At 67.3% G+C, this 54,072-nt stretch carries 59 protein-coding genes (1 of these 59 cut by a window edge); 30 read left to right on the forward strand and 29 right to left on the reverse strand.

Annotation, left to right across the window (positions count from 1 at the left end):
- The 9 genes from BLT64_RS00770 to BLT64_RS00810 all read left to right on the forward strand — a co-directional run.
- Positions 1–339, forward strand: the 3' end of a protein-coding gene (locus BLT64_RS00770) for an aldehyde dehydrogenase (RefSeq protein ID WP_011750972.1). The gene continues 1,167 nt to the left of window position 1, outside the view; only the last 339 of its 1,506 coding nucleotides appear in the window; the start codon falls outside the window, past its left edge; the stop codon is at positions 337–339.
- A gap of 1 nt (position 340) precedes the next feature.
- Complete coding sequence (locus BLT64_RS00775; protein WP_011750971.1) at positions 341–1,684, forward strand: NAD(P)/FAD-dependent oxidoreductase; 1,344 nt, start codon at positions 341–343, stop codon at positions 1,682–1,684.
- Positions 1,681–2,661, forward strand: coding sequence for a LysR substrate-binding domain-containing protein (locus BLT64_RS00780; RefSeq protein ID WP_011750970.1), 981 nt, complete (start codon positions 1,681–1,683; stop codon positions 2,659–2,661). Before BLT64_RS00775 ends, BLT64_RS00780 begins: the two co-directional genes overlap by 4 nt.
- A 281-nt stretch (positions 2,662–2,942) precedes the next feature.
- Positions 2,943–3,794: a glycine betaine ABC transporter substrate-binding protein gene (locus tag BLT64_RS00785; protein WP_011750969.1), complete on the forward strand. Its 852-nt coding sequence runs from the start codon at positions 2,943–2,945 to the stop codon at positions 3,792–3,794.
- Positions 3,795–3,864: 70 nt separating this feature from the next.
- Entirely contained in the window at positions 3,865–4,929 is a 1,065-nt protein-coding gene (locus BLT64_RS00790; RefSeq protein WP_011750968.1) for a quaternary amine ABC transporter ATP-binding protein, read from the forward strand.
- Positions 4,930–4,938: 9 nt separating this feature from the next.
- Complete coding sequence (locus BLT64_RS00795; protein ID WP_011750967.1) at positions 4,939–5,766, forward strand: ABC transporter permease; 828 nt, start codon at positions 4,939–4,941, stop codon at positions 5,764–5,766.
- Entirely contained in the window at positions 5,763–6,602 is an 840-nt protein-coding gene (locus BLT64_RS00800) for an ABC transporter permease (RefSeq protein ID WP_011750966.1), read from the forward strand. Before BLT64_RS00795 ends, BLT64_RS00800 begins: the two co-directional genes overlap by 4 nt.
- Positions 6,603–6,760: 158 nt before the next feature.
- Positions 6,761–8,320, forward strand: a complete 1,560-nt coding sequence (locus BLT64_RS00805) for a Sel1 domain-containing protein (RefSeq protein WP_011750965.1) — start codon at positions 6,761–6,763, stop codon at positions 8,318–8,320.
- Complete coding sequence (locus BLT64_RS00810) at positions 8,317–9,558, forward strand: hypothetical protein (protein WP_011750964.1); 1,242 nt, start codon at positions 8,317–8,319, stop codon at positions 9,556–9,558. The genes BLT64_RS00805 and BLT64_RS00810 overlap by 4 nt, the downstream gene beginning before the upstream one ends.
- A gap of 3 nt (positions 9,559–9,561) precedes the next feature.
- Here BLT64_RS00810 and BLT64_RS00815 read toward each other — a convergent pair whose 3' ends face one another.
- The gene (locus BLT64_RS00815; RefSeq protein ID WP_041530798.1) at positions 9,562–11,175 is read right to left on the reverse strand and encodes a peptidoglycan-binding domain-containing protein; all 1,614 of its coding nucleotides are present in this window, start codon (positions 11,173–11,175) and stop codon (positions 9,562–9,564) included.
- 523 nt (positions 11,176–11,698) lie between these two features.
- On the opposite strand from BLT64_RS00815, the gene BLT64_RS00820 reads away from it, so the two are divergent.
- The 4 genes from BLT64_RS00820 to BLT64_RS00835 all read left to right on the forward strand — a co-directional run bounded on the left by BLT64_RS00820 (position 11,699) and on the right by BLT64_RS00835 (position 14,669).
- Positions 11,699–12,214: a putative pterin-binding protein gene (locus BLT64_RS00820; protein WP_011750962.1), complete on the forward strand. Its 516-nt coding sequence runs from the start codon at positions 11,699–11,701 to the stop codon at positions 12,212–12,214.
- Entirely contained in the window at positions 12,214–13,638 is a 1,425-nt protein-coding gene (locus BLT64_RS00825; protein ID WP_011750961.1) for a sensor histidine kinase, read from the forward strand. Before BLT64_RS00820 ends, BLT64_RS00825 begins: the two co-directional genes overlap by 1 nt.
- Complete coding sequence (locus BLT64_RS00830; protein ID WP_041530715.1) at positions 13,592–14,236, forward strand: response regulator transcription factor; 645 nt, start codon at positions 13,592–13,594, stop codon at positions 14,234–14,236. Before BLT64_RS00825 ends, BLT64_RS00830 begins: the two co-directional genes overlap by 47 nt.
- A 97-nt stretch (positions 14,237–14,333) precedes the next feature.
- Complete coding sequence (locus BLT64_RS00835; protein ID WP_041530714.1) at positions 14,334–14,669, forward strand: zinc ribbon domain-containing protein YjdM; 336 nt, start codon at positions 14,334–14,336, stop codon at positions 14,667–14,669.
- A 57-nt stretch (positions 14,670–14,726) separates the two neighbouring features.
- On the opposite strand, the gene napH is transcribed toward BLT64_RS00835, so the two are convergent.
- The 10 genes from napH to mauF all read right to left on the reverse strand — a co-directional run bounded on the left by napH (position 14,727) and on the right by mauF (position 22,717).
- The gene (gene napH, locus BLT64_RS00840) at positions 14,727–15,578 is read right to left on the reverse strand and encodes a quinol dehydrogenase ferredoxin subunit NapH (RefSeq protein WP_011750958.1); all 852 of its coding nucleotides are present in this window, start codon (positions 15,576–15,578) and stop codon (positions 14,727–14,729) included.
- Positions 15,575–16,237, reverse strand: coding sequence for a ferredoxin-type protein NapG (gene napG / locus BLT64_RS00845; RefSeq protein ID WP_041530796.1), 663 nt, complete (start codon positions 16,235–16,237; stop codon positions 15,575–15,577). Before napG ends, napH begins: the two co-directional genes overlap by 4 nt.
- 41 nt (positions 16,238–16,278) lie before the next feature.
- Positions 16,279–17,442 (reverse strand): methylamine utilization protein MauG, encoded by a 1,164-nt coding sequence (locus tag BLT64_RS00850; RefSeq protein WP_011750956.1) that lies wholly within the window; start codon positions 17,440–17,442, stop codon positions 16,279–16,281.
- The gene (gene mauJ / locus BLT64_RS00855) at positions 17,442–18,305 is read right to left on the reverse strand and encodes a methylamine utilization protein MauJ (protein ID WP_011750955.1); all 864 of its coding nucleotides are present in this window, start codon (positions 18,303–18,305) and stop codon (positions 17,442–17,444) included. The genes BLT64_RS00850 and mauJ overlap by 1 nt, the downstream gene beginning before the upstream one ends.
- Before the next feature lie 17 nt (positions 18,306–18,322).
- On the reverse strand, positions 18,323–18,718 hold the full coding sequence (locus BLT64_RS00860) for an amicyanin (RefSeq protein ID WP_011750954.1): 396 nt from the start codon (positions 18,716–18,718) through the stop codon (positions 18,323–18,325).
- A 54-nt stretch (positions 18,719–18,772) separates the two neighbouring features.
- Positions 18,773–19,339, reverse strand: coding sequence for a methylamine dehydrogenase (amicyanin) small subunit (gene mauA / locus BLT64_RS00865; RefSeq protein WP_011750953.1), 567 nt, complete (start codon positions 19,337–19,339; stop codon positions 18,773–18,775).
- Between the two features lie 42 nt (positions 19,340–19,381).
- Positions 19,382–19,984: a methylamine dehydrogenase accessory protein MauD gene (gene mauD, locus BLT64_RS00870; RefSeq protein ID WP_011750952.1), complete on the reverse strand. Its 603-nt coding sequence runs from the start codon at positions 19,982–19,984 to the stop codon at positions 19,382–19,384.
- 1 nt (position 19,985) lies between these two features.
- On the reverse strand, positions 19,986–20,546 hold the full coding sequence (locus tag BLT64_RS00875; RefSeq protein WP_011750951.1) for a MauE/DoxX family redox-associated membrane protein: 561 nt from the start codon (positions 20,544–20,546) through the stop codon (positions 19,986–19,988).
- 4 nt (positions 20,547–20,550) lie between these two features.
- Positions 20,551–21,804 (reverse strand): methylamine dehydrogenase (amicyanin) large subunit, encoded by a 1,254-nt coding sequence (gene mauB / locus BLT64_RS00880; RefSeq protein WP_011750950.1) that lies wholly within the window; start codon positions 21,802–21,804, stop codon positions 20,551–20,553.
- 79 nt (positions 21,805–21,883) lie between these two features.
- Positions 21,884–22,717, reverse strand: a complete 834-nt coding sequence (mauF, locus tag BLT64_RS00885) for a methylamine utilization protein MauF (protein ID WP_011750949.1) — start codon at positions 22,715–22,717, stop codon at positions 21,884–21,886.
- A gap of 182 nt (positions 22,718–22,899) precedes the next feature.
- On the opposite strand from mauF, the gene mauR reads away from it, so the two are divergent.
- The 3 genes from mauR to BLT64_RS00900 all read left to right on the forward strand — a co-directional run bounded on the left by mauR (position 22,900) and on the right by BLT64_RS00900 (position 26,905).
- Complete coding sequence (mauR, locus tag BLT64_RS00890; protein ID WP_011750948.1) at positions 22,900–23,751, forward strand: Mau operon transcriptional activator MauR; 852 nt, start codon at positions 22,900–22,902, stop codon at positions 23,749–23,751.
- A gap of 532 nt (positions 23,752–24,283) precedes the next feature.
- Positions 24,284–25,495: a PQQ-dependent sugar dehydrogenase gene (locus tag BLT64_RS00895; RefSeq protein WP_011750947.1), complete on the forward strand. Its 1,212-nt coding sequence runs from the start codon at positions 24,284–24,286 to the stop codon at positions 25,493–25,495.
- Positions 25,496–25,927: 432 nt separating this feature from the next.
- Positions 25,928–26,905 carry a mechanosensitive ion channel family protein gene (locus BLT64_RS00900; protein WP_011750946.1) on the forward strand — a complete coding sequence of 326 codons (978 nt, stop codon included), beginning with the start codon at positions 25,928–25,930 and terminating at the stop codon, positions 26,903–26,905.
- Here the strand turns inward: BLT64_RS00900 and BLT64_RS00905 are convergent.
- The 11 genes from BLT64_RS00905 to BLT64_RS00960 form a co-directional block, all read right to left on the reverse strand.
- Positions 26,827–27,552, reverse strand: coding sequence for a spermine/spermidine synthase domain-containing protein (locus BLT64_RS00905; protein ID WP_011750945.1), 726 nt, complete (start codon positions 27,550–27,552; stop codon positions 26,827–26,829). The two genes, BLT64_RS00900 and BLT64_RS00905, sit on opposite strands and share 79 nt — an antisense overlap.
- Before the next feature lie 223 nt (positions 27,553–27,775).
- Complete coding sequence (gene rnk / locus BLT64_RS00910; protein WP_011750944.1) at positions 27,776–28,189, reverse strand: nucleoside diphosphate kinase regulator; 414 nt, start codon at positions 28,187–28,189, stop codon at positions 27,776–27,778.
- 286 nt (positions 28,190–28,475) lie between these two features.
- A complete protein-coding gene (locus BLT64_RS00915) occupies positions 28,476–29,189 on the reverse strand; it encodes a cytochrome c3 family protein (RefSeq protein ID WP_011750943.1) in 714 nt (237 codons plus the stop codon).
- A gap of 1 nt (position 29,190) precedes the next feature.
- Positions 29,191–29,676, reverse strand: a complete 486-nt coding sequence (locus BLT64_RS00920; RefSeq protein WP_011750942.1) for a nitrate reductase cytochrome c-type subunit — start codon at positions 29,674–29,676, stop codon at positions 29,191–29,193.
- Entirely contained in the window at positions 29,649–32,144 is a 2,496-nt protein-coding gene (gene napA, locus BLT64_RS00925; RefSeq protein WP_011750941.1) for a periplasmic nitrate reductase subunit alpha, read from the reverse strand. Before napA ends, BLT64_RS00920 begins: the two co-directional genes overlap by 28 nt.
- Positions 32,141–32,479, reverse strand: coding sequence for a chaperone NapD (locus BLT64_RS00930; RefSeq protein WP_011750940.1), 339 nt, complete (start codon positions 32,477–32,479; stop codon positions 32,141–32,143). Before BLT64_RS00930 ends, napA begins: the two co-directional genes overlap by 4 nt.
- Before the next feature lie 9 nt (positions 32,480–32,488).
- Positions 32,489–32,668 carry a periplasmic nitrate reductase, NapE protein gene (gene napE / locus BLT64_RS00935; protein ID WP_011750939.1) on the reverse strand — a complete coding sequence of 60 codons (180 nt, stop codon included), beginning with the start codon at positions 32,666–32,668 and terminating at the stop codon, positions 32,489–32,491.
- A 433-nt stretch (positions 32,669–33,101) separates the two neighbouring features.
- Entirely contained in the window at positions 33,102–34,391 is a 1,290-nt protein-coding gene (locus BLT64_RS00945; RefSeq protein ID WP_011750937.1) for a TRAP transporter large permease, read from the reverse strand.
- Positions 34,384–34,878, reverse strand: a complete 495-nt coding sequence (locus BLT64_RS00950) for a TRAP transporter small permease (protein WP_011750936.1) — start codon at positions 34,876–34,878, stop codon at positions 34,384–34,386. The genes BLT64_RS00945 and BLT64_RS00950 overlap by 8 nt, the downstream gene beginning before the upstream one ends.
- Before the next feature lie 6 nt (positions 34,879–34,884).
- Entirely contained in the window at positions 34,885–35,853 is a 969-nt protein-coding gene (locus BLT64_RS00955) for a TRAP transporter substrate-binding protein (RefSeq protein WP_011750935.1), read from the reverse strand.
- A 112-nt stretch (positions 35,854–35,965) separates the two neighbouring features.
- The gene (locus BLT64_RS00960) at positions 35,966–36,613 is read right to left on the reverse strand and encodes a phosphoribosyltransferase (protein WP_217633905.1); all 648 of its coding nucleotides are present in this window, start codon (positions 36,611–36,613) and stop codon (positions 35,966–35,968) included.
- Between the two features lie 241 nt (positions 36,614–36,854).
- Here BLT64_RS00960 and minC point away from each other — a divergent pair, with 241 nt between their 5' ends.
- From minC to minE, 3 genes are read left to right on the forward strand one after another with little or no spacing between them, the layout of a single operon-like run.
- Positions 36,855–37,601 carry a septum site-determining protein MinC gene (minC, locus tag BLT64_RS00965; RefSeq protein ID WP_011750933.1) on the forward strand — a complete coding sequence of 249 codons (747 nt, stop codon included), beginning with the start codon at positions 36,855–36,857 and terminating at the stop codon, positions 37,599–37,601.
- 23 nt (positions 37,602–37,624) lie between these two features.
- Positions 37,625–38,446 carry a septum site-determining protein MinD gene (minD, locus tag BLT64_RS00970; protein ID WP_041530713.1) on the forward strand — a complete coding sequence of 274 codons (822 nt, stop codon included), beginning with the start codon at positions 37,625–37,627 and terminating at the stop codon, positions 38,444–38,446.
- Between the two features lies 1 nt (position 38,447).
- The gene (gene minE, locus BLT64_RS00975; protein WP_011750931.1) at positions 38,448–38,717 is read left to right on the forward strand and encodes a cell division topological specificity factor MinE; all 270 of its coding nucleotides are present in this window, start codon (positions 38,448–38,450) and stop codon (positions 38,715–38,717) included.
- Positions 38,718–38,791: 74 nt separating this feature from the next.
- Here minE and BLT64_RS00980 read toward each other — a convergent pair whose 3' ends face one another.
- The 4 genes from BLT64_RS00980 to BLT64_RS00995 form a co-directional block, all read right to left on the reverse strand.
- Entirely contained in the window at positions 38,792–40,372 is a 1,581-nt protein-coding gene (locus tag BLT64_RS00980; RefSeq protein WP_011750930.1) for a GMC family oxidoreductase, read from the reverse strand.
- 11 nt (positions 40,373–40,383) lie between these two features.
- Complete coding sequence (locus tag BLT64_RS00985) at positions 40,384–40,926, reverse strand: hypothetical protein (protein WP_011750929.1); 543 nt, start codon at positions 40,924–40,926, stop codon at positions 40,384–40,386.
- 49 nt (positions 40,927–40,975) lie between these two features.
- Positions 40,976–41,371 carry a VOC family protein gene (locus BLT64_RS00990; protein WP_011750928.1) on the reverse strand — a complete coding sequence of 132 codons (396 nt, stop codon included), beginning with the start codon at positions 41,369–41,371 and terminating at the stop codon, positions 40,976–40,978.
- Between the two features lie 99 nt (positions 41,372–41,470).
- Positions 41,471–41,785 carry a ribbon-helix-helix domain-containing protein gene (locus BLT64_RS00995; protein WP_011750927.1) on the reverse strand — a complete coding sequence of 105 codons (315 nt, stop codon included), beginning with the start codon at positions 41,783–41,785 and terminating at the stop codon, positions 41,471–41,473.
- Between the two features lie 277 nt (positions 41,786–42,062).
- Between BLT64_RS00995 and BLT64_RS01000 the strand changes: the two genes are divergently transcribed.
- Genes BLT64_RS01000 through BLT64_RS01020 form a run of 5 tightly spaced genes read left to right on the forward strand, consistent with a single transcriptional unit; the run spans position 42,063 to position 44,417 of the window.
- Positions 42,063–42,941: an MBL fold metallo-hydrolase gene (locus tag BLT64_RS01000; protein ID WP_041530712.1), complete on the forward strand. Its 879-nt coding sequence runs from the start codon at positions 42,063–42,065 to the stop codon at positions 42,939–42,941.
- Between the two features lie 18 nt (positions 42,942–42,959).
- Positions 42,960–43,163, forward strand: coding sequence for a YgaP family membrane protein (locus tag BLT64_RS01005; protein ID WP_011750925.1), 204 nt, complete (start codon positions 42,960–42,962; stop codon positions 43,161–43,163).
- Positions 43,160–43,585, forward strand: coding sequence for a YeeE/YedE family protein (locus tag BLT64_RS01010; RefSeq protein ID WP_011750924.1), 426 nt, complete (start codon positions 43,160–43,162; stop codon positions 43,583–43,585). Before BLT64_RS01005 ends, BLT64_RS01010 begins: the two co-directional genes overlap by 4 nt.
- Before the next feature lies 1 nt (position 43,586).
- Positions 43,587–44,042: a DUF6691 family protein gene (locus BLT64_RS01015; RefSeq protein WP_011750923.1), complete on the forward strand. Its 456-nt coding sequence runs from the start codon at positions 43,587–43,589 to the stop codon at positions 44,040–44,042.
- Complete coding sequence (locus BLT64_RS01020; protein WP_011750922.1) at positions 44,043–44,417, forward strand: protein tyrosine phosphatase family protein; 375 nt, start codon at positions 44,043–44,045, stop codon at positions 44,415–44,417.
- A 43-nt stretch (positions 44,418–44,460) separates the two neighbouring features.
- Here the strand turns inward: BLT64_RS01020 and BLT64_RS01025 are convergent, their stop codons facing one another.
- Positions 44,461–44,781, reverse strand: coding sequence for an ArsR/SmtB family transcription factor (locus tag BLT64_RS01025; RefSeq protein ID WP_011750921.1), 321 nt, complete (start codon positions 44,779–44,781; stop codon positions 44,461–44,463).
- 195 nt (positions 44,782–44,976) lie between these two features.
- Between BLT64_RS01025 and BLT64_RS01030 the strand changes: the two genes are divergently transcribed.
- The 5 genes from BLT64_RS01030 (at position 44,977) to BLT64_RS01050 (ending at position 50,503) form a co-directional block, all read left to right on the forward strand.
- Positions 44,977–45,432, forward strand: coding sequence for a c-type cytochrome (locus BLT64_RS01030; RefSeq protein WP_011750920.1), 456 nt, complete (start codon positions 44,977–44,979; stop codon positions 45,430–45,432).
- 1 nt (position 45,433) lies between these two features.
- On the forward strand, positions 45,434–46,036 hold the full coding sequence (locus tag BLT64_RS01035; protein WP_011750919.1) for a cytochrome b/b6 domain-containing protein: 603 nt from the start codon (positions 45,434–45,436) through the stop codon (positions 46,034–46,036).
- A 107-nt stretch (positions 46,037–46,143) separates the two neighbouring features.
- The gene (locus tag BLT64_RS01040) at positions 46,144–46,344 is read left to right on the forward strand and encodes a YgaP family membrane protein (RefSeq protein ID WP_011750918.1); all 201 of its coding nucleotides are present in this window, start codon (positions 46,144–46,146) and stop codon (positions 46,342–46,344) included.
- An 11-nt stretch (positions 46,345–46,355) separates the two neighbouring features.
- Positions 46,356–47,315, forward strand: coding sequence for an efflux RND transporter periplasmic adaptor subunit (locus tag BLT64_RS01045; protein WP_011750917.1), 960 nt, complete (start codon positions 46,356–46,358; stop codon positions 47,313–47,315).
- Positions 47,312–50,503: an efflux RND transporter permease subunit gene (locus BLT64_RS01050; RefSeq protein WP_011750916.1), complete on the forward strand. Its 3,192-nt coding sequence runs from the start codon at positions 47,312–47,314 to the stop codon at positions 50,501–50,503. Before BLT64_RS01045 ends, BLT64_RS01050 begins: the two co-directional genes overlap by 4 nt.
- Positions 50,504–50,639: 136 nt before the next feature.
- On the opposite strand, the gene BLT64_RS01055 is transcribed toward BLT64_RS01050, so the two are convergent.
- Together BLT64_RS01055 and BLT64_RS01060 are read right to left on the reverse strand one after the other, a co-directional pair.
- Entirely contained in the window at positions 50,640–51,002 is a 363-nt protein-coding gene (locus BLT64_RS01055) for a DUF5368 domain-containing protein (RefSeq protein ID WP_011750915.1), read from the reverse strand.
- 13 nt (positions 51,003–51,015) lie between these two features.
- Entirely contained in the window at positions 51,016–52,365 is a 1,350-nt protein-coding gene (locus BLT64_RS01060) for an NAD(P)/FAD-dependent oxidoreductase (RefSeq protein ID WP_011750914.1), read from the reverse strand.
- Positions 52,366–52,732: 367 nt separating this feature from the next.
- On the opposite strand from BLT64_RS01060, the gene BLT64_RS01065 reads away from it, so the two are divergent.
- A complete protein-coding gene (locus BLT64_RS01065; RefSeq protein WP_041530711.1) occupies positions 52,733–54,010 on the forward strand; it encodes a solute carrier family 23 protein in 1,278 nt (425 codons plus the stop codon).
- Positions 54,011–54,072: the final 62 nt, after the last annotated feature.

Below are 54,072 nucleotides of genomic sequence, written 5' to 3' on the forward strand. Positions count from 1 at the left end.
AAACTGGCGGTCGAGGAGATCTTCGGCCCGATCCTGACGGTGGTGGTCGTGGACAGCTTCGAAGAGGCGATCGCGGTGGCCAGCGACACCGAATACGGGCTGGCGGCCTCGATCTTCTCGGCCAACGGCAAGCGGGCGCTGCGCGGCGCGCGGGCCTTGCGCGCCGGCACGGTGACGGTGAACAGCTTCGGCGAGGGCGACGTGACCACCCCCTTCGGTGGCTACAAGCAGTCCGGCTTCGGCGGCCGCGACAACAGCGTCCACGCCCATGACCAGTATACCCAGCTGAAAACCATCTGGATCGACCTGACCGACAACGCTGATACGGCGCTCGACTGACATGGCCCGGCATCAGGCCGTCCGCACCCCGGTCTTCAACGGCCCGGCCGGGTGGAGCGTCATCCTGCCTCCCGTCGCGCCCCGCGCGCGGCTGGAGGGGGCTACGGGCTGCGACATCGCCATCGTCGGCGGCGGCTTTGCCGGGCTCTCGGCCGCCCGCCGCCTGCACCAGATCGACCCCGGGCTGGACGTGGTGATCCTGGACGCCGCGCGCATCGCCGAGGGCGGCACGGGGCGCAATTCCGGCTTCATGATCGACCTGCCGCATGAGCTGACCTCCAGTGATTACGCGGGGGGCGACAGCCACGACCGGCAACTGACCGCGCTGAACCGCCATGCCATCGACTTTGCGGCGCAGGCGGTCGCGGAATACGGTATCCCCGACGGCTGGTTCCAACGCAGCGGCAAGATCAACGCCGCCGCCTCGGCCGCCGGGATGGCCGCGAATGAAAGCTATGCCAAGCACCTGCACGACCTGGGCGAGGCGCATGAGATGCTGGACGCGCAGGCCATGCGCCAGATCACCGGCACCGACTATTATCGCGGCGGGCTCTACACGCCCGGCACGGCGATGATCCAGCCGGCGGGCTATGTTCAGGGCTTCGCCGCCGGGCTGGAGCGCGGGGGCGTGCGCATCTACGAGAACTCGCCGGTCCTGACCATCGAGACCGCGGCGCAGGGCTGGCGGCTGGCGACCGCGCAGGGCGAGGTCCGGGCGCAGCGGGTCATCATGGCCAATAACGGCCATCTGGAAAGCTTCGGCTTCAAGCGCGGCCGGCTGATGCATATCATGCTGAACGCCTGCATGACCGAGGAGCTGTCGCCCGAGGCGCTGCGCGCGCTTGGCGGGCAGGAATGCTGGGGCGCCACGCCCTCGGACCCGATGGGCACGACGGTGCGCCGGATCGGCCCGGCGCAGGGCGGCAATCGCATCGTGATCCGTCAGGGCGGCTATTACCGGCCCGGGATGCAGACCAGCGCAGGGGATCTGTCCCGGCTGGTCGGCCATATGCGGCAGAAATTCGACGCGCGCTTCCCGATGCTCAAGGGGCTGCGCTTCGAATATTGCTGGTCGGGGCATCTGTGCCTGTCGAAGAACGGCGTCTCGGTCATGCGCGAGCTGGAGCCGGGCCTGTTCGCCGCCTGCGTGGACAACGGGCTGGGCACCACCCGCAGCACGCTGACCGGGATCGGCGCGGCCGAGATGCTGTGCGGGCAGTCGAGCACCATCACCGGGTTCTTCACCGCCGAGGCCGAGCCTTCGCGCCTGCCGCCCCATCCCTTCGACACCATCGGCGCCAATGCCTATCTGCGCTGGAAAGAATGGCAATCGCGGCTAGAATGACCCCCTGTCCAGGGGAAAGCGTCACCGCCATGCCGCCGATCAAGCGCCGTTACCTGCCGTCACTGGGGGCGTTCGCGACCTTCGAGATCGCGGCCAAGCACCTGAGCTTTACCCTGGCCGCGAAAGAGCTGAACGTGACGCAGGGCGCGGTCAGCCAGCAGATCCGCCTGCTGGAGCGCGCGCTGGAGGTGCCGCTGTTCGTGCGCAAGCACAACGCGCTGGAACTGACGCCCGAGGGCGCGGGCCTGTTCCACGCGGTGACGGCGGGGCTGGACACGATCAGCGCGGCGGTCTCGGTCCTGGCGGGGGACGAGGGGCCGCAGACCGTGACCATCTCGGCCACCGATGCGATGGCAAGCTATTGGCTGAAGCCGCTGATCGACAGCTTTCGCCTCGACCACCCCGGGATCGGCTTCGTGGTGCTGGCCTCGGATGCCGACGACACGCTGCGCAACTATTCCGAGGTGGACATCGCCATCCTGTGCGGCAACGAGCGCTGCGAGGTGGGCGAGGAGTTGCATTTCCTGTTCCAGGAGATCGCTCAGCCGGTCTGTTCGCCCGGTTTCCTGGCCGAGCACGGCCCCTTCGACGCGGCCGACGATCTCAACCAGGTGAACCTCTTGCACTTGCACGACCGGCATTGGAGCGCGGATGCCATCGGCTGGCAGCCGCTGGGCTGGGCGGAATGGTTCCGCGCCCAAGGCGCCGAATGGGCCAAGGCGCCGTCGAGCCTTTCGACGAACAAGGTCAGCCTGCTGATGAACGCCACGTTGAAGGGCGAGGGGGTGATGCTGGGCTGGCACCATATGGTGCGCCCCGCCATCGCCGACGGCCAACTGGTCTTCGCCCATCCTGCACCCATCACCGCGGGGCGCGGCAACTTCTTGAATTGCAGGAAGAAATCGCTCAAGCGGGCCGGAGTCGGGGCCTTTGTCGAACATGTGCTCGCGGCGCTGCGGGCGCAGGGGCAGGGCTGACGGCCGCCCCGCAGCCGGGCTGATGCGGCCGCCCCGCTGCCGCAGATTTACTAATGCCCCGCCACAGGAAAATCTCGTTTGCCCGCAGCCCGGCTCTCGGGGATAAATTTATCCATTCCGAGTGTGAGGACGCTCAGGAGGAGACGGCCGACGATCCCCGGCAAATGCCGCCCGGCCCTGAAAAGGAGCGATCCGGGCAAAACCCGCCGCGACAGGCTCGCGCGGCGAATGACGGCCCTTGCCCGACGGCAGGGCGACCAACCCGATCAGTGGAGGAACGAATGCGCAGATTTTTCAAAGCCATCCTTGCCGGCGCCGTGGTGCTGGGGCTTGCCTCGCCGGTGATGGCGCAGGACAAGGTGATCAAGATGGGCACCATGGCCTGGGAAGACCTGACCCCGATCTCGGGCATCACCAAGAAGGTGCTGGAGGACAAGGGCTTCACCGTCGAGCTGACCGAGTTCTCGGAATGGGGCATCGCTTATGCGGCGCTGGCCAAGGGCGACGTGCAGATCCTGACCTCGCAGGTCGATTACGTCGCCCATGACTACTGGAAGCGCAACATGAACCGGCTCGAAAAGATCTCGCCGGTCTCGCACGGGCTTTACCAGGGCCTCGCGGTGCCGAAATACGTCACCATCGACTCGGTCGAGGAGTTGAACGACAATGCCGACAAGTTCGGCGGCAGGATCATCGGCATCGAGCCGGGCGCCGGCCTGATGCGCGAGACGGCCGATGCGGTTTCGGCCTATGATCTGAAGCTGCAACTGGTCGAGGGCAGCACCGCCGGCATGACCGCGGCGCTGAAATCCGCCGTGGACCGGCAGGAATGGATCGCCGTCACCCTGTGGGAACCGACCTGGATGGCGCTGAAATTCGACACCAAGTTCCTGGCCGATCCCAAGGGCATCTTCGCGCCGCCGCAGACCTATTACTGGATCGCGCAGAAGGGCTTCGCCGAAGCCAATCCCGAGGCGCGCGAGGTCCTTGCCAGCGTCTATGTGCCGATCGAGGAAGTCGCCCAGATCAACGCCGCCGTGAACGACGGGCAGAGCATGAACGAGGCGATCGGCGGCTGGATCAGCGAGCACGGGAACCGGCTGGAGCGCTGGGAAACCATCAAGTCCTACTGACCGCCGCAGCGGACGGCCCGGCGCGGGCCGTCCGCCATGGCATGGAAAAAAGCGCGACAGGGAAATGGAAATGACGCAAACAGACACCAGCGATGTTCTGATCGACTGCCAGTCGGTGTGGAAGGTCTTCGGGGACCGCTCGCGCGAGGCGATCGGCGCGATCACCCAGCGGGGCCTGGGCAAGCAGGAGGTGCTGCGGGAGTTCGGCTGCGTGGTGGGCGTCTCGGATGCCAGCATCCAGGTGAGGCGGGGCGAGATCTTCTGCATCATGGGGCTGTCGGGCTCGGGCAAGTCGACGCTGATCCGGCTGCTCAATCGGCTGATCGAGCCGAGCCTGGGCCAGGTCAAGGTCAAGGGCCGCGACGTCGCCGCCATGGACGCCGCCACCCTGCGCGAGACCCGCGCCCGCCATATCGGCATGGTGTTCCAGTCCGTCGCCCTGCTGCCGCAGCGCACCGTGCTGGAGAACGCCGCCTTCGGGCTGGAGGTGCAGGGCGTGTCGCGCGACGAGCGCAACCGCGCCGCCTCGGCCGCGCTGGACAAGGTCGGCCTGTCGGACTGGAAGGCGCGCTACCCGTCGGAGCTGTCGGGCGGCATGCAGCAACGCGTCGGTCTGGCGCGCGCGCTGACCTCGGACCCCGAGATCATCCTGATGGACGAGCCGTTTTCCGCGCTGGACCCGCTGATCCGGCGGCAGTTGCAGGACGAGTTCCGCCAGCTCACCAAGGATCTGGGCAAGTCGGCGGTCTTCATCACCCACGACCTCGACGAGGCGATCCGCATCGGCGACCGCATCGCCATCATGAAGGACGGCGTCATCATCCAGACCGGCACCGCCGAAGAAATCGTGATGAACCCGGCCGACCAGTATGTCGCCGATTTCGTCGCCGGCATCTCGCGGCTGCATCTGATCAAGGCGCATTCGGTGATGATCTCGGCTGGGCAATGGCAGGGTGCGGTGGACGGCTTGCCGCGCTGCTCGCCCGAGGCTGATATCGACGCGCTGATCGGCCAGATCACCGAGACCGGCAGCGATGCCATCGCCGTCGAGGAGGATGGCAAGCTGGTCGGCATCGTCACCATCCGCAACCTGCTGCTGGGCGTGCGCGGCGATGCCGATGCTAGCGCGCATTAAGGGGGCGTCATGGAGAATTTCGTCACCGCTTTCGACACCACCATCGACAATGCGCTGTTCTGGCTGACCGACCATGCCGCCTTCATCTTCGATGGCGCCCGCGCGGTACTGGAGGGGCTTTATGACGGCGTGCTCTGGCTTTCGATGCTGCCGCCGTTCTACCTTGCGGCCGTGCTTGTCGGGCTGCTGGCCTGGCGGGTGCTGAACCTTTGGGCGGGCATCGCCACCGCTGTCGCGCTGATCGCCTGCGCCGCCATGGGGCTGTGGCCCGAGACCATGGAGACGCTGGCGCTGGTCATCGCCGCCAGCATCATCGCCCTGGCGATCAGCCTGCCGTTGGGTGTTCTGGCCGGGCTGATGCCGCGGCTCGACCGGGCGCTGGTGCCGGTGCTGGACCTGATCCAGACCATGCCGCCCTATATCTACCTGCTGCCGGCCATCGCGCTCCTGGGCTTCGGCCCGGCGACGGCGCTGGTCGCGACGGTGATCGTGGCGATGCCGCCGGCGATCCGGCTGACCTCTCTGGGCATCCGCCAGACGCCCAACGAGTTCATCGAGCTGGGCCATGCCAGCGGGGTCACGCCGGCGCAGATGTTCTGGAAGATCCGGCTGCCCTTCGCCATGCCCTCGATCATGGCGGGCGTGAACCAGAGTCTGATGATGGCCTTCGGCATGGTGGTGATCGCCGGCATCGTCGGCTCGGGCGGGCTTGGCGAGACGATCTACGGCGCCATCCGCACGCTGGACATCGCCACCTCGATCAACGCCTCGATCGCCATCGTCGTGCTGACCATGGTGCTGGACCGCGTCACCCAAAGCCTTGCGAGGACGAAATGACCTTCAACCCCGGAGCTTTCCTCGCCCCCGTCGTCGACTGGCTGAACGCGAATTTCCACGGCTTCTTCGCCCTGATCACCAAGGCGATCGAGGCGGTGCTGGGCACCATCGAGGGCGCGCTGCTGGTGCTGCCGCCCTATGGGCTGATCGCGCTGGTCGCGGTGGCGGCCTTCTTTGCCGCCGGCCTGCGGGTCGCGATCCTGTCGGCCTGCTGCCTGGGGTTCTGCTGGCTGATGGGCCTGTGGACCGGCTCGATGCAGACCATCGCGCTGGTGGTGGTCGCCGTGGCCATCGCGGTCGCCATCGCCTTTCCGCTGGGCATCCTGGCCGCGCGGCGCCCCCGGGTCGAGGCGGCGCTGCGCCCGATCCTGGACGTGATGCAGACGGTGCCGCCATGGGTCTACCTGATCCCGGCGGTGATGATCTTCAGCCTGGGCAAGGTGCCGGCGATCATCGCGACCATCGTCTATGGTGTGCCGCCGATGCTGCGGCTGACGACGCTGGCCTTTCGCGGGGTGCCCAAGGACCTCAAGGAACTGGGCGAGGCCATCGGCGCCAAGCCCGGCACCATCCTGTGGAAGATCGAGTTCCCGGCGGCCACGCCCACGCTGCTGGTGGGGCTGAACCAGTGCATCCTGTTGTCGCTGGCCATGGTGGTTCTGGCGGGGCTGGTCGGCGCCGGCGGGCTGGGCGCCGAGGTGACGCGCGGCCTGACCCGCATGGAGATGGGCCTCGGCCTGCGCGCAGGACTCGCCATCGTCGCTGTCGCGCTGCTCATGGACAGGCTGTCAAGAGGGGCGCTGGAGCGGGGCAGTCGCAGAAAGCAGGCGGGCTGAACCAAGGACCGCACCGATAGTGCGCGCAGCCGGGCGGGCCATCGCGTGCCCGCCCGGCGGTCGCTTTTCGCACGGAAGCAGGAGATACGGGCGGCAGGGGCTTGCAACTTCCGCCACGATGCTTTCCCTTCTTGCCGAAGCCGCAGAGGAGAAGCACCATGAGCCCGCTTGCCCGACGCCTTGGCGCCGGCACCGCCCTTTTTCTGGCCCTGGCCAGCGCCCCGCATGCCCAGTCCGCGCCGCCGACGAATAGCATCTTCTCCCCCGCCAATATCGCGGCGGGGCTGGTGCGCGGTGCGGTCTCATACGCGCGGATGGTGGCCGATATCCGCTATGGCGGGCTGGACATCGACGGACCGCGCGGCGGGCTGATCCTGCGCGACCTGGAAATCGCCGGGCTCGGCAAGCACGAGAACTGCCGCGTTTCCCTGGGCCGGCTGCAGATCTCGGGCTTCAGCTTCTGGGGCGACGAGGAATCGCAGATGCGCTTCGACGCCTCGGACCTGTCGATCGCGAACAACTGCTTCGGTGCCAATGCGGCGATGATCGGCGTGGTGACGGGCGGCGCCCATATCCCGCTGGCCACGCTGTCGGTCGACCTGCGCCAATCCTCGGGCAGCGGTGCGCTGAATGCCGATATCGAGGCGATCAGCCCCGGCATCGCCCGCATCGAGGGCAGCGCGGATTTCGATTACGTATCATTGTTCTCGCCAGATTTCTTCGAAAAGATCTCGGCAGCAGGCCAGCCCGAGGCCGAGGAGGACGAGTTTGCCGATCCCGGCGCCAGCGAAACCCCGCAGATCGGCCTGCGCGGCACCTTGCGGGCCGGGCACCTGTCGGTCGAGAACCTGGGCGTCTGGGAACGGCTGAAGCCGCTCCTGCCGCCCGAGGCCAGCAATCCCGAGGCCACGCAGGCGCTGCTGACCGCCGAGCCGGGCAGCGCCCTGCACGAAACGCAGCAGGGGCTGGTCCGCGCGCTGCGGGCCTTCATGGCCGAACCGGGGCGCATCACCGCCGAAATCCGCCCGGCCGAGCCCATCACCTTCGACACGACGCTGTGGTTCGGCCCCGAGGATGCGGCGGCGCTGTTCCGGCCGCGCTTTTCCAACGCGCTGCCGACGCCGCCCGTGGCGCTGATCGCCGATCCCCGGGACCATGCCGATGCCCGGGCGGTGGGCCTGGCCCTGGCCGAGGGGCAGGGCGTGCCGCAGAACAGCCGCCGCGCCATCGAATTGCTGATGCCGTTGCAAGAGGATGCCGAGGTGGCGCTGGCCCTTGCCCGGCTGAAGGCCGGCACCGATCCGGCCACCGCCTATCGCCATGCGCTGCGCGCGGCGTCGCAGGGCGCGGCGGGGGCGGCGGCGATGCTCGACCGGATCGAGACGCGGCTGGCCACTGCCGACCTGCTGGCGGCCCAGGCTCCGGCCGGCACCGATCTGCCCGAGGACAGCTTTGCCTCGCCCGTGGCGTTGCGCGATGCGGCGCTGGCGCATGAGCAGGGCGATGGCGTGCCGCGCAGCTATGCCCTGGCCTGGCGGCTGGCCGCATCGGCCGCGGCGGCGGGCGACGGCCCGGCCCGGGCGCTGATGGCGCGGCTGGAGGCGCGCTTTGCCGTCGATCCGGCCTGGATCGAGGCACGCAACAAGGCAGCGGATCTGGCGCTGGACGACTGGACGCGGCGCGATCTCGCACGCCGCCTGGCCGGAGATCGGCCGTGAGGCGGCTGGGCGTTCCGCTGGCCCTGGCCCTGGCCCTGACCGCCTTGCCGGCACAGGCGCAATCCGAGGCGCAGCCCGTCGAGTCCTCGACCTTGTCGCGCGAGATCGCGCAAAAGGGCATCGCTCCGGTGCTGGAGCGGCTGCACGCGCTGCCCTCGCCGGCGCCCGAGGAGCGTTTCGCCATCGCAGGACTGGAGTTCCTGGGCGCGGTCGAGGGCGCTTGGCGCTGGCGCATGGAATACGGCATCACGACTTTCGGCGCCCCCCTTTTCGGCTTTTCCACCGAACTGCCGCAGGCCGTCGCGCCGAAGCCGATGCCGCCCGAGGCGTTGGCCCAGCAGACCGAGGCCACGCTGGCCGCCATGGCGCGCAGCCGAGCCGCGCTGGACGGGTTGGCTGGAAACGAGGATTTCGGGCTGGCGATCTCGCTGGGCGATCTGTGGTTCGACATCGACGGTGACGGCAGGCGCGCGCCGGGTGAGGGCGCGGCCGAGTTGCTGGACGGCATCGTCTGGTCCGGCATCCCGGCCCTCGATCCCGAAACGGGCGAGCCCGTGCCGCCCGTGCTGCCGGTGATCCGCTTCGATAACGCCGATGCCGCCTGGCTTGCGGCCTATACGCATCTGGTTTCGGGCGGGGCCGAACTGCTGCTGGCCTTCGACCCGACGCCAAGCCTGGAAAAGGTCTTTGCGACACGGGCCCGGATCGACGAAAGCCGCCGGGCCGGGAACGAGGGCGCGCTGCCGCGGATGATGGACGATGTCATCGACCCGCTGGCCATCGCCATCGACATGCTGCGCAACCAGCCCGATGCCGGGCGCACCCGCGCCGCCCGCGCGCATTGGCAGCAGACCATCGCCGAGAACCGGCAATTCTGGACGCTGGTCGGGCAGGAAACCGACAATGCCGGCGAATGGATACCGAACGACCGGCAGGTCTCGGCCACCGGCATCGCCTTTCCGCCCGGCACCGGCGCCGCCTGGCAGGGGGTGCTGGCGGATGGAGAGGCGCTGCTGGCGGGCGACAGGACCATCCCGTTCTGGCGCGCACCGCTGGGGATCGACCTGGGGGCATGGCTGGAAAACCCCGCGCCGCTGCCGGTCGACGGGGTGTTCCAGGGCTGGGCGCTGGCGGATCACTTCTCGGACGCGCCGCCGGTCAGCCCGGAAAACTTCCAGCGCTTCTCGGACATGCTGCTGGAGACCGGGCCGTTCCTGGCCATGGTCATGCTGAACTGACGGTCATTTCACCAGTTCGCGGATGATCGTGTCCAGCCCGATGACGCCATTGCCCAGCTGGCCCTGGTTGATCAGCCGGTTGCGGCGCTGGCGGGCCTGTTCGGCATGTTCGCCGCGCGGCCAGTTCTGAAGGTATTGCGTATAGGCCTGCACGGTATCGGCCTGCCGCGCCCGTGCCCAGGCCCGGTCCTCGCGGTCGCCGCGCGGTGCGTCCCCGTTCAGCGCAGCCAGCCTCTGCCGTGCGGTCTGGGCATGGATGCCGTCGGGATAGCGGTCCAGATAGGCGCGCAGGTTGCGCGCGCCGCCCTTTGCCCCGGTCTGCTGCCAATAGGCGCGGTCCTGCTGGTCGCGACTGGGCGCCACCGCCTCGGCCTGCGTCCGCAGCGCGCCCACTTGCGCCGAGGTCAGATAGCCCGTCACCGCATAGCCGTTGCGCTGCTGCCAGCCGCGGATGGCCGAGCGGGTCCGCGAGCCGAAGATCCCGTCCGCGCCGCCGGTCGAATAGCCAAGCGCGTTCAGCCGGCGCTGCACTGCCACCCGGTTGGCCCGCGACAGGTTCAGCCGGTTCTCGGTCAGCTCGGCCTGCGAGACCTGCCGGGGCGGCACGATCTCGCGGGGCTGCTGGATCTCGGGTTGGCGCGGCTGCACGGGCGCGGGTTCGGCGGCAGGGGGCGCGGGGCGCAACTCGGCCAGCCGCCTTTCGGCGGCCTCGGCGAACTCGCCGCGGGGATAGCGGGCCAGATAATCCTCATAGGCCGCGACGGTGTTGGCCGCCGCCGCCTCGGCCCAGAGATCGCGGTCGGCCTGCGCCGCCCCCAGCGCATCCAGCCGCGCCTTGGCGGCGGCCGAGTAGATCCCGCTGGGATAGCGGTCCAGATAGCCGCGATAGGCATCGGCCGTGTCCTTGGCCGCCGCCTCGGCCCAAAGGTCGCGATCCGCGTCCAGCGAACCGGCCGGGGCATCCGCCTTGGCCTCGGCCGCGACCAGCACCAGTTGCGCATCGCCGCCCTCGGCCATGACCAGCCGGTCGTCGGCGCCGATCACCTCGCCGACCGATGCGCCGGGCCTGAGCAGCGCCGCCGCCGCCGCGCTGGTCGCCGCCGGCGGACCCGAAATCACCGTCACCCCCTCGGGCGGGGTCAGCGGGCCGATGTCATTCTCCAGCCCCGCCGCGTGCTCCATCCCGGCCTCGTCCGAGCCGAGCAGCAGCACCGCGCCCGGCTGCGCCTGCTTCATCAGGTCCAGCACCATGCTGAGCGGCACGCCCTGCGAACCGGCCCCGACCAGGTCGGGCTTGTCGGCATCCGTGCCCATATACCAGCTGTCGCTGCCGCCATGCAGGAAGCGGCCGTTCAGCAGCACCACCCGCGCGCCGGGCGAATCGTCGGGCCGCAGCAGGTCGGCCAGCGCCTGCCGCACGTCCTTGACCGCCAGATCGGCGCCGGCCACGGTGCGGAACCCGGCCGCCTTCATCGCCTCGGAGGCGGCGCTGGCATCGGCATCGGCCAGCTCCGGCGCGTTCTGATAGCGTGCGTTGGCGACCACCACGCCGCGGTTCTCGGCCAGGGCCGGCCCCGCCGCAACCAGAGCGGCCAGAAGCAGGGACAGGTGACGCATGGCTTTCTCCTTCATCGGCGATGCTTCCTGCCCATAATCGCCGGGCAGCGGAATCGTTCCCCCGGTTACCGGCGCGACATGCACCTGCCAAGCCGCGGCAGGACACATGGGCGCGAGGAGCGCGTGTCTTGGGCGAGGCTTTGCCGAAGGGCGGCCGGGGCCGACGGATCGGCCGGGCCAAGGCCGCGCAACGACGCGGGCGGATGGGCTGGCGGATGGGGCGCGGTGCGGCTTGCGATGCGGTCGCCCGGCCGGCGGGCTGCGGCCGAAGCGATGCGAACGTGGGCCATTCCCCTGTTTTGGGGAATGGCGCGAGCCGGCCGGAACCGCCAAAGATGCCGGTATCCACTCGGGTCCGTGTGATTGTCGCGGAAAGCCCCGGGGACAACAATTTTATACAATTCATTATCATAACGAGTGCGCCGGCCTGCGGGCCGGTGGTGACGAAATGGCATGCGCGGGCTATACCCGGGTTCGCGCATGCCATACTTCGTTGCTATGTTCTGGCCCTGGAGACAGCCACATGAATCGCGCGACCACGACCCTTGGCAGAAGAGCCTTTGTCCTGTCCGGTTCCGTCGCGGCCCTTGCGCCGGCCTCGCCGCTTTTGGCACATGCGGACAGGGCCATGCTGACGATCACCGAGCCGTCCGGCCGCGTCAGGGAGTTGCGGGACGAGGATATCGCGGCGCTGCCCTGGCAGGAGCTTACCACGCAAACCCGCTGGACCGAGGGCGTGCAGACATTTCGCGGCCCCTTCCTGAAGGACGTGCTGACCAGTGGCGGCCTGTCCCGCCCGGACCTGGCGGGACGCAATCTTCTGATGCGGGCGCTGAACGATTTCGGGATCGTCGTTCCCGCCGACGATGCCTGGAACTACGATCCCATCCTGGCGCGCGAGATGAACGGCAAGCCCATGCGGGTGCGCGACAAGGGGCCGCTCTGGCTGGTCTATCCGCGAGACCAGCGGGCGGAGTTGCAGAACGCCGTCATGGACGAGCGCTGGATCTGGCAATTGTTCGAGATCACCGTTCTCTGATGCGCCTGCGCGGTTCTCATTTCGCGCTGCTGACGATCGCAAGCTTCGTCTTGCTGTTCGTCTACTCGCTCGTCCAGCTCATCAATATCGACCAGGGTTTCCGCAAGGAGATCGTCGAGGGCAACCTGTGGGCCGCGACCCAGGCGGATCGCGAGGCGCAGAACCTGATGCTGACCCTTTATCGCGTCAGCCTGGACCGGGACATCGATGATGTCCTGCTGCGCTTCGACATCCTCTACAGCCGCATCGCGCTGCTGACGGACCGGCCGCAGATGGATTATTTCCGCTCGATCGGCACCGGCGAGCAGGTCGTTCATGCCAAGGCGCTGCTGGACGAACTCGACCCGGCCTTTTCCGCCGAGGATTTCGATTCCGCGGATGCCGATGCGCTGATGCCGCGCGTCGCCGAACTGTCATCGGTCTTGCGCGAGATCACCAACGCCTCCGCGCTGAAAGAGAGGATCGACCGGCATGCGCGCAGGCAGACCCTGCTTCGGGTCATGCAGCTGCTGCTGTTCGCGGTCGGCGGCACGTTCGTGACGGGTGTCATCATGGCCGGCCTGCTTTGGCGGAACATGCGCCGGGCCATGCGCGCGCAAGCCGAGTTGCAAAGACACCGCGGGGAGCTGGAAAGGACGGTGGTCGCCCGAACGAGGGAGCTGCGGGAGGCGCTCGAGGTCGAGCGCCGGGCCAAGGAGGTCTATCGCAGCTTCATCGTGACCGTTTCGCACCAGTTCCGCACGCCCGTCTCGATCATCCACATGATCGCCCAAAGGCAGCTGCGCGGCGACGAGGCGGCGCTTTCCGAAACGCTCCGCCGCAAGTTCAGCCGCATCCTGGACGCGGCCGAGCGGCTTGAACGGCTGCTGAGCAGCTTTCTTGCCTCGGCCAGCGTCGAGGGCAAGGACATCACGCTCTCGCGCCGGATCGTGGATTTCAACGAGATCGTCCGCATCGCTGCGGACCAGACCCGGCAGGCCAATCCGGGCCGGCTTCTTGAACTCGGCCTCGCTACCCAGCGGCTGGAAACGGACGGCGATCCCGTGCTGCTGGAACAGGTGGTGCTGAACCTGCTGTCCAATGCGATGAAATATTCCGATGCGCCGTCGCCGGTGCGGTTGGATACGTGGCGGGACGGCGGCCGGATCTTCTGCCGGGTCACGGATAGCGGCGCGGGCATCCCCCATGCCGCGCAGGGCGCGGTCTTCGACAGGTTCTATCGTGCGCCGAATGTCCACAGATTGCCGGGGGTCGGGGTTGGCCTTAGCCTTGTTCGTGATATTGTCTCGCTGCATGGCGGCGAGGTCACGTTCACTTCGCACATGGGTAAGGGGTCCGAGTTCATTGTCGCCGTGCCTGCTACGGGGGAACACGCCAATGAGTCGGGAGCATGCGCCGGCGACCATTCTCTGCGTCGAGGATGAGGAATACATCCTTGAGGAACTGGGGGAGGAACTCTCATCCCGCGGCTATGCGGTCCTGACCGCATCGAACAGCGACGAGGCCGAGGCCATCCTGTCCCGGAACCGCCCGGACATCGTGCTTTGCGATGTCATGCTGCCGGGGCGCAGCGGCTTCGAACTGCTGGGCGATCTGCGTGCCTCGGGCAAGCTGGCGGAAACGACCGCCTTCATCTTTCTTACCGCGCTGTCGGATCGCGAGCCGCATCTGACGGGGCTGCGCGCCGGCGCGCATGACTACCTCACCAAGCCGGTCGATCTCGATCTTCTGCATCTCAAGATCGAAAATACCCTGGCCTTCGCGCATCGCCTTCGCGACGGCATGGTCCCGGCGGGCGAGCCGTTGGACGTTCACCTGTCCCGCCGCGAGGAGCAGGTCCTGTCCCTGCTGGGGCAGGGCGAGCGGACCGGCGCCATCGCATCCCGGCTGGAGATTTCAGAGCATACCGTTAGCCATTACATCAAGGAGCTTTACCGCAAGCTTGGCATCAACAATCGCGCCGATGCCGCCCGCATGGCCATCTCGCTGGGTCTTGCGGGTCGTCCGGGGCTGAGATCCTGAGCCGGCAGCCGCTTTCCCGGCGACCTGGCAGCGAAATGGGCCACAAAACCGAAGCTTGCGATGGTCAACCGGCACGCGGGGGGCTAGATTGCGCGCCATGACCGAAAACCTGCCGCCGTGCCCCGAATGTTCGTCGACATACACCTATCAGGTGGATGCCCTTCTGACCTGCCCCGAATGCGGGCATGAATGGTCCCTGCAAGCAGAGGCCGAGGCCGAGATCCGCGACAGCGTCGGGAACGTCCTGAGGGACGGCGACACGGTGACGGTGATCAAGGACCTGAAGATCAAGGGGTCGTCCTCGGTGGTCAAGGTCGGCACCAAGGTGCGCGGGATCCGGCTCGTGGCGGGCGATCACGATATCGATTGCAAGATCCCGGGCATCGGGCAGATGGGCCTGAAGTCGCAATTCGTGAAGAAGGTCTCGGAATAGCGCTGCGATCATGGCCCGGTCGGCAAGGACCGGGCGCAAGGCCCTTGCCTGCGCGCCTTACGGCCGCAGCCTGCTGGCCATGGCAAAGACCCGGTTCGGGCAGGAATCGATGCAGCCCCCGCAATTGATGCAATCGCCCGACAGGATCAGCGGGCTGCCTTCGCCCTTCAGCGCCGGGACGATGACATGCGGCTCGGGGCAGGTGCTGAAGCAGGCGCCGCAATTGTCGCAGGCATCCCGGTTGCGGGCCGAGACGCGGACCAGCGAGAACCGCCCGACCAGCCCGTAAAAGGCGCCGACCGGGCACAGATGGCTGCACCAGGCCCGGCGCGAGACGAACAGGTCCAGCAGGAACACCAGCAGCACGATGCTCCAACCCAGCCCGGCGCCGAAGATCAGCCCGCGCTGCATCATGCTGACCGGGTTCACATATTCCCAGGCGATGGTGCCGGTCAGCGCCGCCGCCAGCAGCGTGCCAAGCAATAGCCACAGCCGCGTGCGCCGGTCCAGCTTGCGGTCCCGCGTCAGCCCGGTCTTTTCGCGCAGCCAATGCGCGGTGTCGGTGACGATGTTGACCGGGCAGACGAAGCTGCAATAGACCCGCCCGCCGACCAGCAGGTAGAACAGCCCGATCAGCAGCGCGCCGACCAGCGCCGGCGCTGCCACCGGCCAGCCGGCGAAAGCCGATTGCAGCAGGATATAGGGATCCGAGAGGCCGAGCACGCCCAGCATCTCGCTCGACGCGAAATTGCCGCGCATGATCCAGTATCCGGCAAGAGGCCCGGACATGAAGGCCGCCAGCGCCGCGATCTGGCAGCAACGGCGCAAGAGCCACCATTTATGCGCCGAAAGCCAGCCCCGGCGGGCGGCGGCCCGATGCCGGCTGGACAGGGTCAGCCAGCGGATCATGCCTTGCGTCCCGCCCGGTTGCGCCCGGGGCCGCCAAGGCCAAGGTCGCGCGGCAGCACGCGGATCGCCGCATGGCCCAGCACGCATTGCTTTTCGCAGGTGCCGCAGCCGGTGCAGCTTGCGGAATGCACCACCGGGATCATCACACGCCGCCCGTCGATCTCTTGCGGCTCCAGCGAGATGGCATCGCCCCGGATCGGGCAGACCCGGACGCAGATGCTGCAATTCAGCCCCTTGTAGTTCAGGCAGGTCTCGTGCCCGACCAACACGGCGACCCCCATGTCGGCATCGCGGATCGAGGGGATGTCGCGATCCAGCGCCCCGGTCGGGCAGGCCCGCGCGCAAGGCACGTCCTTGCACATGTAGCAGGGCACCTCGCGCGGGGTGAAGAAGGGGGTGCCCAGTTCCGCCTCGTCGCTCCATTCGGCCAGCGACAGCGTGCCGTAGGGACAGGCCTGCACGCATAGCCCGCAATGCACGCAGGCGGCCAGGAAGTCCTGTTCGGGCAGCGCGCCGGGCGGGCGGATGGCGCGGGCATCGACGGGGCTTGCCGTCCTGACCAGCGCCGCCAGCGAAAAGCCGCCCAGGCAGGCCACGCCCACGGCGCGGGCGGCATCGGCCATCGCGTCCCGTCTTGTCACCTTGCGTCGGCCGGTCATGCGGGCCTCCATTCCCTGGCGGCCCCGGCGGGGGCCCTTGGTCAGTCCTTTTGCGCCGCGCGGCTTTCCTCCAGCAGCGGCTCATAGCGACGGTCGGTCAGCGTTTCGAGAAAGGCGACCAGAGCATCGACGCGGCCGTCGTCCAGCATCAGCCCCGATTGCAGCTCGGCCAGCGACAGGTTCCGGGCCACCTCGGGCTCGCCCCAGGGCGCGCCGGTTTCGGGGTTGATCTTCGCCTCGGGCCGGCGGCTGGTATATTTGTTGTAGAACAGGATCGCCGTGCGCAGGTCGGTGAAAACGCCGTTATGCATGTAAGGGCCGGTCACGGCGACATTGCGCAGGCTGGGCACCTTGAACCGGCCCGATTGCGCCGGATCCTCGATGCCCGGTCGGGCCAGCAGCCCGTGGTCGACATGGTCCGCGCCCAAGCCGCTGGCCTCGCGCGCCGTCTCGTTCACCGGCAGGCCGATGTTGTGATACTCGAAATTGGTGAAGGTCTCGCGCTCGGCCACGCCCTGCTTGCGCTGCATGTGGCAGAGCCGGCAGTTCCAGGTGATGAAGACGGTATAGCCGAACTCCTCAAGCGGCGTGAACTTCTCCTCGCCACGCATGACGCGGTCGTATTTGGAATCGAAGGGCGAAAACTCCCCGGTCGCCTGATAGGCGGCCAGCGCCTCGGCGGCGGCGTCGAAGGCGCGTTCGGGATCGTCCAGCACGCCCTTGCCGAACAGCGCCTCGAACCCGGTCCGATAGGCCGGATCGTCGCGCAGCCGGGCGGCCACGGCCGCGCGGTCGGGCATGGCCATCTCGACCGGGTTCAGCATGGGCTGGCCGGCCTGTTGCTTCAGGTCGTCCGCCCGGCCGTCCCAGAACTGGCCGCCCTTGTATTTGCCGTTCGCATCGCGGTGGAAGGCGGGGACCAGCGCGGCATAGCCCAGCGTCGGCGTGTTGCGGTCGCCATGCGATTGCCCGTCATCGCCGACCGAGACGGCGAGGCCCGCCTTGCCCTCGCGCGGGTCGGTAAAGGCGCGGGCGGGGTCGTGGCAGGTGGCGCAGGATTGCGTCGCATTGCGCGACAGCGCCGGGTCCACGAAAAGCTGCGCGCCCAGTGCCGCCAGCGCATCATCGGCGGGCCGAGCCTGTTCCGCCGTGCCCGCGGCCGGGATCAGGATCGCCAGCGGTGCAAGGCAGGCCAGCCGCAGCATCACGCGGCCCCCATCGGCTGGGGTGCGGGCGCGCGGGTGCGGATCTGGGCCAGAAGCAGGCGATGTGCGGCCAGATCGGCCAGGTTGGCCAGCCGTGCCAGCCGCTGCTGCGCGGCCAGATCGTCCGAAAGGGCAGCCAGCAGCCCGCCCGGCGCGATCAGCCGGTCATGTTCGGGCCGCAGCGCCGCGATCAGCGCGGCGAGGTCAAGCCCCTGCAGGCCGGCCTGATGCTCCATCGCCCCGGCATGGATCAGCATCTCCTGCGTGACCCGGAAATCGCTGGCGACGGGGCGGTCGCGCAGGCCGCACAGCACGGCATAGGCCGCCAGCATCCGGCTGGCCGCGTCGGGCGCATTGCGTGCGCGCTGGAACAGCTCGGCCAGGGGCAGCAGATCCGGGGCCAGCGGCACCTGCGCGACGAAATCGGGGGACATGGCGCTGGGGCGAAAGGGCGTGCAGCGCCAGCGCGCCTCGTGTGCGGGATCGGCGATGCGCCAGCCGGCGATGGCCATGCCGCGGCCGGTCTCGACCACCTGGCGCAGCAGCCAAGCCTGCAACACCCCGTGCGCCTGGGCCAGCGCCGTTTCGGCCGAGGGGGCGGTGATGCGCAGGATGGCTTCGGCCAGCTTGCCGGCCTCGTTGCCGTAAATCCGCAGGGGCAGGGGGCTGCCGGGTCCGGGCAGGGCGAGTTCCAGCCCCGAGGCGGGGACGGCGATGTCCAGCTCCCACGCCTGGGTGACGGGGTTGCGCAGGAAAAAGCCGACCAGGAATTCGCGCGGGCTGGTATCGGTTCGCGACAGGCGGATCGTCCCGGCTGGCGATTCAGGCTTCAGCGAGCCGCGAATGTCGTAGGGAATCCACATGGCCGGCCTTTCACATGCTACTCGACGACGACCTTGCCGCGCATGAAGGGATGCGGGGTGCAGTGATAGTCATAGGTGCCGGCCTCGGTGAAGGTCAGGGAATAGGCCTGCTCCTTCTTCATCATCGGGCCTTTCAACGCCGCCTCGCCCAGCACGCCGGCGACGAAATGGACATTGTGCGGCATCGCCTCGCGGTTGATCCAGGTGACGGTGTCGCCGACCTTCACATGAAGTTCGGGGGTTTCGTATTTCATCTTGGCGATGTCGACGACGATGGCGCCATCGGCCACCTCGGCGGCGGCAAAGGGGCTTTCCGAGGGGATCGTCGCCTTGTCGGCCAGGGCGCCCGTCGCGCCGAATGCCGCCAGGACGCAGGCCGCCAGGCACGAGCGGATCTTGGTCGCAGAAATCATTTGCTTCTCCATGCGGGATGAAGGCCGGGCGCGGGCATGCGCGCCCGGCCGCCGTCAGCTCGCCTTGCCCACGATGGGCGAGATCGTGCAGTGATAGGTCATGGCATCGTCCTCGGCGCCGAAGCACCAGATGATGTCGTTGGCGAATTCGGGACGATAGACCGGCAGCTCGCCCTCGGTATTCAGGCAGGGGCAGCGGCCCGAGACGTTGTAGCCGCAGCAGTCGCGATAGGCGATCAGATAGCTTTGGCCGTCGGTCGGGTTGTAGCAGCTGGCCACCCAGCTTGCCGTCGCCAGCTTGGTCCCCGGCGGGCAATTGGTCAGCGAGCCGCCCGAGCAGTCGCAGATATTGCCGTCGATCGAGCAGTGCCGCCAATAGTCGCAGGCCTGGATGTCGTTGTCCTGAGGCACCCATTTGGCGCGCGGATCGGTGCCCGCGGGCGCATCGGCGGCGTTCGCGCGGCTGACGCGCCCGCGCCGGTCCACCGGCAGAAGCGGCACCAGCCCGATCCCCAGCATCGCCGTTCCCAGCTTGCCGATCACGCTGCGCCGGCTGGTCTGGCCAGCCACGCGCCGCGACAGCTTTTCGACCATGTCGTCGAATCTGAAATTCCCCAGCATGGAACTCTCCTTCCTGTCTTTCGGGGGTTCACACCGCGGCGGTCAGGCCGCCTGTTTCTTCCGGCTGGCCATGTATTGCTGCAACGAGGCGAAGCCGGTCTTATCGGCCTCGAGCAGGCTTTCCAGGTGTTCGCGGGTATTGGTCAGGCCCTTGGCGCGGATGATGCCCTGGCCGTCCAGCAGCACGCCGTAGGGGATCTTGCCGACCTGGAAGGCCATGCCCGCCTCGGCCGAGACGACATAGCGCATCTCTCCCAGCTCGTGGCTGTCGAGGAAGCGACGGTGCTCCTCGGGGGCGCCGTCCGAGATCATCACCACGTTGATGCCCTCGGCCCGGCCGATGGACTTGATGATCGGGAACAGCTTGTCGCAGACCGGGCAGCTGGGCGCGGTGAACATCAGAAGCGTCTGGCGTCCCTGCGCCTCGGCCCCGCCGATGCGGACCGGGCGGCCGAAGAAATCCGGCAACTCGAACTCGGGCGCGGCATCGCCGATATCGGGGCCGTGATCGGTGATCATCGCGCCCATGGGCGACGAGCGTTCGTGCAGCAGCCCGACCTGGCGCATCAGCCCCAGCATCACCACGGTCACGCCCAGGAACGCCAGCCACAACAGGATGTTGGAAGCGATCAGGAAGGAAGTCATGTCAGCGTCCTTTCGCAGTCTTGTTTGCCGTCTGCGCGGCGGAAAGCCCGCCAAGCAGCGATGCGCTCAGATAGATCAGCATGGCGGTGGCGCCGGCCAGCAGGCCCGTCGCGCCCTCGGTCAGCGAGGCGGGGACAGCGGCCGGCAGGCCGGTTGCGATGGCAAGGGCCAGCGCGGTCAGCACCAGGTTGCGCAGGACCAGCAGCCAGCTGACCGGCTGCTTCAGCCCGTTGCGGAAGCAGCCGCAATCGATCTGGGTCCGGCCGCGCAGCACGTTGATGGCCAGCGCCGCGGCAAAGACCAGCAGCAGCGCTGCCGCCGCGACCGCCGCGGGAACGGCCAGCGGCGTCACCACCAGGCCCACCGCCACCGCGGCCTCGACCACCGGCAGGACCAGCGCCACGACGCGGCTGGCCAGGTCGGGCAGCAGGCGGAAATTGCGCACCACGCCGTAGAACTCCTCGACATGGCGCAGCTTGGACAGCGCCGCCGCGACGAAAAGCAGCGCCAGAAAGATGCGCAGCGCCCAAAGCACCATGGGTTGGATCAGGAAATCCGCCATGACCCTAGCCCATGTCCGCCGTGGTGATGACCTGCGGGCCGTGGCCCAGCTGGTTCACGCTGCGCAATTCCTCGCCGCTTTCGGCGTCATGGATGTAAAGCGTCTTGTCCCCGGTCGAGAGCGCGTAGAGCAGCGGCTTTTCGTCCTGGCTGACATTGATCGAGTCGATCTCGTGGCCCATTTCGAACTTGGCCAGCCGCTCGCCGGTCTTGGCATCCAGCACCACCACGAAGCGGCTGGCGGTCTTGTGGCGCCATTCGTCGCGCTGATCGACCAGCAGATAGATGCGGTCCAGCGCGCGGTGATAGGCGACCTGCTGCCAGCCGCCGGGACGCCAGCCATCGGCGCGCTCTGCCTCGGTCAGCGCCTCGACGGCGGGCAGGAACTTCGCATCCCCCGAGGACAGGTCGATCTGATGGATCTTGCCGGTATAGGTCGGCCAGACCAGCCGCCCGGCCTTTTGCGAATAGGCGGGGTGGTTGATGAGGAACTCGTCCTCGGGGTGGAAGACCTCGGTATGGGTGATCTCGGGCGTGCCCTCGGTGCCGAATGCCACCTTGGCGAGGCTGCCGTCGCGGCAATGCATGAAGAAGGTGTCGGGCGCGGTCGGGAAGATGTGATAGCAATCCGGCACGTCCAGCATGCGCTTGAACGCCTTGCCCTCCAGATCGACCACGCCGACGGCCGGAGCGGGCGAGAACTGATAGAACAGCAGCGTCTTGCCGTCCGGCGTCAGCGAGGTCATCCAGGGATAGGTGCCGACCAGGAAGCGCGGCGCATCCGGCAGCTCGATATCCGCCGTGGGCAGCAGCGTCACGGGGTCGAAGACCTCGACGTAATCCGTGCGCTCGCCCCGTGCGATGCGGGAAAACACCGTGCTGGCATGGGCGATGAACGAGCCGTCGTCGGCCACCACCGGATTGGGCAGGAAGCCGCCGTCGATCATGCCGATCACCCGGCCCGCCTCGCCGTCGATGACGAATTGCTGGGTGACCGCGGCGAAATGCGCCGGGTCGTTGACATAGACGCGGCGCGCGTCGGGCGCGGGCGCCTCGAGGATGCGCGGCTCGTCGTCCTGGCCGGCGGCAAGGTCGGCCGCGGCGGCGCGGGCAGCGGCCTGGCCTTGGGTTTCCTGGGCTTGGGTCTCGGCCTCGGGCGCGTCCTGGGCGCTGGCCGCCAGCGCAAGCGCCGAGCAGCCCAGCCCAAGCCCGATCAGCGAAGCCCGGAACAGCGGCATGAAATTGGGTGGAAGGGCCATCGTCTCCTCCTGTGATGGCAGCAGGACACCCGCGACACGCGGGCATCGCCGTATGAATGGGATCGAGAGTCGGGGTGGTTCAGATCAGCGCCAGCACCGTGAAGCCCGCGCCAAGCGCGGTCAGGATGGCGCCGTCGGCCAGCGCGGCGTTTTCCTGGTGCCGGGCCAGCCATGCCTGCACCCGGTAATCGGGGATCGGCAGCGCGTTGACCGCGACCGGCAGGAACCGGCCCAGGTTGAACAGCGCGACAATGGCGATGGCATGGGCGATATTGCCGGTAAAGACCGCCGCCAGCGTCATCATGTAAAGCAGCGGCGTCTGCACATAGGTCAGGTAATCGAGCCCCAGCGACAGCCCGTAAAGCCCGCCGATGACCCATTTCGGGAAACGCTGGCGTGCGTCATGCGGCACCTGCGCCCGGCGCTGCGGATAGGGCACGCGCAGGAAGTCAAGCTGATGCGCACCGTAAGCCAGGCCGACCAGCCCCAGCACCAGCAGGGCCGTGCTGCCGAAACCGGAAAAGCCGGCGATCAGGCCGATGCCGCCCAGCAGGCCGCCCAGCATCAGCGCGCCCAGGCCGTAGCCCGCACCGTGCATGGCGAATGTCGGCAGCCATCCCGCCACCGCGCGCAGCCCCCGCCCATCCGGCCGCAGAAGCGAGATCGACGAATAGCCGCAGGGCGACCAGGTGGACAACAGCCCGCCCGCCACCGCCGCCGCGCCGAGCACCGCCCAGAGCGGCTGCGGACCGGCGGCCGATGCCAGCGCCACCCCGCCCGCCGCCCCGGCAAGGGCCGCAGCCAGCAACACCGCGATCCGCGTCGCGGCCGAAGGGGACTGCGGGAAAAGCTTGCAATCGGGCACCGATGCCTGGCCCGCAGACAGGCCGTGCAAATCTTCGACAGAAACCATGTCACGCCTCCTCTCGCTCAATGGTCCTTGTTCGGATCTGCCCGGAAGCAATTGAAACTACGACGAAAGTCTGAGGTTTCAAATACCCGCGCAAATCCCTGGCAGATTGAAGTGGACGGATCGTTCTGGTAACCCCCAGGATTTGCAGCCGGTGCCTGCATACGTGCAGCGGAGACGAAAGTATGAACTGGGACGACCTTCGCGTGGTGGCCGCCATCAACCGGTGCGGGTCGTTCAACCGGGCTGCGAAAATGCTGAATGTCGAGGAAACCACCATCGCGCGCCGCCTGGCCCGGCTGGAAGGCAGCCTGGGTTGCGTGCTGTTTCAGGCGGTCGACGGACAGCGCAGGCCGACCGAACAATGCCGCGCCCTGCTCCAGCCCCTGGTGCTGATGGAGCAGGCAGCCGAGGCGATCACCCTGCAGCTGGAGCGCCAGGAGCGCCCGCTGCGCAATTTCCGGCTGACCACGATCGACGCCATCGCGCAGCACTATCTTGCCCCGACGCTGGCGGATCTGCTGATCGCCGAGCCGGAGCTGTCGCTGCAACTGGAAACCTCGGACGACAATGTGGACATGGCGCGCTGGCATGCCGATATCGCGATCCGGCTCGGCCGTCCCCGGCGCGGCAACTTCACCATGCGCCGCGTCGGCGAAATGCGCTTCAACCTGGTTTTGCCGCGCGGCGCCGCGCCCGAGGACCTGGTGCTGGCCGCCTATCCGGACCCGTTGATGGAAGTGCCGGAAATGCAGGATTTCCAGCAATATTTTCCCGGCAGGCAGGCAAGGCTGCGCAGCGCGAACCTTCGTGTGATCCGCGTGCTGGTCGACAGCGGCCGTGCCGCGGCGGTGCTGCCGGATTTCCTGAGCGTTGATCTAGTCGGGGACGAGCGCTTCCAGGTCCACCGCCTGCCGGCCCGGCGCGAGATATGGCTGCTGGCGCAGCCGCACCTGCGCGACGATCCGCTTGCGCGGCGTGTGACCAATTGGTGTGCCGATCTGTTCGCAGAGACCTTGGCCGGCGACGCGGTGTAGGCGTTTGCGACCCGATCAGAAATGCCCATTATTTCCAATTCCACCGATTTTCAGGGATTTTTCTGGATGGAATGAGCGTCCTGCAGGCGTGAAAATAAGGGATGACATTCCGTAACCGCTGCAGTTTGCGTGGATATACTTCTCGTCCTTCACCTCCACGCGATACTTGCCCATTCGCAGGTTATGTCCGTTTGCAGATGGCCGACGGCGTGCTGCCCCCAAGGTCATGGCGCTGTAAAAAGAATGATTTCCTGCTGCGCTTTACGAAGGCTGCATGCCTATTCGATTCCTCAGACGCAATTGCGGCCAAGCGCTTCGGACAGATAAAGCCTGTCCGAAGCGGAAATAAGGAGCAGGTGTTTTTTGGATTGCATCCCGACTGTCTGAAACAACCCCCGCGAGTTTCATCGGATTGCCAATCCCGTTTGCATTGACGTGGCCGCGCGGCGATGGTTACTGGAAGTGCAGGGCGCGGTTTGCGGCCCATGATGCGCCGGACGGGTTTGAGACGGAAAATCCAGATGAGGAACGCATGATTCTGCACCGAGGCCCCTTCGCCATCCTTGCCGCGCTGGTCCTGGCCATGCCGTCGGCTGCGCTGGCCGATTTCAATGCCGATCCGCCCAATGCCATCGACCAGAGCCCCGCCTTTGCCGGCCAGACCCGCGCGCCGGTCATGCCGCAGGCGATGCGTCTGATCCGCACCGTACTGACCGAGGATCTGCGCCATCCCTGGGGCATGGCGCTTCTGCCCGATGGCGGGCTGCTGATCTCCGAACGTCCCGGCCAGTTGCGGCTATATCGCGATGGCCGGCTGTCCCCGCCGATCAAGGGCCTCCCCGAGGTCGACGCCCGCGATCAGGGCGGGTTGCTGGACGTGGCCGTCGCCCCCAACTTTGCCGAGACCCGGCAGGTCTGGTTCAGCTTTTCCGAGCCGCGCGGCAATGGGGAAAACGGCACGGCGGTCGGCACCGGCCGACTGTCGCAGGACGAAACCGCGCTGGAGGAGATGCGGGTGATCTTTCACCAGCAGCCCGGCGTGGAATCGCCGCTGCATTTCGGATCGCGGCTGGTCTTGGGGTCGGACGGCTATCTTTACGTCACCACCGGCGAGCGCGCGATCCCGCCCGAGACGCCGGTGGCGCAGGACCTGACCAACCATCTGGGCAAGGTGTTGCGACTGGACCCGGCGACAGGCGAGGCGGCGCCAGGCAACCCCCTGGCCGGGGGCGATGCACAGCCCGAGATATGGACCTATGGCCACCGCAACATCCAGGCCGCGGCGCTGGACGGGCAGGGCCGGCTCTGGACCGTCGAGCACGGTCCGATGGGCGGGGATGAACTGAACCTGCTGGAGCCGGGGCGCAATTACGGCTGGCCGGTCATCAGCTATGGGCTGAACTACGACGGCACTCGCGCAGGGCAGGGCCAGACCCGGCACGAGGGGATGGAGCAGCCGGTCTATTACTGGGACCCGGTCATTGCCCCCAGCGGCATGGCGTTCTATGAGGGCGCGATGTTTCCCGAGTGGCGTGGCGATGCGCTGATCGGCGGATTGCAGGCCGGGGCCTTGGTGCGGCTGCGGATCGAGGGCGACCGCGTCACCGGCGAACAGCGGCTTGCCCCCGATATCGGCCGGGTCCGCGATGTCGAGATCGCCCCCGACGGCGCCGTGCTGGTGCTGATCGACGACGACCCCGGCAAACTGATCCGCCTGACGCGGCGTGGGGCGCTGCCGCAATAGCTTTGGGTCGAACGGTTCGATCTTTTGCCGAGAGTCTATTGAAATAAAATAAATAATGACCATCTTTGCGAATGGGCCACGGTCCCCTCGGATCACGACCCCCCTCGGATCTTGCGCAAAGGGTTTCGTCTTGGAAAGCTTCGGCTTGGACAGATTCACGCTGCGCCTTGAACAGGCGCATGGCTTGCCCCGGTCCCGTTGACGCGCCCCGCGCGGACGGCAGGCCGGGGTTAAGATGAATCCAGCCCGTTTTCCCAAGAGGTTCCGTCATGCTGCGCGCCTTCCTGCCGGCGGTTTGTCCGCATTGCGGTGAAGACGTTCCCCGGGCTGCGGCCCGGCGATGTCCGATCTGCCGTTCTCCGTTCCCGCTGCCGTTCTCGACGCCAGAGCCCCGCCGTCTTCCCCGGCGCAAGGGCGCCAAAGGGGGCGACGATGGCGAGAGATGAAATCCCGGCCACGGGCACGCTGTGGCGGCTGGCGGCGATCATCGGCATGGCGCTGGCCGTCGCCACGCTGGCTGAACCGCTGGCACGGCGTTATCCCGACCTGTCCGCCTTGCAGCTTTGGGCAGGGCCGTTGCGCGATGCCGGCTTTTCGGTGGCCTGCTTTGCCGGTGCCCATCTGGCCCATGGCCTTACCGCCCGCCGGCTTCTGCGGCGCCGAAAGGGCCGGCGGGCGGTGCCCAAGGTCCTGCTGGACCTGCTGCGCTTCGTGCTGTTTGCCGTTGCCGCGCTGGCCAGCCTGTCGCTGTTCTTTCGCCAGGATCTGTCGGGCATCCTCACCGGCTCGGGGCTGGTGCTGGCGGTCCTGGGCTTTGCCATCCGCAATGCGGTCGCCGACGTGTTCTCGGGGCTGGCGATGGGGATCGAGGCGCCGTTTCGCATCGGCGACTGGGTGCGTATCGAGACCCTGGCCGAGGGAAGGGTGCAGGAGATCGGCTGGCGCACTACGCGCCTCGTCACCCGCGACAGCACCTATGTCATCCTGCCCAACAGCCAGATCTCGGCGCGGCGGATCACCAATTTCAGCGCACCGCGGCAGGAATACCGCGACCATGCCGAACTGACCCTGCCCGCCGACCTGCCGGTGGCAGAGGCGGGCCGGCTGATCGCCGAGGCCGCCGGCGCCGCGCGGACGATCTCGGTCGGCAAGCCGCCCGAGGTGCAGGTGACGGATTACGGTCCCGCCGGCATCGCCTATCGGGTGAAATACTGGGTGCCGCAGCATGACCGCGAACTGGCCTGCCGCAACGAGGTGCTGAGCCTGATCGATGCCGCATTGCGCGAGCAGGGCATCCGGCTGACGGCGGAACGGATGCCCTGCGGCGAGGGTCAGGACAGCGCCAGCGCGGGCAGAGCGTCCGGCGAGGCCCGCAGGCCGATCCGCCCGGCCTCGGCCGAGGCCAGGTAAATGTGGTGGAAGGCATCGACCCGCCCGCCGATCAACTGGATGTCGGCGCGCCGCCAATGCCAGGGCTGGGCGTCCAGCACGCGCTCGAACGGGTCCGAGGCGGTGGCGGACCAGAAGGCGGCGATGCCGTCGGGCCGCAGCGCCTTGCGCAGCACCGCAAGGCCGCCTTCGCCGTAAAGCCGGCCGTTCGCCTGGCGCACGGTGAAATCCGGGCCGTTGTCGGTATCCATCAGGATCACGTCGAAGGCGGCGCGGTGTTCCAGCAGCACCTCCATCACATCCGCGATCCGCAGGGTGACGCGCGGATCGCGCAGCGGGTGGCCGGCCAGATGGCCGATGCGGTCGCGGTTCCAGCCGGCGATCTGGGGGATCAGCTCGCAGACCGTGACCTGCGCGGCAGGCCCCAGCAATTCCAGCGCGGCGCGCAGGGTAAAGCCCATGCCCAGCCCGCCGATCAGCACGCGGGCGTCGCTGCGGCCATGCAGGCGCAGGCTGCGCTCGGCCAGCACGGTCTCGGATTGGTGGTTGAGGTTCGACATCAGCTCCAGGCCGTTGAAGCGGATCTCGTAAAGGGCGCCGCGCTGGCGCAGCAGGATTTCGTCGCCCGCCGCGGTATCGGCGCGGGCCAGGGTATTCCAGATGGGCATGATCGATCCCCGACATCGGGCAGGCCATGGGCCGCCCGGTGATTGCGTGACGGTTTCGGAAATGGCCTTGGGTTGCCCGGCGTTCAGCGCGCGGACAACCCCGGCACATTGTTGGCCCTGAAACCGATCAGCAGCGGAAAGATCGCCGAAGGATGCGGCAGTCCGATCCGCGGCGCGGGGCCGCATTCCCGGCAGAGCCGATCCTTGCCCATCGCAAGCACCCCTATGCCGCCGGGGTCACCGGATCGGCGCGACCGACCGACAGCACGGTCAGCTCGCGCGTTTCGCCCGCCCGGGTGTCCCAGGTAAAGCGCGCCCCTGCCCTGAGGCCGATCAGCGCCACCCCGATCGGCGTCAGCACCGAGGCGCGGGCGGCGGCGATGTCGGCATCCTCGGGCCAGACCAGCACGACGGTCTGCTCGCGTCCCGTGGTCTCGTCGCGAAAGGTGACGGCACTGCCGATGCCGGCCACATCCGCGGGCATGCGCGCGGGCGGCAGGACGCGGGCGCGGGCCAGTTCGGCCAGCAGCCGGTCGGCAAGCTCGGGATTGCGCGCCATCGCCGCTTCGGCAAGGCGTTCGAGCCGGTCGAGCGTGTCGCTGGCGATGGTGACCGGCGGTCGCGGTGTTCTGGCCATGTCGGCTCCTTCAGTCGTGTCGTGCCCCGCCATGGCCGCATAGCGGCCGGTCGGGCGATGGGTTGGCTGGAGAGGGGAACCCCGGGCGCGAGGTCAGCGCAAGGACGCCTCTGCCCGGGGCAGAGAGCGCGTCAGCAGCATACCGGCGACGAACCGGCTCCTGCAAAGGGGAAGGCGCGTGGTCATGGCCCCAGTCTAGCCGTGGCGGCACGCCGAGTCGAGGGCATGCGCCCGGCCCATCGCTGCGGTGCCGCGCAAGGCGCCGTATTGCCCGCGGCCCGGCGGCCTATCTGGCCTCGATGGTCGCGAGATAGCGGTGGACAGCCTCGTCTCCGCCGCCCAGCCAGGCCTGGCTGTCATCGCGCAGCGTGGGCGGCTCCAGCCAGCCGGGCTCGATCCCGGTCATGTCGGGCAACTGATGCGCGATGCCCTTGTGGCAATCGATGCAGGTCTTTTCGCCGGGGATCAGGTAACGCTCGTGGATCTCGGCCGCGCGGCGGGTCTGCTTGGTGAAGTCCATCGCCACCGCCGCATGGCAGTTGCGGCATTCCAGCGAATCGTTGGCCTTGAGCCGCGCCCATTCATGCTTGGCCAGTTCCAGCCGCTTTTCCAGGAACTTCTCGCGCGTGCTGATGGTGCCGAAGATCTTGCCCCAGACCTCTTTCGATGCCTGCATCTTGCGCGCGATCTTGTCGGTCCATTGATGCGGGACATGGCAGTCGGGACAGCTGGCCCTGACCCCCGAGCGGTTCGAGAAATGCACCGTCGGCATCAGCTCCTGATAGACGTTGTCGCGCATCTCGTGGCAGCTGGTGCAGAATTTCTCGGTATTGGTGACCTCCAGCGCGGTGTTGAACCCGCCCCAGAAGATCACCCCGCAGATGAAGCCGCCCAGCGTCAGGAAACCGATGCTGAGAAAGCTGCTGGGCCGGCTGATGACGCGCCAGAACCAGGTGAACCGGCCCCAGACCCAGCGGATGCTCGCCTTGATCCAGCCCATGTCACGGGCCCCCGGCGTGGCGATAGCCGTCGCGGAACTCGTTCGGCACCAGCGGCTTCACGTCGGCTTGCTGGACATGGCAGGCAGTGCAGAAATAGCGCCGCGGCGTCACGTCGGTCAGGATCTGCCCGTCGCGGTCCTGGAAATGCGTGACGCTGATCATCGGCGCGCCCGAGCCCTCGGTGAACTGCGGCTTGTGGCAATCCATGCAGCGGTTGGTGTTCACCGTCAGCTGGTAGCCGTCGATGGAATGCGGGATCACCGGCGGCTGTTCGGGATAGTTGCGCATCCGGCGCACGTCATCGGTGATCGGCCGCCCGAGCGGCGGGATCTGCCCCTCGGACATGGGTTCGGTCCAGCCGGTCAGCGGCGGCACGATCTGCACTGCCGGCTCGGCTTGCGGCAGGGCGGCGCCGACAAGGGCGAACAGCACCAGCCCGGCCATGGCGGCGGGCCGGATCAGACGGAAAGGATCTTGACCGCGCATTTCTTGAAATCCGTCTGTTTGGAAATGGGATCCGTGGCGTCCAGCGTCACCTTGTTGATCAGCTGGCTGGCATCGAACCACGGCACGAAGATGACGCCGCGCGGCATCCGGTTCCTGCCGCGCGTGTCGATGCGCGAGCGGATCTCGCCCCGGCGCGAGACGATGCGCACCTCGGCCCCCTGGTTGAAACCCATGTCGCGGGCGTCCTCGGGGTTCATGAAGCAGCGGGCGCCGGGGAAGGCCCGGTAAAGCTCGGGCACGCGCATGGTCATCGAGCCGGAATGCCAATGCTCCAGCACCCGGCCCGTCACCAGCCAGATGTTGTATTCCTCGTCCGGCGGTTCGGCCGGCGGCTCATAGGGCACGGCGATGATGCGCGCCTTGCCGTCGGGGTTGCCATAGAACTGCACGCCGGCGCCCGGCTCGACATAGGGGTCCAGCCCCTCGCGATAGCGCCAGAGCGTTTCCTTGCCGTCCACCACGGGCCAGCGCAAGCCGCGGACCTCGTGATAGGTGTCATAGGGGGCAAGGTCGTGGCCGTGGCCGCGCCCGAAGGCGGCATATTCCTCGAACAGGCCCTTCTGGACGTAGAAGCCGAAATCGTTCGCCTCCTGGTTGGCGTAGTCGGGGCTCAGTTCCGAGATGTCGAAGCGGTCCACGCTGCCGTTGCGGAACAGCACGTCGAACAGGCTCTGGCCGCGATAGTTGGGATTGGCGGCCAGGATCTCTTCGGGCCAGACCTCGTCGGTGGTGAAGCGCTTGGAGAACTCCATCATCTGCCACAGGTCCGAGCGCGCCTCGCCCGGCGCCTCGACCAGCTGGTGCCAGACATGGGTGCGCCGCTCGGCATTGCCATAGGCGCCTTCCTTCTCGACCCACATGGCGGCGGGCAGGATCAGGTCGGCAGCCATGGCGGTGACCGTGGGATAGGCGTCCGAGACGACGATGAAATTCTCGGGGTTGCGATAGCCCGGCCATGCCTCGCCGCTGTTGTTGGGCGAGGCTTGCAGGTTGTTGTTCACCTGGATCCAGTAGAAGTTCAGCGTGCCGTCATGCAGCGCCCGGTCCTGCGCCACCGCATGCAGCCCCGGCTTTTCCGGAATCACGCCATGGGGGATGCGCCAGATCTCCTCGGCATGCTTGCGGTGCTCGGGATTGGTCACGGTCATGTCGGCCGGCAGGCGATGGGCGAAGGTGCCCACCTCGCGCGCCGTGCCGCAGGCCGAGGGCTGGCCGGTCAGCGAGAACGGGCTGTTGCCCGGCTCGGAGATCTTTCCGGTCAGCAGGTGGATGTTATAGACCATCTGGTTGGCCCAGACGCCGCGCACATGCTGGTTGAAGCCCATGGTCCACAAGGACATGACCTTGCGGTCGGGATCGGCGTAAAGCTCGGCCAACTGCTCCAGGAAGCCCGGCTCGACCCCGCTGAGTTCCGAGACCTTCTCCAGCGTGTATTCGCTGACCAGTTCGGCGAATTCCTCGAATGTCGAGGGCGTGGTCGCCGCCGGATCCTCGGCCGTGCGCGCCGCCACCTCGCGCGGGTCGTCGTCGCGCAGCCCGTAGCCGATGCCGGTCGCGCCCGCGACGAAGGTGGTATGGCGATCCACGAAATCGCGGTTCACCCGGCCGGTCTGAATGATGTGGTTGGCTATATAGTTCAGGATCGCCAGGTCGGTGCCGGGCTTGAAGACGATGGGAATATCGGCCAGGTCCGAGCTGCGATGGGTAAAGGTGGACAGCACCGCCACCTTGACATGCGGGTGGCCCAGCCGCCGGTCGGCGACCCGCGTCCACAGGATCGGATGCATCTCGGCCATGTTCGAGCCCCAGAGCACGAAGGCGTCCGCGGCCTCGAAATCGTCGTAGCAGCCCATCGGCTCGTCCATGCCGAAGGTCCGCATGAAGGCATAGGCGGCCGAGGCCATGCAATGGCGCGCGTTGGGATCCAGGTTGTTCGACCGGAACCCCGCCCGCATCAGCTTGGTTGCCGCATAGCCCTCGAAGATGGTCCACTGGCCCGAGCCGAACATGCCGACGGCGGTGGGTCCCTTGTCCTTCAGCACCCGCTTGGCCTGCGCGGCCATGGTATCGAAGGCTTCCTCCCAGCTGACCGGGGTGAACTCGCCGTCCTTGGCATAGACCCCGTCCTTCTTGCGCAGCAGGGGCTGGGTCAGGCGGTCCTGGCCATACATGATCTTGGACAGGAAATAGCCCTTGACGCAGTTCAGGCCCCGGTTCACCTCGGCCAGCAGGTCGCCATGGGTGGCGACGACCCGGCCCTCCTTGACGCCCACCATGACGCCGCAGCCGGTGCCGCAAAAGCGGCAGGGCGCCTTGGACCAGGTGATCTGCAGGGATTCGACGCCGCCGGGGACCGGCTGGGCATCTGCGGAAAGCGGGATATTGGCGGCCATCGCAGCGATTCCCGCCGCCTGCGCCTTGAGCAGATCGCGCCGCGAGATGGTCATGCCAGCGCCTCCTTCTCATCGGCGGGAAGGATCTGTTCAAAGACCAGGTTGGCCGAGAACACGCCCTCCATGACCGAGATCTCGGCCATGCGGCCGCCGATCTCGCCCACCGAGGCGCCCTCCAGCACCAGGACGATCTTGGCGCCCTGGACGGCATGGACCTCGGTCCCGGGCAGTGTGGCGAAATGGCGGGCCAGCTCGGCCGCTCGATCCGGCCGGGCCGTGACGATGGCGCTGGAGATGTGGAGAAATCGCGATTCCGCGCCGCTGTCCTGTTTCAGCTTTCCGGTCAGAATGTCGCGTCGCTGGATGGGGGTCCTGTCTGGCTCGCGCATGGCCGCTCTCTAATGCATGGGTCCGGGGGGTCCGAAGATGATCTGAGACATCCAGACGATGAATCCGTAGCCGCCGACGATCGCGACCGACAGGATCGGCCAGATCACCACCGCAAGGATCAGGAAGGCGATGATTTCATCCCGCTTCTGGTGCTTGGGACGATCGGTTTCTTTTGCGGAATCGATCATTTCTGGGCAACCCGTGCGTCAAAACGCCTCAGTTCAATCTTCCACAGAACTGTGAAGAATCAAAGAAGGTTCCCACGAAAATTTGTCCGGCGCGACATCTCGCCGGCCGGGTGGGTATTGCCCAGTCGAAAGCACGGGCCATGCCGCCCCTGAAAATTCATGCCTTTTCAGCAAGATGGGCGGGACGCGCAGCGGCACCCGGCAACTTGCCCTAAAGGCTGTAAAGCGCCCCGGCCAAGGCCAGGCCGATGACCAGCAGCGGCGCGACAAGCCCGGCGGCACCCGGTGAGTCGGATTTCGACATCGCGTGATTCCTGCGCATCGGACTTCCCGCCTGTTTCATACGTTATGCATGGTCATATATAACGTATGGCAAGTCAAGCCGGTCCGCGCATCGCCGACGGGCGGCAGGGGGACCGGCCTGGCAGGGGCGCTAGCGCGCGAAGCCGCTGATCCGCGGCAGCCATGTGGACAGGGCAGGCACGAAGGTCAGGATCAGCAGCGAGGCCAGAGCCGCCAGGAAGAACGGCGGCAACTCGCGAATCAGCGCCGAGGGCTTCTGCCTGGTCGCCGAGGCCACGACGAAGATCAGCCCGCCGACCGGCGGCGTCATCAGCCCGAAGGTCAGGTTCACGATCACGACGATGGCGAAATGATCCGCCGCGATGCCGAGGCTGTGGGCGATGGGCGCCAGGATCGGCACCAGGATCATCACCCCCGGCAGCGGGTCCATGAACATGCCGAAGACCAGCAAGAGCAGGTTCACCATCAGCAGGAAGGCGATGGGCGACAGGTCCATGGCGATCACCGCATCGGCCATGGCCTGCGGCACGCCCTCGATGATCAGCACCCAGGCAAAGGCGCGGGCGGCGGCCAGGATCATCAGCACCGCCACCGACATGATGGCCGAGCGCAGGAACGCCCCCCACAGGTCCGCCAGCGTAAAGCCGCGATAGACGAAGGCGCTGGTCACGATGGCATAGAACACCGCCACGACCGAGGCTTCGGTGGGGGTGAAGACGCCGCCGCGGATGCCGCCGACGATCAGCACGATCAGAAGCAGCGCGGGCAGGGCGGCAAAGCTGTTGCGGACCATCTGCCCCGCCGGCGGGCGAGGCTCGGCGCTGCGATAGCCGCGCTTGCGGCTGATCCACCAGTTCACCATGGCCAGCAGCCCCGCGATCAGCAGGCCGGGCAGGATGCCGGCCATGAACAGCGAGCCGACCGAGGTATTGCGGTCCTGCAGCGCATAGATGATCATGGTGATCGAGGGCGGGATGATCGGGTCGATCACCGCGACCGAGATGGTCAGCGCCCCGGCATAGGCCTTGGAATAGCCGCTGCGCTCCATCATCCGCGCCATCATCGCACCCGGCCCCGCCGCCGAGGCGAGCGCCGAGCCGGAAATCCCGGCAAACAGCGTGCCGGTCAGGATATTGGCGTAGCCCAGGCCCCCGCGCAGATGCCCCACGAATTGCGAGGCAAAGCGCAGGAGCATGCGCGAGATCGCCCCGGTGGACATGATCTCGGCCGCGAGGATGAAGAAGGGCACGGCCAGCAGCGGAAAGCTGTCGAGGCCGGTGAACATCTCCTTCACCACCACGACCAGCGGATAGCGGCCCGAGAGGCCCACCGCCGCAAAGGCCGCCATCGCCAGGGCGAAGGCGATGGGCACCCCCATGATCATCAGGATCAGGAAGGCGGCGATCAGGATCTCAACCAAGGGGGGCCTCGTCGGAATGCTGCAAGCCGGCGCGCAGGTATTGCGGCGCGATCAGCGCCAGATGGACGATCATCAGCGCGAAACCGGCGGGCATCGCGGCGTAGATCCATCTCATCGGCACCTGCAACGCCGCGGAACGCTGGATCGACATGCGGTTCATGTAGTCGATGCCGACCCAGACCATGAAGCCGAAAAAGCCGAACAATACCAGCAGGATCAGCCCTCGCAGGACAAGCTGGCCCCGCGTGGGCAGCGCATCCTGGGCATTGGTGATGGCGGCGTGCGCACCATGGCGCAGCGCCAGACCGCAGCCCAGGAAGGTCAGCCAGATCATCGAGTAGCGCGCGACCTCGTCGGCCCAGGTCAGCGAATTGCCGGTCAGGTAGCGGCCGGCAACGTTCCAGCCCAGGATGACCGTCATCGCGGCCAGCCCCAGAACCAGGACGGCACCGTTCAGCGTGACGAAGGCGCGTTCGATCCGGCGCATCGCGACTTACTCGACCGCCTGGATGCGGTCCATCAGCTCCTTGCCGAACTGGGCCTCATATTGCTGGTAAGGCCCGGCCAGCGCCTCGCGGAAGGCGGCCTTCTGCTCGGGCGAAAGCTCGTTCACCTGCATCCCGGCCTCTTGCATCGAGGCGATGCCCGACGCATCGACATCGTCGACATAGGCGCGCATGGCCGTCACCGCGTCCCCGGCCGCCTTTTCGAAGGCCGCCTTCTGCGCATCGTCCAGCCCGTTCCACAGGGCGGGCGAGACCAGGATGATGGTCGAGGAATAGACGTGCCCGTCCAGCGTCAGGTATTTCTGCACCTCGTTCAGCTTGGCCGAGACGATCACTGAAAGCGGGTTTTCCTGCCCGTCGATGGCGCCTTGCTCCAGCGCGCCGATCACCTCGGGCCAGGCCATCGGGGTGGGGGCGGCGCCAAGGGCGCGGAAGGCCTCGATATGCACCGGGTTTTCCATGGTGCGGATCTTGAGTCCGTTCAGGTCGGCCGGTGCCTCGACCGCACCGCGGTTCGAGGTGATATGGCGGAAGCCCTGCTCGCCCCAGGCCAGCGCATGCAGGCCGGCGGGGTCGAATTTCGCCAGCATTTCCTGCCCGATTTCGCCATCCAGCACCTTGCGGGCATGGTCCTTGTCGCGCAGCAGGAAGGGAATGCCCAGCACGCCCACCTCGGGCACGAAATTGGTCAGCGTCCCGTCCGAGGCGATGGTCATCTCGACGGTGCCGAGTTGCAGCCCCTCCAGCACCTCGCGCTCGCCGCCCAGCCCCGAAGAGGGGAAGTGACGGAAGCTGAACTGGTCGCCCAGGCTTTCCTTGAGCGAGGCCTCGAAGGCCTTGGCGCCGGCGCCGTAATGGCTGTCCTCGGCCAGCGCGTAGCCGATCTTGATTTCCTGCGCGAACGAGGGCGCGGCGAAGGCGGCGCAGACGAGCGCCGCGGCAAGGACGTGTTTCATGCTGGATCCCTTCCCCATTTCCAGCAGGGATTTAGCGCGACGCGACGGGAATGTGCAATCCCGAGGCGGGCCATGGATGCGGGATCGAGGCGGCGGCGGGGCAGGGCAGCTGTCAATCCCGGCCGCGACCGGCCTCGGCCAGCGCGCGAACCACCTCTTCGTCGCTGGTCTGGTCGAAGTCGTCATAGTGAAAGCCCACCGCATGAAAGGGCTCGGGCGTGCGCAGGCAGACCACCTCGTCGGCCTCGGCGCGGATCAGCTCCAGCACATCGGGCGGGGCGACGGGGACGGCGACGATCACCCGGGCCGCGCCCGACCGCGCCAGCGCCCTGAGCGCGATGCGCATGGTCGCGCCGGTGGCGATGCCGTCATCGACCACGATCACGGTGCGGCCCCGGATCTCGGGCGCCGGGCGGGTGCCGCGATAGGCCTGCCGCCTGCGCTCGATCTCGCGCAGCTGCCGGGCCTTTTCGGCGGCGATATGTTCGGCCGTCGCGCCTGTCGCGGCGACGAGCTGGTCGTCGAGCAGCAGTTGCGGCGTGCTGCCGTCCACGACGGCGCCGATGGCCAGTTCGGGATGCGCGGGCGCCGTGATCTTGCGGACCAGAAGGACATCCAGCGGCGCATCCAGGGCCCTTGCGACCTCAAGCCCGACCGGCACGCCGCCGCGCGGCAGCGCCAGCACCAGGACGGACCCGCCCCGGCGCCCGGAAAGTGCGGCGCCAAGCCGGCGTCCGGCATCCGTGCGATCTGCGAACATCGCCGTCCCCCTTGCGATCATCCCCAGGCGAACCCCTGGCGCCGGAGGATTGTTCCCGCGCCCGGCCTGCGGTTTCTGCCCAAGGGGGCGGCGGTTTCTGCGCACGGTTCCGCCGAAGGCGGGCGGGGCGGCAGATGCCGATGGACGCTCGGGCCGGGACGTATTAGGAAGATGGCCCAAGGCGCGGGCGGTCCAGCCCGCCCGATACGAAGAACAGAACAGAGCGGAACCGAGCAGACAGATGCAATCCGGCAAGAGCGCGGCCCAGACCGTCGCGACCGTGAAGCCTTTACAGATCCGCGGCCGCACCTTCACGGCCATTGCGCTGCATCTGACCGGCCGGCCGGATCGCACCTTTTTCGAGGCGTTGGAGGCGCGCCTGAACCAGACGCCGCTGTTCTTCGACAATGCGCCGCTGGTCATCGACCTGGAACAGGCCGCAGGGCTGGACAGCGCGCAGGAGCTGATGCACCTGACCGCCGAGCTGCGCCGGCGCAAGCTGTCGGTCTTTGGCATCCAGAGCGGCACGCCCGCGCAGGCGCGCGCGGCGGCCGAGGCCGGGCTGATCTCGTTGCCCGGCGGGCGCGACGCGGCGCTGGAACGCGTCTCGCGCCAGGGCAGCCGCCCCGTGCCCGCCGCTCCCCCCGCACCGAAAGAGCCGGCGAATCTGATGATCAACCAGCCGGTGCGCTCGGGGCAGACGGTCTTTGCCGACCGCGGCGACCTGATCGTCGTCGGCTCGGTCAGTTCCGGGGCCGAGGTGATCGCGGCCGGCAACATCCACATCTATGGCCGGCTGCGCGGCCGGGCGCTGGCGGGCGTGAACGGCGACACTTCGGCGCGAATCTTCTGCCACGCGCTCGATGCCGAACTGCTGGCCATCGCCGGGCTTTATCGCACCAGCGAGAACCTGGGGGCCGACACGCCGCGGCAATATGTCCAGGTCCATCTTCAGGGCGAGGTGCTGCGCATCGAGTCCCTCAAATAACCCATGATCGAAAGGAAACGCTCGTGAGCAAGGTTATCGTAGTCACCTCCGGCAAGGGCGGCGTCGGCAAGACAACCTCCTCTGCCGCCATCGGCGCAGGGCTCGCCATGCGCGGCCACAAGACGGTCGTGATCGACTTCGACGTGGGCCTGCGCAACCTGGACATGATCATGGGCTGCGAACGGCGCGTGGTCTTCGACTTCATCAACGTCATCCAGGGCGATGCGAAGCTGAAGCAGGCGCTGATCAAGGACCGGCGGCTTGAGAACCTGCATGTCCTGCCGACCTCGCAGACCCGCGACAAGGACGCACTGACGACCGAGGGCGTCAAGAAGGTGCTGGACGAACTGCGCGAGGAGTTCGACTATATCGTCTGCGACAGCCCCGCCGGCATCGAGCGCGGCGCGCATCTGGCGATGTATTACGCCGACGAGGCGGTGGTGGTGACCAACCCCGAGGTCTCTTCGGTCCGCGACAGCGACCGGGTGCTGGGCCTGCTGAACAGCAAGACCGCGCTGGCGGAAAAGGGCGACGGCAGCGCGGTCAAGGCGCAGCTGCTGCTGACCCGCTTTGACCAGAACCGCTCGGCCAACGGCGAGATGATGAGCGTCGAGGACGTGCTGGAGATCCTGGCCATCCCGCTGCTGGGCATCATCCCCGAAAGCACCTCGGTCCTGAAGGCTTCGAACGAGGGCACGCCGGTTTCGCTGGACGAGAAATCGCCGGCGGGCAAGGCCTATATGGATGCGGTGGGCCGGCTGGTCGGCGAGCAGATCGAGATGCGGGTGAACCCCGGCGAGCAGCGCCGCGGCTTCTTCCAGCGGCTTCTGGGACGGACGGCCTGACATGTTCGGTTTTTCATTCCGCCAGCGAAAGCCCAGTTCGGCGCAAACCGCCAAGGAACGCCTGCAGATCCTGCTGGCGCATGAACGTTCCAGCGGCGGGTCCAACCCGGATTTCCTGCCGCTGTTGCAGCGCGACATCCTGGAGGTGGTGCGCCGGCACATGGAGATCGACAGCGACGCCGTGGACGTCAAGCTGGAGCGCAGCGACGATCTGTCGAGCCTGGAGATTAATATCGAGCTGCCCTACGCCAAGCAGCTGAAGCGCGCATAAGCGGGCCAAGCCCGCTTGCGGCGCCCAAGGACAGGCAGACAGCCCGCCGGTCGACCGGGCGGGCCGTCCCTTGGTCAAAGCGCACCCTTCTCCATCTCGGCGGCGATATGCTCCGCCTGCCGGATCGCCAGCGCGACGATGGTCAGCGTCGGGTTTTCGGCCGCCGAGGTGGTGAAGACCGAACCGTCCGAGACGAACAGGTTCGGGATGTCATGCGACTGGCCCCATTTGTTCACCACCCCGTCGCGCGGGTTTTCCGACATGCGGTTGGTGCCCAGGTTGTGGGTCGAGGGGTAGGGCGGCGTCGGCAGCACCCGCGTCGCACCCGCCGCGCGATAGATCCGCTCGCCCGCGGCATAGGCATGATTGCGCATGGCGATGTCGTTGGGATGGTCGTCGTAATGCACATTCGGCACCGGCAGTCCGAAACGGTCGGTTTCGCCGCGGTTCAGCGTGATGCGGTTCGTCTCTTGCGGCAGGTCCTCGCCCACGATCCACATGCCGGCCATGTTCTCATAGCTGTCCAGCGCCGAGGTGAACTCGCGCCCCCAGCCGCCGGGGTCCATGAAGGCCGCCATGAAGGGGATGCCCAGGGCCAGCGTCTCCAGCTCATAGCCGCCGACGAAGCCGCGGGCGGGGTCGTGATGCGCCTCATCCTGCACGATGCCGGCCATGGTGGTGCCGCGCCACATCCGCACCGGGCGTTCGAAGATCGCATAGACCGAGCCGGTGGTGTGGCGCATGTAGTTGCGCCCGACCTGGCCCGAACTGTTCGCCAGCCCGTCCGGAAACCGCTCCGAAGCCGAGGCCAGCAGCAGGCGCGGGCTTTCGATCGAGTTGCCGGCGACGGCGACGATGCGGGCGCGCTGGAACTGCTCGGTCCCGTCCCGGTCGATATAGCGCACGCCGGTGACCTTGCCGTCATCGTCATGCTCGATCCGGGTGGCGTGGCTATGGTCGCGAACCTCGAGGTTGCCGGTCGCCTCGCCGCGCGGGATGTCGGTATAGGCCGCCGACCATTTCGCGCCCCATTTGCAGCCCTGGAAGCAGAAGCCGGTCTGCTGGCAGGCCATGCGGTCGTCGTAATCGACCGAGTTGATCGCCATGCGCCCGGTCGAGACCTTGCTGTAGCCAGCGGCCTTGGCGCCCTTTTCCAGCACCAGGTAGTTGTTGTTTCCCGGCAGGCCGGGCAGTTCGTTGGTGCGGGTGACGCCCAGCTTCTTCTCGGCCAGGTCGTAATAGGGCTCCAGGTCGGCCAGCGTGATCGGCCAGTCCAGCAGGCTGGCGCCGTCCACCGGGCCATAGGTCGTCAGCGCCTTGAACTCGTGTTCCTGGAAGCGCAGCGATGCGCCGGCCCAGTGGATCGAGGTGCCGCCGACCGCCTTGACGATCCAGGCCGGCAGGTTGGCAAAGTCCCGCGCCACCCGCCAGTCGCCCGAGGTGGTGCGCATGTCGCCCCAGCTCAGCTGCGCGAAGCTGTCCCATTCGTCGTTGATGTAATCCTCGGGCAGGTAGCGCCCGCCGGCCTCCAGCGCCACGACCTTGACGCCCCTTTGCGCCAGTTCGTTGGCCAGCACGCCGCCGCCCGAGCCGGTGCCGACCACGACCACGACCGAGGCGTCGTCATGCCCGAATTTCGCCATATTGTCAGCCATCTCCGCCTCCCTCACAGCCAGTCGATGTCGTTGAAGCCGCGCTCGATATAGCCGCCCTGCGAAAAGCTTTCGCCCTCATAGCCAAAGACCGGCCAGACCTCCTTCTGGTTGTAGAGCCCGGTCACCAGCCCGGCGCGGATGGTCTGGAAAAAGGGCGTGTGCTCGATCATGCGCAGCATGGCGACGCGGTCCTTTTCCCAGCCCGCGGCCAGATAGCCCTCGAAGCCCTGCGCCTGCGCGACCAGGTTCAGGCCGGCCACGCCTTCCTCGATCACCTGCGCCTGTTCGGGGGTGTCATGCGCCTTGACGGCGATGGCATAGAAGCGGTCGGCGATGCGGTCATGCGGATAGATGTCGCGGGCCATCTGGATCAGCACCGCCATCGTCTCGGGCTTCAGCGCGGCGGTCTCGACCGCCCAGGCCGCATCGCGGGCGGCGACGAAGCCTCCGCCGACCACGAAGGTCGCGCCCGCCGCGATGGCGCGCGCCAGAAGGCCGCGCCGGGTCAGCCCCCTGACATCGCTGCCAGAGGGGGATTTGTGGATGACAGTCATTTACTCCTCCCTGAGTTGGTTGGCCCGCCCCTCCCGGCGGGCTGCCTGCCTAGAGGTAACGGCCTGCGCGTTGCAGCACCTCGATCTCGTAGCCGTCCGGATCCTTGATGAAGAAGAAGCGGGCGATTACCTCGCCGCCGGGGGCGAAATCCACCAGTTTGCGCGGGGCAAGGCCCAGATCGGTCAGCCGCCGGTGTTCCGCCGCGACATCCTCGACCGAGACGGCCAGATGGCCGTAGCCGTCGCCCAGGTCATAGGGTTCCTCGCGGCCCTTGTTGATGGTCAGCTCCAGCTCGAAGCTGCTTTCCGCATTGGCCAGGTAAACCAGCGTGAAACTGTCGAAATCCAGCCGCTCGACGGGCTCCAGGCCAAAGGCCGCCTTGTAGAAGGCCAGCGAGCGCGCCTCGTCCATCACGCGGATCATCGAATGAATCATCTTGGCCATGCGGGTTCCTTTCCGATCTTTTCCACCAGTATCGGAAGGACGCCGCCCCGGCGGGTAGCATCATGCTACCACGCGCCGGATTTCTTGCGGAAAACCGGGTCAGGCGGCCTGCGCCACCCGCTGCGCGGCCTGGCGGAAATCCCCCGCACCGCTGCCGCGCCGTTCCAGCTGCACCAGGCAGGCGCAGCGCAGAAGCGAGGTAAAGTTCACCGGCTCGCCCCGCAATTGCAGCACCTCGGATTGCAGCGTGGACAGGAAAGCGGGCGTCGCCATGCCCTCGCCTGCGGCGATGTCGTCCAGGATGTCCCAGAACGCCTGCTCCAGCCGGATCGAGGTGCTTTGCCCGTTCAGCCGCAGCTTGCGGGTCACCGGCTGATAGCGGCGCGGATCCTGGCGGGAGAAGACTTCGCACATGGCATGGTTCCCAAACTGGCTAGGCGTGTCTTTCGATCATAGCACGGGTCGCGGTCCTTGCCAGTTCCTTGCGGGCAAGCCTTGGCGGCGGGCATGCACCGTCTCGGGATCGGCAGGGCCGGCCCCCTGGTTTTCGCCTCCGTGGGATAAAAGCGGCGGGACAACATGGCGCATCCGCATTGCCTTTCCCCGCATCGCGTTGCATATATTCGCATACTCGTATATGCACTGGGCTCCGGCCCATGCGGAAACGGCGACAAGAAAAAGGGAGTATCCGATGACCCATGCCCCCGAGGTGACAGGATTCTACGAGGCGCGGACCGGCTCGGTGCAATATGTCGTGGCCGATCCGGCGACGAAGAATTGCGCCATCATCGACCCGGTGCTGGACTATGACGAGAAATCCGGCGCCACCGCCACCATCGAGGCCGACCGCATCCTGAACTTCGTCGCCGGGCGCGGCTATGCTGTGCAGTGGATTCTGGACACCCATCCCCATGCCGACCATTTCTCGGCCGCCGACTACCTCAAGCGCAAGACCGGCGCCCCCACCGCCATCGGCGAGAAGGTGGTCGAGGTGCAGAAGCTGTGGAAGGAATTCTACAACTGGCCGGATTTTCCCGCCGACGGTTCGCAATGGGACCGGCTCTTCGCCGAGGGCGAGACCTTCCGGGTCGGCGATATCCCGGCCCGGGTGATGTTTTCGCCCGGTCATACGCTGGCCTCGATCAGCTATGTCATCGGCGACGCGGCCTTCGTGCATGACACGCTGTTCATGCCCGACAGCGGCACGGCGCGGGCCGATTTTCCCGGGGGCGACGCGCATGTGCTGTGGCGCTCGATCCAGGCGATCCTGGCCTTGCCGGACGAGACGCGCGTCTTCACCGGCCACGATTATTGCCAGGGCGGGCGCGAGCCGCGCTGGGAATCGACGGTGGCCGAGCAGAAGGCCCACAACATCCACATGGCGCAATACCGCAGCGAGGCCGAGTTCGTCGCAGCGCGCGAGGCCCGCGACCGAACCCTGCCCATGCCCAAGCTGATCCTGCATGCCTTGCAGGTCAACACCAATGCCGGCCGCCTGCCCGAGCCGGAATCGAACGGGCGGCGCTATCTGAAGATCCCGCTGGACCTGTTGCAGGCGCCCTGGGACTGAAACCGGAAAGGACAAGAAATGCAGATCAACATCGGAAGTGCCGAGCGCGCGCTGCGGCTGATCCTGGGCATCGTGCTGGTGGCATTGCCGTTCCTGGCCGGGCTTTCGGCGCTTTGGACCTGGGTGTCGGTGATCGTCGGGCTGGTGCTGGTGGTGACCGGCGTGGTGCGGTTCTGCCCGATCTGGGCGCTGCTGGGCATCCGCACGGGTGGCCGGGAATGACCGAGTTCACGCCTGTTCAATCGCTTCTGGGCGGTGCGTTGATCGGCCTGTCGGCGGTGCTGCTGATGGCATTCCACGGCCGCATCGCCGGCATGACCGGCATCCTGGCCGGGGCTTTCGCACCGGGGGCAGGGCGGGGCTGGCGGCTGGCCTTCCTGGCGGGCGCCGTGGCGGCGCCGCTGCTGCTGATGTGGCCGGTTGGGATAAAGATCGATTTCGCAAGCCCGGTGCCGCTGGGCTTGACCGCGCTCAGCGGGCTGCTGGTCGGGATCGGGGTAAGCTATGGCGGCGGTTGCACCTCGGGTCACGGGGTCTGCGGCATGGCACGGCTTTCGGCGCGCTCGATCGTGGCGACGCTAAGCTTCATGCTGGCGACCGGGCTGACGGTCTATGCCACGCGCCACCTGCTGGCAGGGGGCTGAGATGGCGCTGCTCATGGCCCTGCCGATCGGGTTGGTCTTTGGCGCCGGCATCGCCGTCTCTGGCATGGCGAACCCGGCCAAGGTGCTGAATTTCTTCGACGTGGCGGGGGATTGGGACCCTTCCCTGGCCTTGGTGATGGGTGGCGCGCTGGCGGTGACCTTCCTGGGCTACCGGCTGGTGCTGCGCCGCCCGGCACCGGTCTTCGACCTGCGCTTTCACCTGCCCCAGGGGCGCGAGATCGACGCGCCCCTGGTCGGCGGCTCGGCACTGTTCGGCATCGGCTGGGGGCTGTCGGGCTTTTGTCCCGGCGGGGCCATTCCCGCAATCGGCCTCATCCGTCCCGAACCGCTGGTCTTTACCGCAACGATGATCGCCGGAATCGGCATGGCGAAGGCAGTGCAGGGCTGGGTCGCCGCCCGCTCCGTCCTTTCCGCCGGCGACCGGCAGGGGGCGTGAATGTGGCCTTTTCGGCGGCGCGGCCGGCCGCGGTTGCGCAAGATCGACGACAGGTTCTCGGTCACCGGGCAGATCCACCCCGAGGACCTGCCAGCCATTGCCGAGGCCGGATTCCGCGTGCTGGTCTGCTTCCTTTGCGATGGCGAGGAGCGGGGCCAGCCCGATTTCGCCACCATCGCGGCCGAGGCCGCGCGCCTTGGCTTGACCGCCCGGCACATCCCGGTGGCCGGCCTGCCCACGACCAGCCAGGTCACGGCCTTTCGCCGGACCCTGGCCGAGGCGGAGGGGCCGGTACTCGGCTGGTGCCGCTCAGGTGCCCGGGCCCGGGCACTGCATGCGATGTCCCGGCGGCCGGCGGTTCCCGGCCGGGCGTGACGCCCGCCGTTTCCGCGCCGTCGGCATTGCGATTGCCGGGCCGTCAGCCGTCCCGGCCGCAGAAACTGCTGTAAAGCACTTCCATCACCTGCCGCGCCGTCTGGCTTTCGATCCGATACCAGATCGTCTGCCCGTCGCGCCGGCCGGCGATGATCCTGTCGCGCCGCAAAAGCGCCAGGTGTTGCGACACGGTCGAATCGCGGATGCCCAGGAACTCTGCGAGCTGCCCCACCGATTTTTCGCCCTGCACCAACTGGCACAGGATCAGCAGCCGGTGACGGTTGCCAAGCGATTTCAGGAACTCGCTGGCCTCGTCGGCGGCAGCGCGCATGCTTTCGGGGTCTATGCTGACGTGGGCGCTCATCCCCTTTAGCTACATTATTGCGAATATACGGTCAAGGTGCGGCCCCAGGGACCGCCCCGCCGGCCCTTGGCAGGAACTCGCCCTGTCGCCGCATCGCGGCAGTTTGCCACATTAATCTTCGAAATTATGAATGTTACGGAGCTTAACTTAATCCGCACCCGCAAGCCCAACACTCTGCAAGCAAAGGTGATTTCCATGCACAAGACGATCCTGACGGCGTTTGCCCTGACCTTTCCCGCACTGGCCCAGGCGGCCGAGCCCGGCGACATCGCCGCGGCGCGCATCGGCTATTACAGCCTGGTCAACCTGGAGATGGGCGGGCTGGCCGCCATGGCCCAGGGCAAGGCGCCCTATGATGCCGAACGGGCCAAGGCGCTGGCCGCCGATCTGAAGGTGCTGTCGGAATATCTGCATGACGACCTGCTGATGCCCGGAACCTCGAATGCCGAACTGGCGGGCAAGACCCGCGCCCTGCCGGCGATCTGGGAGCAGGCCGAGGATTACCGCGCCAAGGGCATGGCCTTCCGCGAGGCCGTCGCCACGCTGAACGGGGTCGCCGGAGAAGGGCAGGAGGCGCTTGCCCCCGCCGTCGGCAAGGTCGGGGCGACCTGCAAGGCGTGCCACGACAGCTATCGCGCCAAGGATTTCTAGGATGCGCGACGATACCGCCGTAGCGGCCGCGGACCAGACGCAACTGGTCCGGCTATGGGATCTGCCGCTGCGGATCTTTCACTGGGCGCTTGCCGCCTGCGTTGCCGCCGCCTGGGGGCTGGGCAAGTTCGGCCCCGATATCATGACTTTGCATTTCCTGTTCGGATATGCGGTGATCGGGCTTTTGGCCTTTCGGTTGCTCTGGGGCTTTGTCGGGCCGCGTCCGGCGCGGTTCCGAAGCTGCCTTCATGGTCCCCGGACGGTGCTTGCCTATCTGCGGCAGATGCCGGCGCGCAGCCCCAGCCACTGGCCCGGTCACAACCCCCTGGGCGGTCTGTTCGTGATCCTGCTGCTGCTTGCACTGGCGGCACAGGTGGCGACCGGGCTGGTGGCCGATCCGCAGGACTACGTCAATACCGGGCCGCTGGCCGATGCGGTCAGTTCAAGAATATCTCGCATGGCACTGAACCTGCATGACATTATTGGCAACATGATCCTGCTGATGGTTCTGCTGCATGTCGCGGTCGTGCTGTTCTATCGCCTGTGGAAGCGCGAGAACCTGATCCGCCCCATGATCACCGGCTGGAAGCGCATCCGAATGTAGGACCGCATGCATCGGAAATTTTGGCAGCGGCACAGAATTCCTCTTTCAAAACGATTATACGAATATATGTATATACTGTCGGCAAACAGCTATTCAGGAGTTCTGCGATGACACTCGACCGTTCCGTTCTTGCCTTTGCGGGGTTCATGGTCCTGCTTTCCGTGGCGCTGACCGTCTGGGTTTCGCCCTGGTTCGTCTGGCTGACGGTCTTTGTCGGCCTGAACCTGCTGCAATCCGCCTTCACCGGCTTCTGCCCGGCGGCCATGGTCCTGCGCAAGCTTGGCATCAAACCCGGCTGCGCCTTCTGAAAGGCCGATCCATGCGATTGCTGCTGCTTGTCGCGCTTGTCGCGGCCGGGCCGGCGCTGGCCGAGCCCCTGAGCCTTGACTGGAGCACGGTCCCCGAGATGAAGGCCGTCTACGGCACCGTCGAGGCGCGGGACACCATCCCGGCACGGGCGCGCATCGGCGGCACGGTCGTGGAACTGCTGGTGGGCGAGGGCGACCGGGTCGAGGAGGGGGCGACGCTTGCCACGGTCCGCGACGACAAGATCGCCTTCCAGATCGCCGCCTATGCCTCGCGGATCGAGGCGTTGCGGGCGCAACTGGCCGAGGCGGAATCCGACTTCGCGCGCGGCCAGTCGCTTGTGCAGCGCGGCGCGGCCTCGCAGCAGCGGCTGGAACAGTTGCGGACCGCGGTCGATGTCATCCGCGGCCAGATCGCCGCGACCGAGGCCGAGCGTGCCATCATCGAGCAGCAGCAGGCCGAGGGCGCCGTTCTGGCCCCCGTCTCGGGCCGGGTGCTGAGCGTGCCGGCGGTGCGCGGCTCGGTCGTCATGCCGGGCGAGGTGGTGGCGAGCGTGGGCGGCGGCGGCTTTTTCCTGCGCCTGTCGGTGCCGGAACGCCATGCCGCCGACCTGGCCGAGGGGGCTGAGATCCAGATCAGGGCTGGCGGCAGGGCTGCGACGGGCCGGCTGGCCAAGGTCTATCCGCTGATCCAGGGCGGCCGGGTGCAGGCCGATGTCGAGGTCGACCGGCTGCCCGACGCCTTTGTCGGCGCCCGCGTGGCGGTGGACCTGCCGGTAGGCCAGCGCCGGGCGCTGCTGGTGCCGGCTGCGGCGATCACCACCCGCGCCGGAGTGGATTTCGTCAGCGTGGCCGGCGCCTCGGGCGGGGCGCGGCGTGCGGTGGTGACCGGCGGAATCCTTGCGCAGGACGGCATCGACATGGTCGAGATCCTGACCGGCCTTGCGCCGGGGGAAGGGGTGATCGTCCCATGAACTTGCCCGGCGATACCCCCCGCAGCCCCGGCCTAGCCGGCTGGCTGACGCGCGGCTTCATCACCTCGCCCCTGACGCCGCTTTTCCTGATCGCGGCGCTGGCCTTCGGGCTGCTGGCCCTGATCAGCCTGCCGCGCGAGGAAGAGCCGCAGATCTCGGTTCCCATGGTCGATATCCGCGTCCAGGCCCCCGGGCTGCGCGCCGAGGATGCGGTCAAGCTGGTGACCGAGCCGCTTGAGACCATCGTCAAAGGCATCGACGGGGTCGAGCATATCTATTCCCAGACCCAGGACGACGGCGTTCTGGTGACTGCGCGCTTCCTGGTCGGCACGCCCTCGGATGCCGCGGTGCTGCGCGTGCATGACAAGCTGCGCGCCAACATGGACCGCATCCCCATGGGCATCCCCGAGCCGCAGGTGGTGGGCCGCGGCATCGACGACGTGGCCATCGTGGCGCTGACGCTTTCGGCCCGACCTGATGCGGCTGAGCGGGTGACGGGGGCCGAACTGACCCGCATCGCCCGCGAATTGCGCACCGAACTGGCCAAGATCGACGATGTCGGCCTGACCTACCTGATCGGCGAGACGGACGAGGCGATCCGCATCGCCCCCGATCCCGGCCGGCTGGCGCTTTACGGCATCACGCTGCAGCAGCTTGCCGGCAAGGTCCAGGGCGCCAACCGCGCCTTGCCTGCGGGATTGCTGCGCGACGGCGGCCAGCAGGTGATGCTGGTGGCGGGCGAAACCCTGCGCAGCCCCGAAGAGATCGGCAACCTGGTGCTGACCGCCCGCGACGGCCGCCCGGTCTATGTCCGCGACGTGGCCGATGTGGGCTTCGTCACCGACACGGCCGAGGCGCTGGTCGCCACCGTGACCGACGATTCCGGCCGCCGCCCGGCGGTGACCCTGGCCGTGGCCAAGCGCGCCGGCGCCAATGCGGTCACCGTGGCCGAGGCGATCCTGCATCGTGCCGAGGCGCTGCAGGGCACGCTGATCCCCGACGACATGCAGGTGGAAATTACCCGCGACTATGGCGAGACGGCCAACGAAAAGGCCAACGAACTGCTTTACCACCTGGGCCTTGCGACGCTGTCGATCATCGCGCTGGTGTGGCTCGCCATCGGCCGGCGCGAGGCGCTGGTGGTGGCGGTGGTGATCCCGGTCACGATCCTGCTGACGCTGTTTGCCTCGTGGATCATGGGCTATACGCTGAACCGGGTCAGCCTGTTCGCGCTGATCTTCTCGATCGGCATCCTGGTCGACGACGCCATCGTGGTGATCGAGAATATCGCCCGGCATTGGGGTATGGTCGTCCGTGACCGGCGCGAAAGCGCCATCGAAGCGGTGATCGAGGTCGGCAACCCGACCATCGTCGCCACACTGACCGTTGTGGTGGCGCTGCTGCCGATGCTGTTCGTGTCGGGGATGATGGGGCCTTACATGAGCCCGATCCCCTCGAACGCCTCGGTGGCGATGATCTTTTCCTTCTTCGTCGCGGTGACGGTCACGCCCTGGCTGATGCTGAAGGTTGCCGGCCGCGCGCCGCTGCATCACGATGCCGAAGGGCAGGGCGGTCGCCTGGGCCGCGCCTATGCCGCCATCGCCCGGCCGGTGCTGGCCAGCAAGGGGCGCAGCTGGCTGTTCCTCGGCGGGGTGATCGTGCTGACCTTCGGCTCGCTGGCGCTGTTCTACACCCGCGACGTGACGGTCAAGCTTTTGCCTTTCGACAACAAGTCGGAGCTGTCGGTGACCATCGACCTGCCCGAAGGCGCCGCGGTCGAGACCACGGATGCCGTGGCGCAAGTGGTGGCCGGGGCGGCAATGGAGCTGCCCGAGGTGATCTCGGTCCAGACCCATGCCGCCGCCGCGGCGCCCTTCAACTTCAACGGCTTGGTGCGGCATTCCTTCTATCGCACCCAGCCGCATCAGGGCGAGGTGGCGGTCAACCTGACCCCCAAGCACGACCGCGACCGCTCGAGCCACCAGATTGCCCTGGACCTGCGCGCGCGCCTCCAGGCGCTGGCGGTGCCCCCAGGCACGGTGCTGAAGGTCGTCGAGCCGCCGCCCGGTCCGCCGGTCATGGCGACGCTGCTGGCCGAGATCTATGGCCCCGACCCCGAAACCCGCCGCGCAGTCGGCGAAAAGGTCGAGGCGGCGTTCCGCTTAGTCCCCTTCATCGTGGATGTGGACAATTCCTGGGGCGAGGCGGCGCCACGGCTGCGGGCGCTGATTTCGCCCGACGACCTGGATTTCTACGGCGTGGCTGAATCGGACGTCTTCGACAGCATTGCCATCCTGAACGGCTCGACCACCGTCGGTTATTCGCACCGGGGCGAGGGCCGGGCGCCGATCCCGATCCGGGTCGAGCGGCCCAGGGAACAGCGCGTTCCGGGCGAGGATTTCCTGACCACGCCGATCCCGGCCGATCTTCTGCCCGGCAATCGCGGCGTGGTCGAGCTGGGCGACGTGGTGCGGATCGAGGATGAGCGCGCCTCGCATATCCTGTTTCGCCACAATGGCCGACCGGCCGAGATGGTGACCGCCGAACTCGCCGGCGATTTCGAGGCACCGCTCTACGGCATGCTCGCCGTGCGCGACGCGCTGGAGGCGCAGGACTGGACTGGCTTGCCCAAGCCCGAGATCCGGCTGCGCGGCCAGCCCCAGGACGACAGCGCCAGCACATTGCTGTGGGACGGCGAATGGGAGGTGACCTGGGTCACCTTCCGCGACATGGGCGGGGCCTTCGCGGTGGCGCTTCTGGGCATCTATATCCTGGTCGTGGCCCAGTTCGGCTCGTTCCGACTGCCGCTGGTGATCCTGACGCCTGTACCCTTGACCTTCATCGGCATCCTGGGCGGGCATTGGCTGTTCGGCGCACCCTTCTCGGCGCCCTCGATGATCGGCTTCATCGCGCTTGCGGGGATCATCGTGCGCAATTCGATCCTGTTGGTGGATTTCATCCGCCACGACATCACGGGCCGTCCGCTGACCGAGGTGCTGATCGATGCCGGCGCCGTGCGGTTCCGGCCGATCCTGCTGACCGCGCTGGCGGCGATGATCGGCGCGGCGGTGATCCTGACCGATCCGATCTTCCAGGGGCTGGCGATCTCGCTGTTCTTCGGGCTGATCTCGTCGACGCTGCTGACGGTTCTGGTGATCCCGGCGGTCTATCGCGTGTTCCGCACCTGAGGCCCGGCCCGACGACGAGCAGCAAACTTCCGGGGGCTGGTGGCCCCCGGTGTCAGGCTACACCCGCAGATAGAAGTGATCCGCCAGGAAGAAAGCCCATCGTCCGCCTGGGCCAGCACAGGCGCCTTGGCCCGGATCAGGGATTCTGCCGGGGTCGCGGCGGCCGCAGCAGCGATTGAAGCGTATAGACCAGGATGGCTCCGCCCACGGCGCCCAGCACGGCCACGCCCAGAAGCACGATCACGTCGATCGGCCCGCCGATGTCGCGCAGGCCGGAATGCGTCATCCGCTGGACGAAGATCACGGCCAGGATCGCGCCGAAAGGCATGGAAAGCTGGGCCCACAGGAATTTGCGCATCGACACCGCGCGGTCGCGGATCAGCACATAAAGATAGGCCAGCGTGACCAGTGCGGCGAGCGCGACCATGATCCAGAACAGGCCGCGCCCGAAAATCTCTTCGAAAACAGCGATCAGCGTGCCGAATGTCAACTCTTTCATGATGCTTCCCCTGTCAGGCCCGGCCGCGCAGCATGGCGTTGTAGGTGGCCTTCAGCGCCACTTCCTTCATCAGCCAGCTGATCCACAATTCCTCCAGCGGGGCGATGACGCCGGGGAACGAGGGCACCAGGTTGTTGTGATAGTCGAACTCGACCAGCATGGCCCGTCCGACGCGGGTGATCAGCGGGCAGGAGGTGTAGCCGTCATAGATCGCGGTCCCCTCGCGGCCCTCGATGGCGGCGACCAGATGGTCCTCGATCACCGGAACCTGCCATTTCACCGAGGCCGCGGTCTTGCCCTTGGGCACCCCCGCCACATCGCCGAGCGCGAAGATCTCGGGATAGCGCAGATGGCGCAGGGTCTTCATGTCGCATTCGACCCAGCCCTGGTCGGTCCATTTGTCGGCCCAGGAAAGGCCCGACTGCCGGATCACCGCGGGCGCGCGCTGCGGCGGGATGACGTGCAGGTAGTCATAGGGCATCTCGGCGGTGGACTTGACGAGTTCGCCCGTCGCCGGATCGGTGGCCGCAGTCTCGAACCGTGCCGTCTTGCGGCCGGGATCGATGGATTTCAGCGTATGGCTGTAATGGGTGGCGACGCCGCGCTGCCCGAACAGCATTCGCACCTTTTCCGCGACGATCGGCACCGAGAACAGCGCCGTCTGCGGACAGGCGTAATGCATCTCATACCTGCCCCTGGCGCCGCTGCGGCTGGCGATGTCCTCGATCAGGAAGGTGTGCTTCAGCGGCGCGCCGGCGCATTTCATCTCGGTCTCGGGGCGGGTGAACAGGCCGATGCCGCCTTCCTCGGTGAATTTCCACGCCGCCTGCCAGGTCTTGGCCGCGTAATCCGGGCCGGCGTAAAGCGCACCGATCCCGTCCTTGCCCACCATGTCGAGCGAAAAGCCCTCGATCGCGTCGTGATCCAGCGCCAGCCCCGGCGCCACCACCAGGAAATCGTATTCGAGCTTCTGCCCGTTCTCGGTCGAGACGGACTTGCCCACCGGGTCGATGGCGACCGCGGCCTCGGCGACCAATGTCACGCCCGAGGGCAGCCATTCGCTGGTCCGCGAGACGACATAGCCGGTGGGTTTCAGGCCGGCCGCCACCAGCGACAACCCCGGCTGATAGTAATGCTGCGGCCTGGGATCGATCAGGATGATCTGCGCGCCGTCCAGCCGCTGGACGAGGCGGTTGACCAGCGCGGTGCCGCCGGCCCCGGCGCCGATGACGACGATGCGCGCCTTGGTCGCGATCCTGGCGGCCTGGGCCGCACGGGTTCCCAACCCCGCCGTGACCGCCCCGGCAAGCGCAAAGCCCAGCACGCCCCTGCGAGAGGGTCTGAATTCGTCTGATCCTGTCATTCGGCCTCCTCCGTGACCTCATGTGCCCGGCCCTGGAACCTGGTTTCCGGCTTCTCGGCCACATGCGCTGACACCCGGCCCGGGCCTGCGACGGTCTTGGAACCAGCCGCGGCGTGCCGGGTGCATCAAGACGGTCGGGGCGGCGTTTCCCTGTTTCCCGAGTCAGGCGTTGGTTTCATGTATATTCGATATTATGAATGTCTCAACATATCTGAAAGGCCGTGCTTCGCCTGCGTGGCACTTGGTCGCAGCCGGCGGATGCGGCTCTGCCCCGGGGCAGGCCGGTTGCGCCATCGCGCGTTGCCACTGGCATTTTTCCGCAAAGCCGCCCAAAAGCCTGTCCACGCAACCGAATCCGAGAGACGTGATGGGCTATTTTCCTGACTGGCGCCCCGCCGCGGGCGCCACGGTGCTACCCGATGAAAAGCTGCCGCTGACCCAGGCGGTGCCGATGAGCCTGCAGCACCTGCTGGCGATGTCCGGTTCGACCATCCTGGCGCCGCTGATCATGGGGTTCGATCCCAATGTCGCGGTGTTCTTTTCCGGCATCGGCACGCTGCTGTTCTTTGCCGTGACCGGCGGGCGGGTGCCCAGCTATCTCGGCTCGTCCTTCGCCTTCATCGCTGTCATCATGGCGGCGACCGGCTTTGCCGGCGGCGGGCCGAACCCCAATATCGCCGTGGCGCTTGGCGGCATCATCGCCGCCGGCCTGATCTATGCGCTGATCGGACTGGTCGTCATGGCCATCGGCACGGGCTGGGTCGAAAGGCTGATGCCGCCGGCGGTGACCGGGGCGATCGGCATGTCCATCGGACTGAACCTCGCCCCGGTGGCGGTCAAGCAGCTTGCCGGCAGCCATGCCCATCTGAGCATCGCCCTGGCGACCGTGCTGTGCATGGCGCTGGTCTCGGTCTATGGCCGGCAGGCAACGCGCCGGATCGCGGTGCTGATCGCGCTGCTGTTCGGCTATGCGCTGGTGCTGATCCTCGGCAACGGGCTGGGGCTGGTGCCGGGGATCGAGTTCGCCGCCGTCGCTGCCGCGCCCTGGTTCGGCGTGCCGAACTTCGTCACGCCGCGATTCGAATGGTCGGCCATCACCCTGATCGCCCCCGTCGCCATCGTGCTGGTGGCCGAGAACCTGGGCCATATCAAAGCCCTGGGCGCGATCACCGGGCAGAGCATGGACCGCTATATCGGCCGGGGATTCCTGGGCGACGGCCTGGCAACCATGCTGGCCGGGACGGGCGGCGGCACGGGCGTCACCACCTATGCCGAGAATATCGGCGTCATGGCCATGACCCGGGTCTATTCGACGCTGATCTTCCCGATGGCCGCCGCCATCGCGATCTTCCTGGGCCTGTCGCCGAAATTCGGCGCCATCCTGCAAACCATCCCGGCGCCGGTGCTGGCGGGGCTTGCGGTGTCGGTCTTCGGCCTGATCGCCTCGGCCATGGCGCGGATCTGGGTGGACAACAAGGTCGATTTCTCGGACCCGCGCAACCTGTTCACCGTGGGGGTGGCGCTGATCCTTGGCGCCGGCGATTTCACCGTCACCATCGGCAGCTTCGCGCTGGGGGGCATCGGCACCTCGACCTTTGCGGCCTTGCTGCTGTATCAACTGCTGGGGATCGGCCGGCGACAGTGACGCCTTGCGGCCGGCTCGGAAAGTCTTGATCCCCGGGCCGGCGCTGCGCTATTGCGTGCCGG

The organism is Paracoccus denitrificans (genome assembly GCF_900100045.1).
Taxonomy (GTDB): Bacteria; Pseudomonadota; Alphaproteobacteria; order Rhodobacterales; family Rhodobacteraceae; genus Paracoccus; species Paracoccus denitrificans.

Excerpts from the sequence above, each read along its gene's own strand:
- BLT64_RS00860 (WP_011750954.1), bottom strand. The coding sequence starts at position 18,718 with ATGATTTCTGCGACCAAGATCCGCTCGTGCCTGGCGGCCTGCGTCCTG.
- BLT64_RS01045 (WP_011750917.1), top strand. The coding sequence starts at position 46,356 with ATGCGATTGCTGCTGCTTGTCGCGCTTGTCGCGGCCGGGCCGGCGCTG.
- BLT64_RS00985 (WP_011750929.1), bottom strand. The coding sequence starts at position 40,926 with ATGACTGTCATCCACAAATCCCCCTCTGGCAGCGATGTCAGGGGGCTG.
- minE (WP_011750931.1), top strand. The coding sequence starts at position 38,448 with ATGTTCGGTTTTTCATTCCGCCAGCGAAAGCCCAGTTCGGCGCAAACC.
- BLT64_RS01020 (WP_011750922.1), top strand. The coding sequence starts at position 44,043 with ATGTGGCCTTTTCGGCGGCGCGGCCGGCCGCGGTTGCGCAAGATCGAC.
- BLT64_RS00825 (WP_011750961.1), top strand. The coding sequence starts at position 12,214 with ATGCGCCTGCGCGGTTCTCATTTCGCGCTGCTGACGATCGCAAGCTTC.
- BLT64_RS00980 (WP_011750930.1), bottom strand. The coding sequence starts at position 40,372 with ATGGCTGACAATATGGCGAAATTCGGGCATGACGACGCCTCGGTCGTG.
- BLT64_RS00780 (WP_011750970.1), top strand. The coding sequence starts at position 1,681 with ATGACCCCCTGTCCAGGGGAAAGCGTCACCGCCATGCCGCCGATCAAG.
- BLT64_RS00900 (WP_011750946.1), top strand. The coding sequence starts at position 25,928 with ATGGCGAGAGATGAAATCCCGGCCACGGGCACGCTGTGGCGGCTGGCG.
- BLT64_RS01060 (WP_011750914.1), bottom strand. The coding sequence starts at position 52,365 with ATGACAGGATCAGACGAATTCAGACCCTCTCGCAGGGGCGTGCTGGGC.
- BLT64_RS00915 (WP_011750943.1), bottom strand. The coding sequence starts at position 29,189 with ATGGGCTGGATCAAGGCGAGCATCCGCTGGGTCTGGGGCCGGTTCACC.
- napA (WP_011750941.1), bottom strand. The coding sequence starts at position 32,144 with ATGACCATCTCGCGGCGCGATCTGCTCAAGGCGCAGGCGGCGGGAATC.
- mauB (WP_011750950.1), bottom strand. The coding sequence starts at position 21,804 with ATGGCCCTTCCACCCAATTTCATGCCGCTGTTCCGGGCTTCGCTGATC.
- mauR (WP_011750948.1), top strand. The coding sequence starts at position 22,900 with ATGAACTGGGACGACCTTCGCGTGGTGGCCGCCATCAACCGGTGCGGG.
- BLT64_RS00850 (WP_011750956.1), bottom strand. The coding sequence starts at position 17,442 with ATGCTGCGGCTGGCCTGCCTTGCACCGCTGGCGATCCTGATCCCGGCC.
- napH (WP_011750958.1), bottom strand. The coding sequence starts at position 15,578 with ATGATCCGCTGGCTGACCCTGTCCAGCCGGCATCGGGCCGCCGCCCGC.
- BLT64_RS00895 (WP_011750947.1), top strand. The coding sequence starts at position 24,284 with ATGATTCTGCACCGAGGCCCCTTCGCCATCCTTGCCGCGCTGGTCCTG.
- BLT64_RS00955 (WP_011750935.1), bottom strand. The coding sequence starts at position 35,853 with ATGAAACACGTCCTTGCCGCGGCGCTCGTCTGCGCCGCCTTCGCCGCG.
- BLT64_RS00905 (WP_011750945.1), bottom strand. The coding sequence starts at position 27,552 with ATGCCCATCTGGAATACCCTGGCCCGCGCCGATACCGCGGCGGGCGAC.
- minC (WP_011750933.1), top strand. The coding sequence starts at position 36,855 with ATGCAATCCGGCAAGAGCGCGGCCCAGACCGTCGCGACCGTGAAGCCT.
- BLT64_RS01065 (WP_041530711.1), top strand. The coding sequence starts at position 52,733 with ATGGGCTATTTTCCTGACTGGCGCCCCGCCGCGGGCGCCACGGTGCTA.
- BLT64_RS00990 (WP_011750928.1), bottom strand. The coding sequence starts at position 41,371 with ATGGCCAAGATGATTCATTCGATGATCCGCGTGATGGACGAGGCGCGC.
- BLT64_RS00790 (WP_011750968.1), top strand. The coding sequence starts at position 3,865 with ATGACGCAAACAGACACCAGCGATGTTCTGATCGACTGCCAGTCGGTG.
- BLT64_RS00920 (WP_011750942.1), bottom strand. The coding sequence starts at position 29,676 with ATGCGCGGTCAAGATCCTTTCCGTCTGATCCGGCCCGCCGCCATGGCC.
- BLT64_RS00815 (WP_041530798.1), bottom strand. The coding sequence starts at position 11,175 with ATGCGTCACCTGTCCCTGCTTCTGGCCGCTCTGGTTGCGGCGGGGCCG.
- rnk (WP_011750944.1), bottom strand. The coding sequence starts at position 28,189 with ATGGCCAGAACACCGCGACCGCCGGTCACCATCGCCAGCGACACGCTC.
- mauA (WP_011750953.1), bottom strand. The coding sequence starts at position 19,339 with ATGCTGGGGAATTTCAGATTCGACGACATGGTCGAAAAGCTGTCGCGG.
- mauD (WP_011750952.1), bottom strand. The coding sequence starts at position 19,984 with ATGACTTCCTTCCTGATCGCTTCCAACATCCTGTTGTGGCTGGCGTTC.
- BLT64_RS00775 (WP_011750971.1), top strand. The coding sequence starts at position 341 with ATGGCCCGGCATCAGGCCGTCCGCACCCCGGTCTTCAACGGCCCGGCC.
- BLT64_RS01010 (WP_011750924.1), top strand. The coding sequence starts at position 43,160 with ATGACCGAGTTCACGCCTGTTCAATCGCTTCTGGGCGGTGCGTTGATC.
- BLT64_RS00795 (WP_011750967.1), top strand. The coding sequence starts at position 4,939 with ATGGAGAATTTCGTCACCGCTTTCGACACCACCATCGACAATGCGCTG.
- BLT64_RS00930 (WP_011750940.1), bottom strand. The coding sequence starts at position 32,479 with ATGCGCGAGCCAGACAGGACCCCCATCCAGCGACGCGACATTCTGACC.
- BLT64_RS01050 (WP_011750916.1), top strand. The coding sequence starts at position 47,312 with ATGAACTTGCCCGGCGATACCCCCCGCAGCCCCGGCCTAGCCGGCTGG.
- BLT64_RS01015 (WP_011750923.1), top strand. The coding sequence starts at position 43,587 with ATGGCGCTGCTCATGGCCCTGCCGATCGGGTTGGTCTTTGGCGCCGGC.
- mauF (WP_011750949.1), bottom strand. The coding sequence starts at position 22,717 with ATGGTTTCTGTCGAAGATTTGCACGGCCTGTCTGCGGGCCAGGCATCG.
- BLT64_RS01000 (WP_041530712.1), top strand. The coding sequence starts at position 42,063 with ATGACCCATGCCCCCGAGGTGACAGGATTCTACGAGGCGCGGACCGGC.
- BLT64_RS00820 (WP_011750962.1), top strand. The coding sequence starts at position 11,699 with ATGAATCGCGCGACCACGACCCTTGGCAGAAGAGCCTTTGTCCTGTCC.
- BLT64_RS01025 (WP_011750921.1), bottom strand. The coding sequence starts at position 44,781 with ATGAGCGCCCACGTCAGCATAGACCCCGAAAGCATGCGCGCTGCCGCC.
- BLT64_RS01040 (WP_011750918.1), top strand. The coding sequence starts at position 46,144 with ATGACACTCGACCGTTCCGTTCTTGCCTTTGCGGGGTTCATGGTCCTG.
- BLT64_RS00875 (WP_011750951.1), bottom strand. The coding sequence starts at position 20,546 with ATGGCGGATTTCCTGATCCAACCCATGGTGCTTTGGGCGCTGCGCATC.
- BLT64_RS01030 (WP_011750920.1), top strand. The coding sequence starts at position 44,977 with ATGCACAAGACGATCCTGACGGCGTTTGCCCTGACCTTTCCCGCACTG.
- mauJ (WP_011750955.1), bottom strand. The coding sequence starts at position 18,305 with ATGTGGATTCCCTACGACATTCGCGGCTCGCTGAAGCCTGAATCGCCA.
- BLT64_RS00800 (WP_011750966.1), top strand. The coding sequence starts at position 5,763 with ATGACCTTCAACCCCGGAGCTTTCCTCGCCCCCGTCGTCGACTGGCTG.
- BLT64_RS00950 (WP_011750936.1), bottom strand. The coding sequence starts at position 34,878 with ATGCGCCGGATCGAACGCGCCTTCGTCACGCTGAACGGTGCCGTCCTG.
- BLT64_RS00785 (WP_011750969.1), top strand. The coding sequence starts at position 2,943 with ATGCGCAGATTTTTCAAAGCCATCCTTGCCGGCGCCGTGGTGCTGGGG.
- BLT64_RS00960 (WP_217633905.1), bottom strand. The coding sequence starts at position 36,613 with ATGTTCGCAGATCGCACGGATGCCGGACGCCGGCTTGGCGCCGCACTT.
- napG (WP_041530796.1), bottom strand. The coding sequence starts at position 16,237 with ATGACCGGCCGACGCAAGGTGACAAGACGGGACGCGATGGCCGATGCC.
- napE (WP_011750939.1), bottom strand. The coding sequence starts at position 32,668 with ATGATCGATTCCGCAAAAGAAACCGATCGTCCCAAGCACCAGAAGCGG.
- BLT64_RS01055 (WP_011750915.1), bottom strand. The coding sequence starts at position 51,002 with ATGAAAGAGTTGACATTCGGCACGCTGATCGCTGTTTTCGAAGAGATT.
- BLT64_RS00835 (WP_041530714.1), top strand. The coding sequence starts at position 14,334 with ATGACCGAAAACCTGCCGCCGTGCCCCGAATGTTCGTCGACATACACC.
- BLT64_RS01005 (WP_011750925.1), top strand. The coding sequence starts at position 42,960 with ATGCAGATCAACATCGGAAGTGCCGAGCGCGCGCTGCGGCTGATCCTG.
- BLT64_RS00995 (WP_011750927.1), bottom strand. The coding sequence starts at position 41,785 with ATGTGCGAAGTCTTCTCCCGCCAGGATCCGCGCCGCTATCAGCCGGTG.
- BLT64_RS01035 (WP_011750919.1), top strand. The coding sequence starts at position 45,434 with ATGCGCGACGATACCGCCGTAGCGGCCGCGGACCAGACGCAACTGGTC.
- BLT64_RS00805 (WP_011750965.1), top strand. The coding sequence starts at position 6,761 with ATGAGCCCGCTTGCCCGACGCCTTGGCGCCGGCACCGCCCTTTTTCTG.
- BLT64_RS00830 (WP_041530715.1), top strand. The coding sequence starts at position 13,592 with ATGAGTCGGGAGCATGCGCCGGCGACCATTCTCTGCGTCGAGGATGAG.